Below are 57,671 nucleotides of genomic sequence, written 5' to 3'. Positions count from 1 at the left end.
GATCTTTTTTAAACGCTTTAATTCTTTAATTAATTTCGGAAGATCGTGTCCGTCAATTGGACCAGAATAATCAAAATTCAAAGACTTTATAATGTTATTTTGCTTTGGATTTTTTCCGTTTTTTACCGCAGTCAGGTATTTTTTTAAAGCACCAACACTTGGATCAATTCCGATAGCATTATCATTTAGAATAACCAAAATATTAGCATCAGTAACTCCGGCGTGATTTAAACCTTCAAAAGCCATTCCGCTTGCAATTGAAGCATCTCCAATTACGGCAATATGTTCTTTATCTAAATCACCTTTCAATTTAGACGCAATCGCCATTCCCAACGCAGCAGAAATAGAAGTAGAAGAATGTCCTACACCAAAAGTATCATAAACACTTTCGCTTCTTTTAGGAAATCCGGAAATGCCGTTTATTTGTCTGTTGGTGTCGAAATTTTCTCTTCTTTCCGTCAGGATTTTATGTCCGTAAGCTTGATGTCCAACATCCCAAACCAGTAAATCTTCGGGAGTATTAAAAACGTAATGCAAAGCAATCGTTAATTCTACAACGCCAAGACTAGCGCCCAAATGACCTTCTTTTACAGAAACAATATCAATGATAAAATCTCGTAATTCTTTCGCCAGTTGCGGTAATTGAGTTTCGTTGAGTAAACGTAAATCAGCAGGATTGTATATGTTTGAAAGTAAATTGCTTTTCATTGTAAGGTAAAAAGCAAATTTACGGTTTTAAATTTAATTTTTCTGCCGAGTCTTATTTCAATAAAATAGGTACAGAATATTGCATCCTGATTTTTTTTCCGTTCGATTCACCCGGCTGCCATTTTGGGCATAAACTTAAAACTCTGATTATTTCTTTTTCCAGAGGTTCTTCAACTGCTGGAGAACATTCAAGAAATGAAACAGAGCCATTTTTTTCTACCGCAAATGCAAGAGTGAAATTAAGTTTCCAATAATTTACGCTTTCGGGCTTTTTATATTCTTTCATAAAAAAACTATGAAATTGATCAATGCCGCCCGGGAATTCTGCATTAAGATTTGAAGGGGCTTTTACAACTACTGATGAGTTCTCTTTTTTTGCCTTATCGGCTTTTGAAGTTTTAGTTTCGCTTACTTCTTTATTTACAATTGGTATTGGTTTTTCTAATTTAAGCTGTTCCACTTTTGGTGAATCTGGCGGTGGTTGATCTGTTTTTTTCGTGCTTATTGTACTTTTCTCTGAAACACCAGATTTTGTTGTTAAAGTATCGCGGGGAACTTCAGTATTTTTAACTTCTTTATTTTGACAACTGAAAAAAGTTATTCCGACAATTAAATACAGTACTGGCAAAAACAGTTTGTAATACTTTGTCTGAGCAGTTACTTTATGATTTATCTTCATTTTCAAGGAATATTGGAAAGCTGTATTTTGTTCTTGTCTTTTTGCCGTTTTGTTCACTTGGAATCCATCTAGGAGACAGTTTTAAAACACGTGTTATTTCTGATTTTAATTGAGAATCGATATTTTTTGGAAATTCAATTGATGTTAAAGCCCCATCTTTTTCTATGACAAATGAAACAAGAATACGATCTTTTGAATTCTCAACTTTTTCAGGCCTTTTAAATTCCTGAGCAAAAAACGCATAGAAAGCGTTAATTCCATTTGGATAATCTGCTTTTGTTTCGATTGCAGCTCCGGTGACATAAATATCCTCCTCTTTTACAATAGAATCTTGTACAATCGTTTTTCTGCCATTTATTTTTGATGAAGATTTATGATTGCGATAGGTTGTTTTTTCACAATTTGTTGAAGCCACATTAAATTTTAATTTATTCTTTTTTGTTTTATTGACTGAGTTTGTCTGATTTTCTAAAATCACTTCGCCAGTTGTCCTTTGTGTACTTTTTTTATGGTAATCTTGATTGTCTTGTTTTAGTGGAGGGGCTGGTGGTGGTGGAATTTGTTTTGCATTTTCATTCTGTTTTGAATCCTCAACGACTTCGATTGTATCAATTTTTTGTTTGTTTCCGTCTTTATCCTGACAGCTAAACAAAGTTGTTCCCATAGCAATGAATAAGGCAAGCAAAAACATTTTATGATAATGTGTTTGAGAATATAAAACCCGATTTGGAATTTGAATATTTATAGTATTCAATTGCGATTTTTTAAATCTGCCACAAATTTTTTCATTTCTATTTTGAATGAAATAATGCTGAATTTCCTCAGGAAGCATTTTTGTAAAATCAATAACCGTTTTAGAACAGCTCAGACAAAAACGGCCATTTTCTTTTGGCGTCATTTTATCCCAGTTTTCGTGACAAGGTTCAGGAATGGTTATTTTGAATTCCATATTTTGTATTTATAAGAATGCTTTCAGAAATATAAAGACTATAATGTTTTATTGTTTTCATAATCGTCTTTAGTTTTGATCACTTTGACAGAAGTAATTTTTGAAAATTTTCTTTTTCGTTTTTTACTATTGAGAGTATCTAAATCGAGTTTAATAAAAAGATCATAATTAGTTCTGACTTTTCTCCCGCTTATTTCACCTGGGGTCCATTTAATAGATTTTTGTAAAATTCTGGACGCTTCTTCTCCGGTTTCGTAACCAGGACTTTCAAGAGTTTTTATTTCATTTAAAGTTCCGTTTTTTTCAATTACGAAAGACATTTTTATTTCTCCGGTCGATTTTTTTAACTCCTTTGGAATTTTATAATCATTTCTAAAAAGATTATAAAAGACTTCAATTCCTCCTGGATAATCGGGCAAAACATCGATGCCAGCCACTCCATAAACAGTATTATCTTCGTAAATTTCCCTGGTAACAGTTTCAGTTGTACATTGTGTTTTGTCAAGGAAAAGATCTTTTTTTGTTTTGTTTAATGAGTATTTAGCCTGTTTATTTGGGTTAGATTTTGGTTTGTCAACTATTTCTTTTTTATGATTTGATGTAGAATCTATTAGATTGTTTTTTCTAGTTCCTGAATCTTCAACAACTTCGATTTTATCAATTTTTTGTTTGTTTCCGTCTTTATCCTGACAGCTAAACAAAGTTGTTCCCATAGCAATAAACAAAGCTAGTAAGAACATTTTATGATAATTGGTTTGCGAATATAAAATTCGATCCGGAATTTGAATTGTTATGGAATCCAATTGTGATTTTCTAAACTTTCCGCAAATTTTTTCATCCTTATTTTGAATGAAATAATGCTGAATTTCTTCGGGAAGCATAGCAGTAAAATCAATAACCGTTTTAGAACAGCTCAGACAAAAACGTCCATTATCTTTTGCCGTCATTTTGTCCCAGCTTTCGTGGCAAGGTTCAGGAATGGTTATTTTATATTTCATTCTTTATTACTTAAATGGAATCTGTAAAGTGTAAGTTGATCGAACAATTCGATTTTTTAGTTTGCCGGGAATCCAATTTGGAGCTTTTTCCAGAATGCTTATAATATCTTTATCACTTGCTGAAGTAGTATTTTTAAGGATATTAAAATTGCTTAGAGTTCCATCACCTTCCACTACAAATAAAACCGATATTTCTCCTTTATCAAGATCAGTGCATTTTTTATTAAAATAGGAATTGAATTTTTTCATTCCTTTTTTTGGAACAGGCGTAACGTCTAAATCATTTGAATTATAGATAATTCCATAATGTCCGGATCCGTACTGAGATTGTTCTTCGACTTTAAGTGGGTCCGTACGCATGACCATAATTCCAGTAGTAGCCCGTTGTTCTGGCTCGAAATCTTCTACAACTTCAACTGTATCAATTTTTTGTTTATTTCCGTCCTTATCCTGACAGCTAAACAATGTTGTTCCCATAGCTATAAAAAGTGCTAATAAAAACATTTTTCGATAGTGGGTTTGTTTGTATAATATTTGATACGGAATCTGAATATTGATCTGATTTAATTGGTCGTTTTTAAATCTTCCGCAGATATTTTTATTTGAAATAAAATACTGCTGAATTTCCTCAGGAAGCATTGTAGTAAAATCAACAACCGTTTTTGTACAGCTCAGACAAAATCTTCCATTGTCTTTTGGCGTCATTTTGTCCCAGTTTTCGTGGCAAGGTTCCGGAATGGTTATTTTAAGATTTCTTTCCATATTCAAATTTCAGAATTTAAATGTAATAAAAATAATGTGTAAAGTTTTACTTTTGCAATTATGATAAATCCTTTCACCGACGAATATTTTATGAAAAAAGCTTTACAGGAAGCTGAAATGGCTTTTGATAAAGGCGAAATTCCCGTAGGAGCTATTATTGTAGTAGCTGACAAAGTAATTGCAAGAAGTCATAACCTGACAGAATTGTTAAACGATGTTACGGCTCATGCCGAAATGCAATCTATAACCGCAGCGGCAAATTTTCTGGGAGGAAAATATTTAAAAGATTGTACACTTTATGTAACGCTCGAACCTTGTCAGATGTGCGCAGGAGCTTTGTATTGGAGTCAGATTTCTAAAGTCGTTTTTGGAGCACGCGACGAACAACGCGGATTTCTGAATATGGGAACAAAACTGCATCCTAAAACTACAGTTGTTTCTGGTGTAATGGCCAATGAAGCTGCCGATTTAATGAAACGTTTTTTTCAGGAAAGACGTAAATAAGAGGACAAATCTTTAGAAACTATGACCGATTTTACAATAATAAAAAAGCTGTTTCATATTACAGAATCTGCAGGTTTTACAAATGAAGAAATTCAGACAGTTAAAAATATTTTCGTAGTACTTCCACAGGTTTTTGTTGACTATTACAATCAATTAGGAAAGCATCAGGATCTAAATCACACACAGGATTCATTGGTTGTACCCGAAAGATTTCAGTACTATCAAAATAATGACTATTTGATTTTTTATACAGAAAACCAGCATGCTTGTGTTTGGGGAATTCACAAAGATGATTTGTCGAGTAATAATCCGCCTGTATATATGAGCTATGATAAAGAAAAATGGGAACTTGAAGCCGAAACTTTATTAGAGTTTTTTACTGCAATGGCTTTCCTTCAGTCGGGATTTGCGCTTAACTTCCAGAGCGAATGTTTTTATGAATTTGAGCAGGAAGAGATCCAAGTAATTGTTGAAAAATTTAAAGACAAAAAAGTGTCTTTTAAGCAATGGACAGACGGAATTAAATTCTATGGTAATTACGATGATGATGTTATTATGGTCATGAATAATAATCAGATTTTTTATGCTTCAAATACCGAAAACCACTTTATTGAGATGAACAAAATCTTATCAGAGTTAGGCACAGCGCTTTAAAACTGATTTAGAACTTCAACAAAAGTTAAATAATATATTATTAGAGAATTTTCTTCTTAAAGCAATCAGAAAAAAGTATACTTTTATGGTAAATTAAGATTCTCTTGTCACTATTCTGATTTTGAATAGCTGCTCATGGAAATTTTAGTTCTTAACCATTTAACTCTACGTAAAAGTGAAAGCAAAAGGATTAGTTCTCGTATTTTTTGTGTTTTTTATTTTTCAATCTTGTGGCCGAAAATCAGCTGCAGATTTCAACTCCGACTTTTCATTATTTAAAGATTACATTACCAGTTTTACGGGCGGAATCGTTTCTTCAGATTCTGATATTCGTGTGGTTTTGGCCTTTAATAAAAACGATTGGAAACCCAATCAGGAATTAGACGATGATTTGTTTGATATTTCGCCAAGCGTAAGCGGAAAAGTAATAGCACTTTCGACCAATACAATTGCTTTTATTCCGGAGAAAAAACTAAAACCGGGAACAGAATATCAGGTTACTTTAAACTTAGATAAACTAACTGCTATTCCAAAAGAAAAGGAAAAAGAATTGTCTAAATTCAACTTTACTGTGAAAACAGTTAAGCAGGATTTTACCATAAATACAGGCGATATACAATCGTACAGCAAAGAATATCAATACTTAAACTGTGTTTTAAAAACCGCAGATAATATTGATATTGAAACTGCCAGAAAATTGGTTGAAGCCAAACACAACGGAAAAGATCTTAAAATTAAATTTGAGCAAAACTCGGGTACAGGTAAAGAATTCCGTTTTGTAATTGACAGTATTCAACGCCAGTCTGAAGCATCAAATCTGGAAATTATTTATGATGGAAGTGATTTTGATATTGAACAAAAAGGACAAATCGATTTTCCGATTACAAGCATCAACGAGTTTAAAATCATAAAAGTTGAAGTTCCGGATGGAAACAATCAGTCCGTCTTAATTAATTTCTCAGAACCTTTAGAGAAAGGACAGGATTTTAAAGGATTAGTATCCATTCAAAATACCAATAATCTGAAATTTTCGACACAAGGAAATTTACTAAAAGTATATTTTACAAATCAGAATGCGCCTAAAAAAGAAGAGCCAATAGTTGTAGAAGAACCTGCAACTGTTACTGTAGATTCTGCCGCTGTTGCCGTAGATTCATCGGCTGTTGTAGTAGATTCTGCCGCAGCTGTCTCAGATGATATCGTTGAAGTTGTTCCAGATGAAGAGCCGGAACAAGTAGTAACTGGCGAATTGTTGCTGGAAGTTTTTCAGGGAATTGAAAGCCAATACGGCAAAAAACTAGAAGCAAATTACTCGGAGAAAATTTCTTTTGATCAGATAAAACCAAGCGTTCGTTTCGTTAAAAACGGAACGATTCTGCCAAGTTCAAACAATCTAAAACTAAACTTTGAAGCAGTAAACCTGAGCGCTGTAGATGTAAAAGTATATAAAATATACAAAAACAACATTCTTCAGTTTTTACAATATAATGAATTAAATGGAGCTCAGAACCTTAAGAAAGTCGCGCAGCCCATTGCCAAAACGACATTAAATTTAAGAGAAAGCACACTTGTAAATCTCACAAAATGGAATACGTATGCTTTGGATTTATCTAAAATTATCAAGCCGGAGCCAGGAGCGATTTACAGAGTAGAATTTGAGTATAAAAAGAAATACTCACTCTATAAATGCGAAACATCAGAAGGAAACGATGATGAAGCCGAGGAAGAAGAAGTGGATGAAAATGATGTAAATTACAGCGGAAACTCTTATGACGATTATTACTATGATGATTATGAATGGAGAGAAAGCCAGGATCCTTGCACGGGATCGTATTATTATAATGCTAAAATCGCAACCAATATTTTAGCTTCAGATTTGGGCGTTATTGCCAAAAGAGGAGAAAACAAATCGTATTTATTTGCAGTAAACAATATCGTTACCACAGAGCCGGTTTCAAATGCAAGAGTAGATTTGTATAACTTTCAACAACAAAAAATAAGTACGCAGGCAACAAGCAGTGAGGGAATTGCATCTTTTCAGTTGGATAAATTTGCCTATTTTGCCATAGTAACGTTAGGAGATCAGTCTACTTATGTGAAACTAGATGACGGACTTTCGTTATCTGTCAGTAATTTTGATGTTGCCGGCGAAACTTTGCAAAAAGGTTTAAAAGGCTTTATTTACGGTGAAAGAGGTGTTTGGCGTCCGGGAGATAATTTGTATTTGTCTTTTATTTTGAATGATGCAGCAAACAAATTACCAAAATCACATCCAATTAAATTCAGATTAAACGATCCGAATGGAAAAACAGTTTATCAGACCGTTCAGAAAACAAACGATCTGAATCATTATGCCTTTATCGTACCAACAAATCAGGATGCACCAACAGGAAACTGGGAAGCAATGGTAAGCGTTGGAGGCGCAAAATTCTATAAAAGCATCAAGATTGAAACTATTAAACCAAATCGTTTAAAAATTAAAAATACATTTAGCAGAAAAACACTTTCTTCTTCTTACCCAAACACAGATAATCTGGAAGTGACCTGGCTTCATGGGGCAATTGCTAAGAATCTGAATGTAGAAATGCAGGCGAAGTTTTCGCAGCAAACCACAACTTTTAAAGGATACGAAAAATATACTTTTGATGATTTGGTTCGTCAGTTCAGTACAGAAGAAATCAATGTATTCTCCGGAAAATTAAATGAAAACGGAAAAGCATCGGTAAATATTCAGCCAAGATTACAAGGTCAGGCGCCGGGAATGCTTCGTGCTTCCTTCATTACAAAAGTATATGAAGAAGGCGGAGACTTTAGTACAGACGTTATGTCTACAACTTATTCTCCATATAAAACCTATGTAGGGATTAAATCGCCGGAACTGAACAAGTATAATATGCTTGAAACCAGAGCAAACAATCGTTTTGATATTGTGACTGTAGATGAAAACGGAAGACCAAAAGCAGTACGAAATCTGGAAGTAAAAGTATTTAAAGTAGACTGGCGCTGGTGGTGGGATTCTTCCAGCGATAATTTGTCGAACTATAATTCATCAAATGCAACTACATCTTATAAAACGTATGTAATCAATACAGATTCAAACGGAAAAGGAAGTATCCAATTCTCATTAACAGATGAAGAATGGGGACGTTATCTAATTCGTGTTGCCGATGAGGAAGATGGACACGCAACTGCTTTAACGGTAAATATTGATTGGCCAATCTGGTCTGGTAAAACCCGTAACAGAGATGCTTCTACAGCAAATATGTTAGTTTTTTCTACCGATAAGAAAAACTATGCAGTGGGAGAAAAAGCGCAAATATCTTTCCCTTCAAGTGAAGGCGGACGTGCGCTGATTTCTATAGAAAACGGATCTCGTGTAGTACAGACTATTTGGGCGGAAACTAAAAACGGAGAAACAAAAGTAGAAGTTCCGATTACCGGAGCAATGGCGCCAAATGTATATTTTAATATTACATTACTACAACCGCATGCTTCAACTAAAAACGATTCGCCAATTCGTATGTACGGAATTGTTCCGATTGAAGTGGTTGATAAAAATACAATTCTTGCGCCAACACTTTCAATGCCGGATGTATTAAAACCGGAACAAGCTTTTACAGTAAAAGTGGGTGAAAAGTCAGGAAAAGAAATGACGTATACGATTGCTGTTGTCGATGAAGGATTGTTGGATTTAACTCGTTTTAAAACGCCAAATGCATGGGATAGTTTTTATGTTCGTGAAGCTTTGGGCGTAAAAACCTGGGATGTTTATGATGATGTAATTGGAGCTTATGGTGGAAAAATAAACCAGATTTTCAGTATTGGTGGAGATCAGGATTTAGGCGGTGGAAAAGCGAAGAAAGCAAACCGTTTTAAACCTGTCGTATTGTATTACGGACCATTTAAACTAGGAAAAGGAGAAACGAAATCACATCAATTAAAATTGCCAAAATATATTGGTTCAGTTCGTACAATGGTTGTGGCGGGAGATGCGGCGACAAGCGCTTACGGAAGTGTAGAAAAAGCAACTCCGGTTAAGAGTCCATTAATGGTTTTAGCTTCGTTACCAAGAAAAATTTCGCCATCAGAAAAAGTAACACTTCCTATAACGGTTTTTGCAACTGAAAATAAAATTAAAAATGTTTCCATTCAGGTAAAAACCAGCAATGGACTGAAAGTAATGGGAAGCGCGGTTCAAAGATTGAATTTTGCACAGCCGGATGAAAAGATGGCCTATTTTAATCTGGTTGTAGGAGCTGCAACCGGAATTGCAAAAGTTCAGGTTATAGCGACTTCCGGAACTGAGAAATCAGTTTATGATGTTGAAATTGATATGACGAACCCAAATCCGGTTACGAGTACTTTTACCGACGTTGTTTTATCTCCAAATAGTTCAAAAACCATTTCATGGAAAACATTTGGTGTTGCAGGAAGTAACAAAGCAAGATTAGAAGTTTCGTCAATGCCATCTATGAACCTGAATGGCAGAATGCAATTTTTAATTCAGTATCCGCATGGTTGCGTAGAGCAAACCACTTCATCTGTATTTCCACAATTGTATCTGGGAGATGTTGCCGATATTGATGCTGTTCGCAAAGGATTAATTCAAAAGAACGTAACAGCCGGCATTGCTAGACTAGGAAATTTCCAATTATCAAATGGCGGAATGCCTTACTGGCAGGGAAATACAATTGCAGACGATTGGGGAACTTCTTACGCAGGACATTTCCTGATTGAAGCCGAGAAAAAAGGATATGTCTTACCAATAAACTTCAAATCAAAATGGTTGGGCTATCAGCAAAAAGAAGCCAAGCAATGGCGTTTTGAGCCTAAATATGGAAATGATTTGGCGCAGGCGTATCGTTTGTATACTTTGGCTTTAGCCGGAAGTGCAGATTTGTCGTCAATGAACAGATTAAGAGAAACAAAAGGTATTTCGAATGAAAGTATGCTTCGTTTAGCTGCTGCTTATGTGTTGGCGGGACAAAAATCTGCCGGACAAAGTTTATTTTTGAAAACGAGTATTGATGGCAGTTCAGATGGCTATAGTTATTACTATTATGGTTCAGACGAGAGAAATCGTGCAATGGCTTTAGAAACCATGATTCTTTTAGGTCAAAAGCAAAAATCATTTACAACAGCAGCGAAATTAGCTAAAGAAATGTCTGCGAATGAATGGATGAGTACGCAGACTACCGCTTATTGCTTGTATGCAATGTCGAAATTTGCGATAAGCAACGGACCAAAAGGAATTAATATTCAATTTAGTAAAAACGGAAAAGGCGAGACGATCAACACAAGTAAATCTGTTGCAGATCGCAGTTTGTCTGTTGCTTCCGGAACGAATAGTATTACGCTGAAAAACAACAAAGCCAATACGGTTTATGTTCGTGTATTGAATACGGGAATATTGCCAATCGGACAAGAAAATGCGGTTCAGAGTGATGTTACGGCTTCTATTGTTTTCAAAAATAGAAAAGGAAGTGTAATCAATGTTTCAAAAATCAGTCAGGGAACGGAATTTGTTGCCGAGGTTACGATTAAAAACCAAAGAGGAGAAAGTATTCAAAACGTTGCGTTATCGCAGATTCTGCCTTCAGGATTCGAAATTGTAAACACCCGTTTCACCGATTACGGAGACGCAGTAAACAACATTGCTGATTATATTGATATCCGTGACGACAGAACGAATTTCTATTTCGGAATGAAAGCAAGAGAAACTAAAGTGTTCAGAATCTTGCTAAACGCATCCTATTTAGGAAATTATTATCTTCCGGGATTACAATGCGAGGCGATGTATGATAATACATTCTTAGCCAGAACAAAAGGATTCTGGGTTGAGGTTGTGAAGTAATATTTATGGATCACGGATTTTACGGATTGAACGGGTTTGCACGGATTTTTTTAAATTCCTCTGTGTTAATCCGTAAAATCTGTGGCAAAAAAACTTTGCGATAAAGGTTTTCCGCAGATTTAGCAGATCAAGCAGATAAAATAAATCTGTAAAATCTGCGCAATCTGCGAGATAAAAAACTTTGTGAATTATGCGCTTTGTATATGCATTTTGAGCCGAAGTTATGAAATAATGCTAAAGACCACGGATTGTACGGATTGAACAGATTTATGCAGATTACATTAAAAAAAACCGTGCTAACCCGTTTAATCCGTACAATCCGCGAGCAAAAAAAACTTTGCGATAAAGGTTTCCCGCAGATTTTGCAGATCAAGCAGATAAAATAGAATCTGCCCAATCTGCTAAATCTGCGAGAGAAAAAATCTTTGCGAACTTAGCGTATAACTTAGCGTCTTTGCGGTTAAAAAAAAATAAGTATTGAAAAATAAAATAAAAGCGTTCCTTCAACGCATTATAAACTGGATAAAAAAGAATAAGATAAAATCAGCAATTGCATTTCTGCTTTTGCTGATTTACTATTTTTCGATACCCCGAACTTTATTCAAAGAACCTTATTCAACCGTTATAGAAAGTAAAGAAGGAGAACTGCTTGGAGCCAAAATCGCAAGAGACGGACAATGGCGTTTTCCGGCACAAGACAGCGTTCCGGACAAATTCAAAAAATGCATTGTTTATTTTGAAGACGAATACTTCTACAAACATCCAGGCTTTAATCCTGGAGCGATGGTGAATGCATTTAAACAAAACAGAAAAGCAGGAAAAGTAGTCAGAGGAGGAAGTACGCTTACACAACAAGTTATCCGATTATCTAGAAAAGGAAAAAACAGAACCTATTTCGAAAAAATAATAGAAATTATTCTAGCCACAAGATTAGAATTAGGGTATTCTAAAAACGAAATTCTCGAGATGTATGCGGCACATGCACCATTTGGAGGAAATGTGGTGGGACTTGAAATGGCTTCATGGCGTTATTTTGGTGTTCAGTCCAATCAATTATCGTGGGCGGAGAATGCAGTTTTGGCGGTTTTGCCCAATGCGCCAAGTTTAATTTATCCGGGAAAAAATCAAATAAAACTTTTAAATAAACGAAACCGACTTTTGTTAAAATTGCATCAGGAAGGCATAATCGACAAGCAGACATACGAACTTTCTATCGAAGAACCATTGCCTCAAAAACCGTATGATCTGCCACAAATCGCTCCGCATTTACTTCAGAGAGTAGCTAAAAACGAGGAAGGAACAAGAGTAAAAACCACAATTGATTACGCACTGCAAAACAGAGTAAATCAAATTGCGCGATATTATTACAATCAATACAAACAGAATGAAGTTCATAATCTGGCAATTTTAGTTATTGATGTTCAGAACAGAAATGTAATCAGTTATGTCGGGAATTCTCCGGCAGATGCAGACCATCAAAAAGATGTAGATATTATTGATGCACCACGAAGTACCGGAAGTATATTAAAACCGCTTTTGTACAGCGCCATGCTTGATGATGGTGAGTTGCTGCCAAATACGTTGGTTGCTGATATTCCGACGCAGATTTCAGGTTATACTCCGCAGAATTTTAATTTGACGTTTGATGGGGCAGTTCCGGCACAGCGTGCTTTGTCGAGATCATTAAATATTCCGGCAGTTTTAATGCTTCAGGAATTTGGAGTGAATAAGTTTTATGAAGAATTACAGAAATTCAAACTTAAGAACATCAATAAAACACCCGATCATTACGGTCTTTCACTTATTTTAGGCGGTGCCGAAAGTAATTTGTGGGATTTATGCCGAACATATGCTAATCTTTCCTCTACGGTAAATTATTACACTAAAAACAATAGTAAATACCGAACCAATGAATTTACGGAACTGAATTACAAAAATGATTTTAAACCCGATTTTGGTTCAGAAACCGATCAGAAGAATATTTTGGGAGCTGGATCAATTTGGTTGACGTACAACGCGATGGAAGAAGTCAACAGACCTGAAGGAGATGAAGCATGGAAATTTTATGACAGTTCGCTTAAAATTGCCTGGAAAACCGGAACAAGTTTCGGAAACAGGGATGCGTGGGCAATTGGAACAAATTCAAGATATGTGGTTGGAATATGGGTTGGAAATGCAACAGGAGAAGGGCGCCCGACATTAACCGGAGTTACAAGTGCTGCGCCAATTTTGTTTGATGTTTTTAATTTATTACCAAGACAAAGATGGTTTGAAACGCCTTATAAAGATTTAGCAGAAGTTGAGGTTTGCCGATTAAGCGGTTATCTGGCAAAAGATAATTGTCCGAAAACAAAACAATGGGTTTCTAAGAAAGGGAAATCTACAGTCGTTTGTCCGTACCATAAAACGATTCATTTAGATAAAACAGAACAATTTCAGGTTAATAGCAGTTGTGAAAATGTAGAGAATATTGTAACCAAAAACTGGTTTGTATTGCCTCCTGTAATGGCATGGTATTACAAAAGTCAGCATATCGAATATTTGCCTTTGCCACCTTTTAAAGAAGGTTGCGAGGGAACGCAAACCACAACGATGGATTTTATTTATCCGAAGGCAAATAGTAAAATCTACTTGACAAAAGATTTCAATAGTAATGTTCAGCCTGTAATTCTAAAAGTAGCTTATTCTGAAAGAGATAAAGAATTGTTCTGGTATGTTGATAATGTGTACAAAGCAACCACAAAAACCTTTCATGAATTGCCAATAACGCCAACAACCGGAATACACTACATTACAGTTGTTGATGCTGCAGGAAATGAAATTAGAAGAAAAGTTGAAATTGTGAGAGAATAAAACAGCTTACATCATTTTCAATTGCCCAAAAGCTTTTTTATTCTTTGAAATGCGAAAAGTAAGTGAAGTCGTAAAGCTTTTATAGACTGGAATATTTTCGTTTGTGTATGGGAAAGAATAGCCTAAGCCTAAATCAATTGCGTTCAGAAAAGTAAAACCGCCTAATACATATGCGTTTTTATGAGAACTTCCTGTTTTGAAAAATAATAGTTCTCTGTTATAGGATAAATGAAGGTCAGGCAGCCCGTAATAATTTCCGTTATAACTATTTGTAATTCCAAAACCAGCTCCTATAAATAGTTTGTTTTTATTTTGACAGTCAAGACAAAACTCTAGTCCACCAGTCAACAGACTTTTGTTGGCTATTTTGTAATCAATGTAAAAAATCGGTAATTTAGATTCAGGGATTTTAAATCCTGCATTCTTTTTTCTATAATTAAAATTGCTTGCATCGACCATTTGCCCTTCTGCATTAAACCATTCAGCTTTGCCAAATAAGTATTTAGAATCAAAGTCACTTGAATAGCCTTGAAATTGCAGTTGATTATTTTTCAGATAATAATCTTTAATTACAAAAAGAGAATCGACGTTTTCTATTTTGTAGCCAACAGCTTTTTTTGTTTTTATTTTTTGAGGTTTAATTCGGTAATATGTAGCATTTTCTTTAGTTATTATTTTCCAGTTTTTGTCAAAAAAGATCGTATCATTTTGAGCTGACATTTTTGAATGGAATAAAAACGAAAAAAAAGTATAAACTAAAACTTTGAAAGTTAGCTTGAAGATATTAAAAGACATTATAACATAATTTAGCCTGTAAAAGTAAGAAAAATAATATTTTTAGCTGTCGTTTAGAAACAAAAAAACCGCCAATCTTTCGAGAGGCGGTTTTGTTTTTATTCTGAAATAACATTTCCTTTTTTATCATAGAAATGGTATTCTAAGTACGTGTAAGCGTCACGAGGTATGATTTTCACCCATTTCTTATGTTCAAAAAACCATTTTGAACGTAATGATGGAAAACCTTTGCTGAGGTATGCAGCCACAAACGGATGTGTGTTAAGCACAACTTTATTGTGGGTTTTTAAAAGTCTTTCTAAATCGGAGGTGATCTTATCAATAATTAAAATTGGCGCTTCAATTTCGCCATTTTCTTTGTTAGGATCTTCTTCTCTGGTTTTAATATTAACTTCTGGTCTTACGCGCTGTCTTGTAATTTGGACCAAACCAAATTTACTCGGCGGTAATATTTTATGTTTTGCTTTATCGTCGCTCATTTCTTCTCGCAAGAAGTCGAACAGGACTTTCCTGTTTTCAGGATTAGACATATCGATAAAATCAACTACGATTATTCCGCCCATATCTCGAAGACGTAGTTGTCTTGCGATTTCTGCTGCGGCAATCATATTCACTTCCATGGCGGTATCTTCCTGGTTGGTTGCTTTGTTTGAACGGTTTCCGCTGTTTACGTCTATAACGTGAAGAGCTTCTGTATGTTCAATGATAAGATAAGCACCTTTACTCATGGAAACAGTTCTGCCAAAAGAAGTTTTGATTTGTCTCTCTATATTGTATTTCTCGAAAATGGGAGTATCATTTGATTGATAAAACTTAACAATCGATTGTTTTGAAGGTGCAATTTCTTGCAGATATTCCTTCGTTTGATGGTACAACTCTTCGTCATCTATTTGAATACCACTAAAGGTATCATTAAATACATCTCTTAATATTGAAGAAGCTCTGTTAAGCTCTCCTAATACTTTTGATGGATGATGAGCAGTTGGTAATTTTTTACACATTGCAGTCCATCTGCCAAGCAGGTTCTGCAAATCTTTTTCTAATTCGGCTACGTTTTTGCCTTCGGCTACTGTACGAACAATAACACCAAATCCTTTAGGTTTGATCGATAGAACAAGTTTTTTTAGACGATCCTTTTCTTTTTTGTCTTCTATTTTTTGAGAAATAGAAACACGATCAGAAAAAGGAACTAGAACGATAAATCTTCCAGCCAATGAAAGCTCAGCACTTATTCTTGGGCCTTTGGTAGATATAGGTTCTTTAACTACTTGAACTAAAACAGATTGATTGGCACTTAAAATATCAGTAATGATGCCATCTTTGTCAATCTCTTTTTCAAACTGAAAGGTTTTTAGGGAGAAATCTTTTAATTTACCTGCGCTTACAAGTTTTATGAATTTCAGTTGGGAAGCTAAGTTTGGACCCAAATCGTGATAATGTAAAAAGGCATCTTTTTCAAAGCCTACGTTTACAAAAGCAGCATTAAGTCCTGCAACTGGTTTTCTGATTTTGGCAATAAAAATATCACCAACCTGAAAGTTGCTTTTCTCTTCTTCTTTGTGTAATTCAATTAGTTTTCCATCTTTTAATAAGGCAAAATCTACGGCTTCAGAACTAGATCTAATGATTAATTCTTTATTCACACTGTAAATTTTTATCTGTTTTTTCAGAAAATAGAATTAAGAGAAAAGAATATAGATTACAAAGAACCTAAAATCTGAAATCTAAAATCTAAAATCTTATCTACAGATGGATTAAACAATTTTTTTAACAGGTATTAACCCGGAGAAAAGAAGATTAATAGAGAATAGAGTAGAGAAAATAGATTTTGTCTATATTCTTTTTTCTTTTCTCTCTTCAGTCTTTTTTTCAATTTCAATGAACGTTAAAAAGAAAAAAGTAGTTTAAAACTACTTTTTCTTCTTGTGACGGTTAGCTCTCGCTCTTTTTTTACGTTTGTGAGTAGCTACCTTATGTCTCTTTCTTTTTTTACCACTTGGCATATCGTGTCAGATTTTATGTTAATTAATAGTATTATTTTGCTTCGTTGTTCGTTTTTACTCCTTCTACAAAAACTTTTGCAGGTTTAAATGCAGGAATGTTGTGCGCTGGAATTTTAATTGTAGTATTTTTAGAAATGTTTCTTCCAGTCTTTTCAGCTCTGGTTTTAACGATAAAGCTTCCGAAACCTCTTAGGTAAACATTGTCACCAGTTTCTAATGAAGTCTTAACTTCTTCCATAAAAGTTTCTACTGTTGCTTGAACATCTCCTTTTTCAAGACCTAGTTTTTCTGAAATTTTCGCTACGATATCTGCTTTCGTCATTTTCTTTCCTATTTTATTTTATAAATGATGTACTATTTTTTTGAGTTTGCAAATATAGGAATTAAAAAAATAATTAATCAAGCTAATTCGTTAAATTTTAATTACATAAACATTTACTTTTGTATTCTAAGTATTTTACGATGAATTTTCATAACATATTGGTAAATTGGTATTTACAAAACAAACGTGATTTGCCATGGCGAAATACGACCGATCCTTACCTGATTTGGCTCTCAGAAATTATGCTTCAGCAAACGCGAGTTGTACAAGGAATGCCTTATTTTTTTTCGTTTACGAAAGAATTTCCTACAGTCTTTCATCTTGCAAATGCCTCAGAAGAGCAAGTTTTGAAACTTTGGCAGGGTTTAGGGTATTATTCTCGTGCCCGAAATTTGCATAAAACGGCTCAATATGTCGCAAATGAGCTAAATGGAGTTTTTCCTGAAAATTATAAAGAATTACTAAAATTAAAAGGAGTAGGGGAATATACCGCCGCCGCAATTGCTTCTTTCTCCTATAATGAAGCCGTTCCTGTTGTAGATGGAAATGTTTTCAGGGTTCTTTCCCGTTATTTTGATATAGAATCAGATATTGCTCTGCCGGCAACCAAAAAAGAATTTACCGAACTGGCATTTGAATTAATGCCAAAAGATAACCCCGCAATCTTTAATCAGGCCATAATGGAGTTTGGTGCTTTGCAGTGCGTGCCTAAAAGTCCGGATTGTAAAGTTTGTGATTTTAATGAAAGTTGTGCCGCTCTTCAAAAAAAGAAAGTAGCTGCATTGCCTGTAAAATTAAAAAAGACAAAAGTGACCAACCGTTTCTTTAATTACTTGATTCTGGAAGATATTTTAGGAAATACTTTAATACAAAAAAGAGAAGCAAAAGGAATCTGGCATAATTTATATGAATTTCCGCTTTTTGAAACCACTGATATTGCCGATTTTACGACCGTTTCAAATGCAGTTCAAAACGACATATTTTCTACATATAATATAATAGGTATAGAAGGATGCGATGAAGCGACTGTAGTTCATAAACTTTCGCATCAACACCTTCATATTCAGTTCTGGAAAATTAAAATTGCTGAAAAAATCGAAAACGGTTTGGTTGTCAGTGAGTTAAAAAAATTTCCGTTTCCAATTGTGATTTATAATTTTATTGAAAAGCAGGAAATAAATTGCTAAAAAAATGTATCTTTGGTAGAAATACGACTTAAAAACTATGAACGGAACATTAAATAAGGTAATGCTAATTGGCCATTTAGGAGATGATGTAAAAATGCATTATTTTGATGGCGGAAATTGCATAGGGCGTTTTCAGCTGGCTACAAATGAAGTTTATATTAATAAGACAACCAACGAAAAAATAACTTCAACAGAGTGGCATAATTTAGTTGTACGCAATAAAGCGGCAGAAATTTGCGAAAAATATTTATCAAAAGGAGATAAGATTTACATCGAAGGACGTATAAAATCCCGTCAGTGGCAAGCTGAAGATGGTACAACAAAATATACTACCGAAATTCAGGTTACTGAGTTTACCTTCCTGACTACCAAAAAAGAAACCGGAAATCATAAACCGAATCAAGAACAAGAAGCCGCAAAAAATACTACCTTTGACGCAACGAATGAAGGCCTGCCTATAAACGACCTGCCTTTTTGATTGTTTAATTAATCTTTTTTAATTTGGACCCAGAGCCCAGTTTATTTCTTAATACCACATTTGACGCCAATTTGATTATTGGTTTTGTCGGAATATTTATCTTGTTACTCTTATCGGCGATTGTTTCAGGTGCCGAAGTTGCATTTTTCTCTTTGTCTCAAAAAGATATTGATGAAACCTTGCAGGAAAATCTCTCTAAAGGAAAAATTATTTCCAATCTTTTAGACAAACCCAAAAAATTACTGGCTACGCTTTTAGTAGCAAATAATTTCTTAAACATTGGAGTTGTTATTTTATTCTCTTTTATAGGACGAAATATATTTTCGAATATAGATTCGCCGGTTTTAAAATTCATTCTTGAAGTTATTCTCGTAACTTTTTTGATTTTGCTGTTTGCCGAAGTTTTACCAAAGGTTTACGCCAGCCGAAACAATATAAAATTCGCCAAAAGAGTAGCGTATCCAATCGCTCTTCTGGACAAATTACTCTCGCCAATAAGCTTGCCCATGCGCAGCGTTACCTTATATTTGCACAATAAATTAGGGAAACAGAAAAATAATTTCTCAATAAATCAGCTTTCTCAGGCGTTGGAACTTACGGATTCTGAAGGAACATCAACCGAGGAACAGAAAATTCTGGAAGGAATCGTTTCTTTTGGTAACACAGATACCAAACAGGTTATGAGCCCCAGGATTGATATTTTTGCCCTGGAAATTTCAGAACCATTTTCGGCTATTTGTCCTAAAATTATAGACAAAGGATTTTCCAGAATTCCGGTTTACAGAGACAATATAGACCAGATTGAAGGCGTTTTGTTTGTGAAAGATTTATTGCCTCATATTGATAAAGAAGAATTTGACTGGCCGTCTTTAATGCGAAAAGCCTTTTTTGTTCCCGAGAATAAAAAACTGGACAACTTATTAAAGGATTTTCAGAGTCTTAAAAGCCATTTGGCAATTGTAGTCGATGAATATGGCGGAACCTCAGGTTTGGTATCTTTAGAAGACGTTATTGAGGAAATAGTAGGGGATATAAGCGACGAGTTTGATGACGAAAATCTGAACTTCTCGCAAATAGATGAAAAGAATTTTCTGTTTGAAGGAAAGATCAACCTGAAAGATTTCTACAGAATTGTAGATGTTGACGAAGATGTTTTTGATACCCGTAAAGGCGAAGCCGAAACGCTGGCAGGATTTATACTCGAGATTTTGGGTAATTTCCCTAAAAAAGATCAAAAAATAGCGTTCGAAAACTGTCTTTTTACCATAGAAACAGTCGATAAAAAGCGTGTAAAACAAATAAAAGTAACAATAGATTAAGATGTTAAAAAAGATAATTTCGGCAGCGGTAGTTTTACTGGCATTAACTGTTGTAAGTTGTAAAGATGATGTGTTGCCAAAACCGGCAAGTTTTTTACGTTTAGATTATCCCGAAGCAAAATATGTTCATTTTGAAAATGATTGTCCTTTTGCTTTTGATATGAATGAAGATGCGACTATAAAAGGCGAGAAAAACTGCGGATTTGCGATTACCTATCCAAAAATGAAAGCCACTATTTATCTGACTTATAAACCAGTTCACGGCGATATTGAAAAACTATTGAAAGATGCTCAAAAACTAACCTACGAGCACGTAATAAAAGCCGATGATATTCTGGAGCAACCGTATTTAAACCCCGAAAAAAAGGTGTATGGAATGTTTTACCAAGTAGACGGAAACGCGGCTACAAACTCACAGTTTTACGTTACAGACAGTACAAAACACTTTATAACAGGTTCGGTTTATTTTTATGCCAAACCCAATTTCGATTCGGTTATGCCGGCGGCAAGTTATATCAAAAATGATATGCAGCGTATTATGGAAACCTTGAAGTGGAAATAAAAGAGATAAAAAACGGCGTTCAAATCTGAACGCCGTTTTTGTTTGCATATAATTGTTTTTAGTTCTTTTTGTATCGCAAATACAGAAAAAGGACTCGTTGTTTTTTTTAAAAACTTTTAACACATAGAAACATAGCTTTCTTTGTCTAAAAAAGGCGTTTCACTTGCATTAACAAACATAGCTATGTGTAAGAAACTAGTTTCTTTTTTTAATCTTTTTAGCAATATGTAATAATCTATGTTTCTATGTGTTTAAAATGATTACACTCAGCACGTATGAGAATTATTTTATTTCAGAATCTGCAATTTGTTTTTGATTGATTTCGTTTAAAAGCTCAAAATCATCCAGAGGAAAAAGCTGAAGTGCCATTGCTAAAACCAAATTGATATTAATTGATGAATCTTGGTTTTCTGTTTCACCTTTATTGGCTTTTTGATCGAGTGCCAGAATGCATAATTTTAGCATATCGGTTATTAGATAACCTAGTTCCTGATAATTTAATAACTCTATTTGTGCCGTATAAAAGCCTTTTTGGTTATTGGCGGATTTTGAAAACCCGGAATAAGATTTTTTAGTTTCGTTTAAATTTTTAATTAATTCCATCATAGCATTTAATTTTAAGGTTGGTTAATTAGTTTTGTACTTAATTGATTATCTTTCGTAAACAGAGTAATAGGGGTTTTTTATTTTGAATGAAAAATCGTACTTTTGTTTAAGGCGCAAGTAAATAACATTGTTTGCCGTAACAAATCATTTTGAGCTGTAAAAGACGAAATTTGACATGTTTTTTACGGATTGCTTTATTTTTTTTATTCCTAATTAGTACCTTTGAAATATGAGCACATTAACAAAACCAAATCATATAGGGCGAAAAATAAGCCGTATTCGCGAATTAAGAGACATGAAGCAGGATGCGCTTGCAGTGGCCTTGGGCACTAATCAACAAGCAATATCGGCTATGGAAAACAGCGAAACTATCGACGATGAAAAATTGGCAGAAGTTGCCAAAGCTCTTGGCGTAACGGTTGAAGCAATTAAAAACTTTTCGGAAGAAAACGTGATTAATTATTTCAATAACATTCACGATAATGATTTTAGCCACAGCAATGGAGCGGTTCAGTCAAATAACTGCTCGTTCAATCCGTTAGATAAAATGATGGAAGTTGTAGACGAAAACAGAAGACTCTACGAGCGTTTGTTAGAATCTGAAAAAGAGAAAATTACTTATCTCGAGAAGCTATTAAAAGATAAATAGTTTTTTTAATTATATCAAAAAGGGCTGAATCTAATTGTTTTAGATTCAGCCCATTTTTTGTTTATAATAATTTGTATTTCGTCTAATTTTTTCGAACACTTATGATTGCAAATCGGCGCTATCGGGCTTATTGACTAGAAAAATATCTGAAATACTACCCCTTTAGTCTAATATCATTTCGGACTATAATATAAAATATTGAGAAAATAAATATGAGAGTTATTATATATCCAACCCAGATATTTCTCATTTCATATTTCTCTATATATTGATCCGTTAATTTTCCCTTAAATCCTTTTATAATCCAAAAAAATAAGCCTCCAATCCATATGGATGTAAGTTCTGCCGCGAATGGTTCTTTTGCCATAGTTTATTTTTGGTATTTTATTTTTTTTTGCCACTGTTTTAATAAAAGTTATATAACCTAAAGCTTTTATATTTAATAATTTATAATGTGTCTTATTGTTGTAGGCACGAATTGTAAATCCGCGCTATCGGGTAATTTATCTCAAGACTTTTCATAATTATAACCTTTCTTTTTGAATTTTTATTATTTTATCTTTTTGTATAGGAGTTACATTTTTGTTTAACATTTTATATTGTCCAATGTCAGAAGAGTCTTGTTCATAAATTATTATAGATCTATTCATCATATCAACAAATATTTTATCAAGTAATAATTTATCTGACATGTAATCAATTTTATTGAAAAAAGTATCTTTTAAATTAAAATATTTTTTATAATCTCTGATATTAATACTTGCATCGATTTCGCAAGAACTATTCTGCTTTACAATATTTCTTGAACCAGAATAAATAGGTATTATTGCATTTTGTAGAGTATCTAATAAATATAAACTTGACTTTGTTTTATCATATTTGTTTGCTTTAGAGGTGAATACTATATCTTTTTTAGAACCATTTCTAAATTTAAAAGTAATATCGTAAGATGGAGGCAAACTAGAATCACTATCTGGATTACTTTTAAGGTATAGACTATATTTTATAAAAAATATTTCGGTTTCATCCGTTAATTCATGATTAGAACAGCTGGACAATGTTAATAATATTATAAAAAGAATTAATTTAATTTTTTGGATCATATTTTTCCACTAGATTTTTGTTAGTATTATAGGCATCTATTATATGGTCGCGATAAGAACCAGTTACAAATCTAAAATTAAGACTTTCCATTTGCATTTTATAAATCATTTGATGTTCGTACCATTTATGTAAATCAACGCGTGGCCACATCCCGGCAGAAGGGTATGGGTTTTTTATTTCATGCCAAAAAGTATGTCCTCTAAATTCATGTTCAAAATTTGAAAATAAATTTGGAGCAGTATTTAGTACTGATCTTTTATCAAAATTTTGAGTAATGACAGATGCTAGAGTAATTCCAAATGTGTGTTCATCATGTCTCGTAGTCAGATCATATGCATCGATAGTCAAACCATATTTTGATGAAACTTCTATCCTACGTTTTAGTAATTTTTTATATACGTCTTCATGGTAATAAAACTTATGGAGTACGATAGCGATGTGAGTTGTTGCTTTTTGAAATAGTAATATGCTTTTAAAATCATTTGTTAAATCTACAATTGAGACACTGTTTTTCGTAGCAACATTATGGTTAATAATTCCTTTTTTACCACTTCTTTTGAGACGATTAAACTTGTTCTTGTCCATAAATAAAACCTCATCATGAAGAAAGCCAGTGCTATCATTTCCTAAATACTCTCCATTATTTATATCGTAAATTGGACTAGCAATTCCTCCATCATTATCAATCATTCCAATAGGATTGTTACCCATTCCTAAGTAGGGGCTTGCAAATTGTTTAGCAGGGTCTGGGCGTAGCCATCTTCCAATTCTTCCATCCCAAAGGCGAAGCTGGAAAGCTTCCATTCCTATTGCCTGATCAAGTTCTTGTCCTTGAAACGCATATCGAGAATTTGTTGTAGATACACTCCTGCCAGGTAATTGTTCTCCAAAAGGATAATAATCAACAGATGACTGCGTTGTATTACCGTTGGAAGGCTTGCTCACTATAGCTCTAACATTTCCTAAATGATCTGTAATCTCATAGTTAAATACGTTTGGGGCTGTACTGTTGCAATTCCCTAAACGGCTCAAACCATAAATATTATTTTCTCTTGAAAGTAATGCCCCGCTATTTGAAAAATTATAAATAACCAACGCATTGCCAGAAAGATCTAAAGCATAAAAAGTAGTCTTATCTAAACCATAAGGATTGGCAGTTGAATAGTTTTCTTTTTTTACTAATTGTCCCCTTTCATTGTATAAGAACTTTACAAGTGTGCGGTTATCTTTTTGTATTTCACTAACCAGTCCTTGTGTGGTATAAAGATACTTTAAGTTTTCGGAAATATTCTGTGTTAATTGACCAATTTCATCATATTTGTAATTATTTTGATTTTGGTTACCAAGATCAGCAGAATTGGTCGGAGAATTAGTAATATTATCTTTAACATAATTTAATTGATTCTTCCCAGAATAGTAACCATAATTTAGATCATCCTGCATATTACCTAAGGCATTGCTGCGTTTCAGGGTCAAAATATTACCATTAGGGTCATAAGTAAGATCACCTTCTTTATAATTGTTGGAAGGAGTTATTATGGAACTATTTGCATCTGCGTTTCCGTATGTGGCATTAGCTAGCCAATTGTTACGATTGTAATTATATAAGTATGCTTTTGGTTTAGCGGTTCCGCCAGAAAAATCTTCATTAAAGCCTTTATTGGTCCAACGGGCAGCTTTGATATTTCCGTTATAATCTGCACCAGCTGTTGGAGAAGAAGTTATATTTCTTCCCGTTCTTAGATAATCACTTGGATAATAATCAAGCGTTAAACCAAATACATCATTACTGTCTCCTCCTGGATCTTTAGATGCATCTAAATTAGGATGATTAATGCTTTTAAGCTGTCCTCCTAGGGTATATACATAATCAAGACCTTGTATTCCTTGCCCAATGTTTACTCTTTTTAATTCGCCAGTTTTATAATACGTATAGTCCGCATGAGTCGTAAAGTTTTCAGGGGATAAATTCGTTGCCGTTTGTACTGTTGTTAGTTTTCCATTGTTAGAATCGTAAGTGTATTGATGTATAAACTGTTCTGAAGCATTGTTTTTTTGAAACAACGTTCTTTTAATATTTCCATTATAATCATATTCGTAATAAGTAGTTTTGATGCCAATACCATCAGTATATTGAGCAATCCATTCTGTTCTACCATAAGAATCATAACTGTACCAAGTTATGCTATTTATTGTATTGCCTGCGTCTGCTTTGTATGTTATGGCAAGATTTCCTGACAGATTGTTTTGTAAACTAGCCAAAGAAGGTGCTAAAGTTGCTAGGCTTAATGCAGGTGGAATGGTTAGAGAATATGGTGTTGGTAGTGAATTGTCATCATTTGTAACGTTTTCTGGATAGTCGTAAATTGCGAATAATCTTTCAGAAGTATTTGTTGATATTGTTGCATCAGTATCTGCTGAAGTTGAAGCGATATTCCATATTCCTGAGACATCAGTAATTACACCACTTTCTATAGGCCTGCCAAGACTATCATAATTGGTATAAGAAACTTGAGAATTTTTTGCCTGCAGAGCGCTTTGAGAATAACGAATGTTACCGTCTTTTCTATAAACAAAGTTGCTTATTCCTTCATCAGAGCTAGTAACTGTGGCTAACTGCCCAAGAGAGTTGTAACTATATGTTGATGAGAAATTTGAACTAGTCATATGGGGAGGACTGTCAACTATTGAAGTGTTATTCGTATAGCCATTAGGTTGTATAGATTTTATTAATTGACCGGTTTTGTTGTAAATATTCACAGCATAATCATAATAATTCACATTGTAAGTAACTCCAAGATCTTCGGCTACAACATTGTTAATACTTTTATCTGTTTTATTGATATAAGTTATTCCTAATGCTGAAATTGGTTTATTTATTAATTCAATTCTATAAACTCCAGATGGTATATTAGATTTTACAGTTAATAGATTTCCTGTTTTCAAATCATAAACATTATACAACGATGAATTTCCTAAGAAATTAATACTTCCTCCACAACCTATAGGCAAATGTATATCTACATACCCTTGAGGACCAATTAACGATTTTACCGGATAAGATATTGTTCCGCCAGATTTTGCAGTTGCCAATGTTTTTCCTTCAACATCAGTAAATGAAACATTTTCTACACCATTTGCATCAATTGAAATTGTTTTAACACATTTTAAATCAGCAATTAAGTAATTTGTATTATTTGATACATTAATAGTCTGGTTTAATACATTTATTTCGCTAAAAGTATCCCAACTGCCAGCTAAAATTGTCAGAGGATTGTTTACATCGATGTTATTTATTCCGGTTGTGTTTCTATAGCTTATTTCGTTAAAAACCTGAACTATTTTAGTTTCACCATTTATGATCATTTTGTATAATTTTCCTCGTTCTAATGGTGAATTTGCCTTTACAGCATATATGTATGCTCCTAGTTGCATCATAATATTAAAATTAGCCCCAGGTATAGATTCGGGAGAGAGAACGTTGCTTTCTGATGTTATAACCTTTAAAAAGTATGCAGAAAGACCAAAATTATCATATTGTGGATATTCTTTTTTTGAAACATATGATTCAATATTGGGAGCATCAAAAAAAGAGGTGCCATATACATAATACATTTCCTGTGCCGCTGGAACTGTATACGAATAATCCGTTTTCCATTCTCCATTTACTTTATTTCCTCCTACAACATTTATTATATTTTCAGGATCTAGCGAATCATAATTTATTTGAGAAAAAGGATGCGTTGCTGTAGCCTGATATGGCTCATCGGTATTATTATCACTGTAATAATTTGCTAGATTTGTGTTGGCAGAATTATCTGATAAGTAGCTGGCTACAACTTTAAAAACACTTCCGGGAGTAGCTGTAATGCTAAATCCTTCACTTAAAGTGACAGAAGGTGCCATTAAAGTAACGCTTAATCCAGAACTTACTACGCCGTTTGCTGTTATGGTTTGTGTTGCTTTATAGTCATTATTTGAGGTAATATTTGTAAGCGAAAGATTTGCAGGGGAAGACCCTGCAGCTGCTTCTGCATTACTTTTTAAAAAATTTGTTTTGTCAAATGTATTGAGAGGTGATGGCGCTACAAAGGATGTTTTATCTGGCCTGCCAGAACTGTCATAAATTGTTTCGGTACCCCAAACTTTATCCCATGCAAAATCTTTTACTAAACTAACATAAGGTTTGGCTAAATTATTAAAATAACTTCTTGAAGCTCCTATTGCTTTTCCTTTTATATCGTAAGTAATTTCATGTATCCAATGATTGTTTTTATCTGTAGCTAAGGAATAATAATTACCTGTTGGTTTGGTACAGCTTATGATTGGCGAGCCGTCTAAATCAGATACAATTCCATCTCCGTTAGTGTCTAGATACCATTTTGTATTAGGGTTAATATCTTTATTATTATCATCACAATCCAAATTATTAGCAACATAGTCTGTAGGCGGATTGCAACCATATGCTGGATAATTGGGATCACCAAATCTATCATGATCTTTGTCGTAATACCAAACATAATAAGTTATATCTATATTGTTATCATCGCAATCATTGTTGTTGCTGACCCACTTTTCAGATGGCCTTGTGCAGGCCATTTGAGAATAATTGGGATCTCCGGCTCCATCACCATCATTGTCATAAAACCATCCGTATTTTTCATATTCCTCACAATCTCCTGGTTCTGGATCTATAATTCTTTGTGTAGCAGCGGGTTTGCTATTCGAGTCTTGAGAATAGGCGATAGTGAAATTTAAAAAACCGATTATGTACAGTAATATGTATATGTATCTTTTCATAACTTGATTAATTTAAATATCTATTATTGTATATATTGGTTTTTACTACTTTGAATCCTCCTGTTGTCACACCATTTACAGCATCATTTACTACTTCAATAGATGTTTTTATAACTCTACCAGCAGCATCATATTCAAATTTAGTTGCTAGCCCACTATTATTTATTGTATAAGTTAATTCTCCCCAGTCATTATATACATAACCTACTATAGAAGAAGAAACTGGACGAATCATAAGATCATCAAAATACACTTTTGAAGCATCAAGAGAGCAAAAATCAATGGTGCATGCTGTTTTAGGAAGTTGCACATAAGCAGTTTTAAGTTGCCAATTTCCAGCAATAATGTTATCATTAACAAGAGGGATTGCATTACCATTTATTTTTATAACTGCTTTTGGGCTATTACTCTTTTCAACCCAAATAGATATTTTGTATTTACCAGATCTATGTTCATCATTTTTCATTGATACTGTCATTTTTGATGTTGATGTTGTTTCAACTGACTGCTTACCTGTGTGGGAAGTCACGCCACTCAACATAGATGTGCTAGTAACTGATATTTCGGGATCGACCCAGATTCCGTTATTAGTTTCTGCACTAGAATAAAAGATTTCACCGTAGCGAGCACTTCCGCTTACGGTTAATTTAGAATCAAAGTTCCCCATCTTGCTACTGACATAATTTTTATTTATGCCTTTTACTTCAAGAGGGTTTGAATAATGATCATATAGTGTAATTTCTGAAACTTGTTTCCATTGAGCAGCTTGTCCAACATCGAGTCCAGCTCTTGAAGGTACTAACCAGCTAAATCCATCATCTTTGGTTGTTTGTGTATCTGTATAGTTTAAATAAATCCCATTAGCATCTTTACTTCCGTTCCAAACATAAGACTTGTGTTTTCTCCAGATTTTTTCTTTTGTATTGGAGGGTTCTACTATATTACCGGAAATATCTTTGTAAGCCCAGATATTACTCCATGTGGTAATATCAACTCCTGTTATTTTAAAAGAAGAGCTTTCTTTTAAGTAAATATAATTGGCAGCAGTTTGAGATAACATATTTTTGTTTTGGAAATCGTCTACTCTGGATCCCATATTATAATATTCAGGTTTGGTATAAGCAGGAACAATTTTATTTTTTATTGTTTTTCCATCACTTGTAGTTGTGGTAGTTTCTAGTGCTAAACCAGTTAATAAATCAAATTTGTCAAACGTTATGCTACTTGTATAGCCTTTTTGAGTATTGGTAGTTTTTATTAATTGGTTTGGATAAGAAGTTTTACTTACAGAATTAACCGTGTAATATTGTTTGCCAGGGACAATATTGTAAAGTGATAAAAAGGATTCTTGTTTAGTTCCAAATTCATCTTGTGAATCAGTCGAAACACGGTATTCATTTTTGAGTGAATAGGAAGTCTGATTTTTTGTGTTGTACTTTTTAGCAGAAAGTAAACGTCCTAAGTTGTTAATTCTGTTTTTGATATCATATTTTGTAAATCGTAAATCAACAGCGTTATTAGGAATGATTGTTGCTTCATCCTGTATCTTATTTATGGTTAGATAGTTTCCAATGTTATAGACAGAGCCTGAATTTTTGCTATAATTGGTAAGGGTCTCAAAACTATAATTTGTTTTTGAGAGCATATTATTATCAGCATTTGATTCCTCCACTGAGACATTGCTATACATGATAACAGGAGGAGGAAGTTCAGAAGCATATGGTAAAATCATAAAGTCTTTTGAAGGAACAAATGAGGTTACTCCAGACGATTTATAATTTGTGTCTAAAGGATTTTTATTGAAACCATTTTGATTGTAATAATAATTGGTTTTATTAGTAATGTTAATTCCATCTGAGTAGCTTATTTCTTTTACTCTTATGCCTCCACCTTTTCCATAATTTGGAGTTCCAGTTAAAGTATATGATTTTGCAGCTACGGCATTGTAATCGTCCGATTCATATTGGATGTTCATTTTAGAGCCCATTGGAGTTGTTATTTCGTTGAGGCACCATGCCGTAGGGTCTAACTTATTATATCCCCAACCATCTTCGTTGTTAACGTTAAAAGATGTAGACGGATTATTATAATTAAATTGGTATTTAGGTATACAAGCAATACCTTGATGGCCTAAAAACTCAACAGCTTTTAATGTTAACTTCCCTTTATTTCCTGCAGAAGAATGAAACGAATTAGGCATTAAGGAATAATTAGCATCATATTGGAAATTAATTATTTTTTCTGCATTTTGTTCAATACTTGAACTTGTAACATCATTTGCATCTATAACTTTTTCGCTTTGGTGTATTGCAATTTCTTTAATATTGGTATTTATATCAGCCAAATAGGTCCCATTTAGATTGCCAATTGTGTGGTAACCAGGGCTTCCAGGGCTGTCTTCAATCAAGCAAGATAAAACCTGAAATCCTCTGTTTTCATATAAAAATGCTTTTTTATTAGAAGTTAGTGCTGCTCCAGATGCTTTATTAATGCTTATATTTTTATCATTTTTCAGGAGTATAATTTTGTCTAATTTTAATGAATATTGTGCTGGAAAATCAGCGTATCTATATGAAGCTTTATATCCATTTACAGATCCTACTTTTTTTGCAACATTATTTTCTTTATATGTTGATGGTAATCCATAATTGGAAATAACGGGTCCTGCTTGGTAAAACTGCAATAAGTTTGATGTAAATTTTTTGGGACTTGAATTTTTGTCAAACCCAATGCTATTAGGTGCTTGAGTTGTATATCGCATAAAAGCATCAGATTGAGCATCTTTTCGTAAGCTTTTTACAAAATAGGCAGTATGTGTTCTGGTTTTTACGGCATCTAGATAATAAATTTGTTTTCTACCTCTATAATATTCATATCTATCATCGTTTCCTGTACTTCCTTTAACGATATCATAATTTCCTGTACTTCCGTTCCAGATATAACCATCAGACCATTTGCCATAATCAAATTCAACCCAATATCCATAATCTTGAGAATCAACTTTATTATTTCCATTAGTGTCGACGTAATCAGGTCCAGTGATAGCGGTCAGCAGCCAGTCAGTTGCATATGGGACATTTGATTCCCTTTCCATAAATTTAGAATCTTCATTTGTTTGGACAATAAAATTTTTGTACCAAATTTCAAAATTAATTACAGGTAAAGAATAGTGATATACTTTACCGTCGATATCAGTAATTCTATATCCACCAATTGATTCAGGTCTGTATATTTCAGGTTGGTTTCTGTTTAAATTATTCGCTTCGATAAACGTTCCTCCAGTCGCTGAAGTTCCAGATAAAATTTGTGAATTTGTAAAAACTTCAACAGATTTCCCTGTTCTTTTGCGATTAGTTCTGGCATCAACTTTTAGCGCAATATTTTCATTTGTAGAAGTTTCGCTAAACTTATCTGTTTTTTGAGTCTTGGCATATTTTTGACCAAGATAAGTTTGATATCCGGCACTTAAAATATTAGGATCTTGGTTTTCACGATCTATATCTCTTTTAAGTATAGATCGATCAATTCTAAGAAAAGAAGAATTTGTATTTTCAAATTCAAAGAAAATTTTATTATTTAATTTTAAAGATGTATCATCATTATTTAAAGTATTGTAAAATATACTTTGATTAGGAACATTATAACTGTTTGAGCCATTCGTTATAGTTGTATATTCTCCTGTAAATATATTCTCATGTTTTAATTTCGTTTCTGATGTGAATGCAGGTGTTATAGATCCTGAAAGTCCTTGAGCTTGAACTTTATACTTGTCGTAATTTGGCAGTAAAACGTTGTCATTCAAGTAATCTTTTGTTGAATCACCCAAGTCGGAAATATTGCTAACCCCATCATTATAAATAACTAATTTATTTACATCATGATTTAATCCTAAATCAGATCCGCTATTTGGGTATAATATTCCAGTATATTTTTTTATTTGTTCTTCAAACAAACTATATTTTACTTTAGTGTGACCATAATAAAAGTAAAAACCAGCAATCCCCATGCTATAATTTTCTGAGGATGTTTGTACGTCATAATTGTTTAGTGAAAATGATCCTAAATTGGAGCTAGCCCCCGTTCCTTGTGGTCCCATATACGAGCCTTGGTCTTTTAATGAATTAAATGACACTCCGGTAGAAATATTTGAGACTACATTGTCAAGACTACCACCATAACCAAGTCCTACAGTAGGACCAAAAGTTCCTGTGCCTACAGTTACTGCATAGCCCCCTAAGCCTAATGAAACACTTCCTCCAAAAGTTTTGTTAGAACCCCAGTAAGCTCCTAAACCCGCACTAACATTATAAAAAGTTACCCCGACTCCAGCATCATAATAATTTGCTGTTCCTCCCTGATCATATATAAATGTATTATCATTACCTATTTCTATATCATCTGGATAGCCATTAACACTCCTATTAATTGCTCCTGGATTTAAACTCCATCCAAGTCCCACCCAAGAAGCTTCTTGAGCCATTGCAATTCCTGCATGATTTGATAATGCCAAAGGATAACCTCCTTCTGGACTGGGAACATTTAATAACGGAAGTACATATGACATATCTCCTGTTACTAAATTTACCATATCAGCGGCATCAACAGGTTCGAAATTTGCAGCTTCAAAAGAGTTAGGGCCATTATTAGTGGCAAATAAATTATTTGGTAAAAGTGTTGGAAAAAAAATCAACAGGAAAAAAGTAGCAATAATACGATGGCGTTTTTGGAATTGGGTCATGGTAATGGTATTAAAAAACTAATTGAGGTTCGTTTATTAAGGCTTTGGTGTTTATTTTGAATTTAATGTCTCCAGTTTGAAGACCTAAATCTTCGATAACAAAATTTAAGTAATCTTGTTTCATATATTTTTCATCACGAGGATAGACTATCATAATAGAAGTAGAATTACTCATTCCATACATTCTCGGATAAATGAAGTCGGCTAGGGCTAGGGTATCTTTTGTTGGAGTATAAACATGCAGTTTTTCTTCCATTCCAAAAGCCAATTCATTTACCATTTGTCCGAATTTAGCTTTGTCGTGAGCAACACCATTTAATAGCTCCTGATCGTTTTTTGACATAGAGAGATTAAAATACATGTATTTATTATACTGTTTTCTGAATTTCTCTATCTGAGCGGGGTCTGGCTTATCTCCTAATTCTTGTTTTACAAGTAAATCAGTTGGTCTGTATTGTAAAATATAATTTACATCGGATACCGTTTTTTTGTAAATGTACCCGTTGTCTTCATCTTGTATATAACTATTCATTTCCTCTTGCGTATCAAATTTTTTGTTGCAAGAGGAAACTATTAGTAATAAAAAAAATAGTAAAAATTTATTTTTTATCATACTCAGCATTAAGGCCTTTTAATATCTCTTCTGTTAAGTCGGTTGATTCATCAGCATACATGATATTTCCTCCGCCACTGGCGCCAAATATGATTTTGTAGTTATGATCTTTCCCGTATTCTTTGATATAATCGTTTATATCATTAATTACAGTTTGCGTTACTTTTTTATCTTCTTCTTGAATTTTTTTCTGAATAGCTTCTTGGTAACCATTAATTTGCTGTTGTTTGTTAGACAGAAGTTCTTGTTTTAATTTTAATTCTTTAGGAGATAAGGTCGTTCTTTCTTTTTCGTAGCTTTTTAATTCGTTTTGCCAGTTGCTAATTAGAGAATCTACATTAGCTTTCATTAAAGTCGCTTTTTTATCAAATTCTGCTTTTGCAATTTTTGTTTTGCTGTACCCGGTAATCAATTTGTTTACATCTACATAAACTAATTCTGAACTTGATTTTGCAAAATAGATTGCAATAATGCTTAAAAAAACTGCAAAACCTGCAGCGTACAAAGGTAATTTTTTCATTTTAGGTTATTAGGATAATTTTAACAAAACTAATTAAATATTTGTTAATTTAACAAGTTATTTATTCTTATTTGGTTGGATTTATAATGTATTGATTATTTGTTATTTATGTTTGGATGCAGGAATTTTTTAAAGCTCCAAGGTATTCTGTAGCAAATATTAATTATTAAAATCATATTTCTTTACGGGAAACCACATTCAGGTTATTTTTTTTGAAACTATTAAGAACCTTGATTAAAAGAATAAAAAAAAGGATCCAAAATTTGGATCCTTTTTTATGAAAATAATTTAGAATTTAAGATTTAAAATTCGAAACTTTATATGTTTTTCCGTCTCCGGTTCCCTGAACAGTTTTAGTTAAAGACTCAGGATTTTGAACTGTTTTGTCAAAAGTTACCGTTGCAGTTTTTTTCTCAAAATCAACAGTTGCTTTTTCTACACCGTCAAGATCGGTTAATTCTTTTTCAATTGTTTTGGCACATCCCATAGCGCAAGTCATTCCTTCAATTTCAAAACTTGCCGTTTGTACATTTTCGGCAGCAATTGGTTTGTGCTCTTTTGGGGCAGCAGTTTCAGATTTTATATTCGCTAAGTTTTTATCTTCTTCTTTTTTGCAGCTTACTAATACTAAACCGGCAATTGCAAGGGCTGCTATTGTTTTTGTAAATTTCATATTTATAATTTTAGATTTGTCGATATGTTTGTTGCAAAATTAATAAAAATCAAGAGGTCAGTTCGTAAAAATAATACAAATTTGCAGTAAAATACGGTATATGGAAGCAAAACAATTAAAGTGGGCTTATTTATTGATTCTTTCGTTAATCTGGGGGAGTTCTTTTATTTTAATTAAAAGAGGGCTTGTTGGGTTAACGGCGATTCAGGTAGGTTCCTTCCGAATTATTTTTGCAGCCTTATTTTTATTGCTTGTTGGTTTTAAAAGTTTAAAGAAAATTTCGCGTCACCAATGGAAATTTGTTGCCATAACATCCATTTTCGGAACTTTTACTCCCGCTTATCTTTTTGCCATTGCCGAAACTCAGGTTGATAGTTCAATTGTGGCGATTTTAAATTCATTAACGCCTTTGAATACTTTGGTTTTGGGAATTATCATTTTCGGGATTCAGTTTCAAAAACGACAAGTTTTGGGTGTTTTTGTCGGTTTGATAGGATGTTTGCTTTTGGTTTTAACAGGCAATTCTGCTTCAGGCGGACAAAATTATCTATATGTTCTTTTGGTTGTAATTGCGACACTTTGTTATGCAATCAACGTTAATTTGATCAAGAAATATTTATCCGATTTAAATTCGGTAAGCATCACAACAGGAAATTTTACGGTTTTATTAATTCCGGCTTTACTTATTTTAAGTACAACAGATATTTCTCAAAGAATCAATATTGATGTAACCCAACATTCTATCTTTTTTGTAATGATTTTAGGAGTTCTGGGAACCGGAATCGCTAATATTTTATTCTTTAAACTTATACAAATGTCATCACCGGTTTTTGCAACATCGGTAACGTATTTAATTCCGATAGTGGCTTTTTTCTGGGGACTGTTAGATAACGAAATGCTTACACCAATTCAGTTTTTTGGAGCGTTTATTATCTTGATTGGGGTTTATTTGTCGGCGAGGAAGTGATTTTTTTAAGTTATGAATTATGAGTTATAAGTTATGAGTGAAAAGTGATTTGTAAAATGTGAAAAGAATTGAAGTTCAGTTTGTCACTCTGAGTGTAGTCGAAGAGCGTGCCAATAGGAACCGGGCTTCGACTAAGCTCAGCCTGACAAACGATATGAATAAAAAAAAGCTTTGTCAAAGTTTCAAACTTTGACAAAGCTTTCAAGAATTCTTAGAACCTTAGCATCTCAGAACCTTAGTACCTCAGTCCCTTAACATCTTTCTAAAGAAAATCTGCATCAGAAACTCCTTCGTTGATTTTAATATCCGACATTTTAATGTCTAATTCAAAACCAACATTCTGAACTAAGTTAAAAGGAACTTTTACGCCTTTTACTTCTTTATAGTCATTAAAGTTTGTTATTTGTGTAGCTGATTTTCCGCCTTGTTCACGAACTTTAGACTCTGCAACTTTCAATCCTGATTTTACATCATAAAAGTAAGTTGTTTTACCGTCTTTTATGGCGTAAGCATCGTTACCGTTGATAGGTTCAATGCTGTCTACTTTTAAATCAGTTCTTTTTACCAATTGAAGTTCTTCAAACGGAGCTGCATTTGCTTTCATGTCTTTAAGATCTTCACCTTCCAGATTTTTACGTTGTCCTTGTTGTTCGATATAAGCGCCTTTATCGTTAACAACCTGCTTCATCAAATTCATAGTTCCCATTGCAAGCGACACCATCATTTTTCCTTTAGAATCTAATTTAGAGGTAAAAGTTAATGGAGCTGGTGCCTGCGGAACTGTAGTTGTTCCGTTCATTGCTAATGTTTTTACTGCCGAAACTGCTTTTTCTCCACCAATTGCTTTAATGTAGTTTTCGAAAACAGTTTTTGCAGTAACTCCGGTTGGAGCTTCTTTTTTAGTTACCGGTTTTTCGATTGGATTTCCGTATTTATCAAAATAGAAAATCGGAATTTGAAGTTTTTCTAAACCAGTAATTACGTCAGAACCTTTTCCGGCAATTACAATACGCATATTGTCTAAAAGGAAATATTTGTTGGCTACACGATAAATATCGTCAGCAGTAACACTATTTATAGTCTGAATATATTTTTCGTAGAAATCTGCCGGAAGTTTTTCTGTTTCAATGTTCAGTGCATAACGAGCAACAGCTTGTGGTTTTTCAACCTGCATTACAAAACGGCCAATATATCCTGCTTTTACATTTCTTAAAACTTCAGGATCTACTCTTTCTGTACGAATTCTTTTGATTTCTTTTATAAACTGAACCACAGCACTGTCTGTAACGGTGTTTCTAACCGCAGACGAAGCTTTGAATTTAGTTACATATTTTCCGCTTCCAATGCTTGAGTTTGCGCCGTAAGTCCAGGCGTGTTGTTCGCGCAGGTTCATATTTAAATAACTATTGAAGTCGCCTCCTAAAATTTGATTTGCAATTACAGCAGGGAAAAAATCAGGATCGCTCATTCTTAAATTAACCGTATTTACTAAAGAAATTTCAGATTGTACCGCGTTTGGAACGTCTACAAAATCAATTTGTAATTTAGAAACGTTTTCCGGATTAGGATACGAATTTTTTGGTGCTGTTTGCTTTTTCCATCCACCAAAAAGTTTCTCAACTGCCGATTTGGTTTCTTTAAATTTAACGTCTCCGATAATGACTAAATAAGCATTTTCGGGAACAAAATAAGTAGCGTAATTTGCCTGAACATCTGCAAGGGTTACATTTTTTACTGTTTCTTCCGATAAATATTCTCCAGCTGGATGGTTTTTTCCAAAAGCTAAAACGTCAACAACGCGGTTGGCGATTGCAGGAACGCTTTTTTCATCGGCTTTAAGACCTTCGATTAGTTTTGCTTTTTCTTTGTCAAATTCAGTTTGGGTGAAATTAGGTTGTAAAGCTCCTTCGGCCAAAAGTTCTAAAACACGTCCCGAATATTTTGAAAGCGAACTTGCATAAGCGCCTTGAGACGAGAAATTAATATTGGCTCCGTAAAAGTCAATTTCTTCATTAAAAGCCTCTTTGGTTGTTTTTTTAGTTCCGTTACCAATTAAACTGCTTGTTAAGTCGTCAACCCCTTTTTTGTTTCCTTCGGTAAAAGGCGCGTTGTCCAACGTAAGATTAAAACTTACTCTTGGCAGTTTATGGTTTTCAACGATCAAAACTTTCATTCCGTTTGCCAAAACAAAAGTTTGCGGTTTTTTGATGTTGACTACAGGCGGATTTCCTGGTTTTGGTTGTGGTCTGTCTTGTGCTTGCATAATTCCGGTAAGGAATAAAAGGATTAAAACTGTATGTATTTTTTTCATGATTCGAGACTCTTAATTTTGAACTTTAGTTGTAGGGATGTAATCTAAAATTAAACGCTGATTTGGGTTTAAATACTTCTTGGCAACTTCTCTAATTTCTTCTCTGGTAATAGAGTGGTAAAGATCAATTTCGGTATTAATTAAATTTACGTCTCCATAAAGTAAGTAATACGAAGCAAGATTCTCGGCAATTCCTTCAACAGTTGCATTTGCGTTTACAAAATTATTGTCGAATTTGTTTTGTAATTTTTCGTAGTCTTTCTCAGAAATCAAATCGGTTTGGATTTTTACAATTTCTTCGTCCATTTCTTTTAAGATATCGGCAGTTGTATTTGGAGCCATTGGTAATCCATATAATATATAGGTCCCGTAATCTTCCTGATTAAAACCAACAGCACCAATTTGAAGCGCCATTTTTTTATCGTCAACTATTTTTTTGTACAGCTTAGAGCTTTTTCCATCACTTAAGTAAGAAGAAATCAGGTCTAAAACCCTTGCGTCTCTTGTTTTCATAGACGGCGTTCTGTACGAAGCGACAACCATCGGGATCTGAATATTAGGATCCTCGTAAGTTGCTTTTATAGTTTGCGTGATTGGTTCTTCAACAAAAGTTTGTTTTTTTACTTCTTCACCTCGTGGAATTGGTGCAAAATATTTCTGAATCCATTCTTTGGTTTTTACTTTATCAAAATCTCCTGCAACTACCAATACAGCATTGTTTGGCGTGTAGAATTTTTTGTTGAAAGCCTGAAATTCTTCTAAAGTTGCAGCATCAAGATCTTTCATAGAACCGATAGTGGTCCAGCGGTACGGATGATTTTTGAACATGTATTTTTTTACCTCAGGAATGATGTTTCCGTAAGGCTGATTGTCGTAACGCATTCTTTTTTCTTCCTTTACAACTTCATTTTGCGTTTCAACACCAATTTTGTTGATTATAGGATGCATCAAACGTTCAGATTCCATCCATAATCCTAATTCTAAACTGTTTGACGGGAAAACTTCGTAATAATAGGTTCTGTCGTCTGAAGTGTTGGCATTGTTAACACCACCATTTGCGGTGACGATTTTCATCCATTCTCCGCGTTTAATATTTTGAGTTCCTTCAAATAATAAGTGTTCGAAGAAATGCGCAAAACCGGTACGATCCGGGCGTTCATCTTTTGAGCCAACGTGATACATTACCGATGTAATTACAACGGGCGCAGAAGGATCGTTGTGCAAAATTACATGCATGCCATTGTCTAAATTGTATTCTTCAAAAGCTACTTTTTGAGCATGAGCAACTCCGCCAAGCATTAGTGCAGCACTTAACATCATTATTGAATTTTTCATAGAGATTAATAATTTTTATTTACCTTAAATAAATAGGTAGTCAAGACTTGATTATCGTTACATCAAAAATACCTTTTTTTAGTTAGGATTTAAAAGTCTGTCCATATTTTGATGAAATTTAACAGATAATTACTTTCAAATACATTTTTTGTAAGCTCAAAACACCTTGAAAAACAGCTGTTAAAGCGAATTAAATATTTTTAGAATTAGGGATTGCACAGTAAAATATTAGTTGTATATTTGCAACCTTAAAAATCAATAAATCAATTTGGTATGTATGCAATCGTAGAGATAGCAGGGCAACAATTTAAAGTAAGCAAAGACTTAAAGGTTTATGTTCACCGTTTGGCTAACGAAGAAGGTTCAAAAGTTTCTTTTGACAAAGTTCTTTTATTAGACGATAACGGAAATGTAACTTTAGGCGCCCCAGCTATAGAAGGTGCTTCAGTAGAAGCTAAAGTGTTACAACACTTAAAAGGTGATAAAGTTATCGTTTTCAAAAAGAAAAGAAGAAAAGGATACAAAAAAAGAAATGGTCACAGACAATATCTTACTCAAATTGTAATTGAAGGTATTACTGCAGCAGGAGGAACTAAAAAAGCAGCAGCTAAAAAAGCGGTTGTAGCAGAAGATGCAGCTACTGAAGAAGTAGAAGCTCCTAAAGCTAAAAAAGCAGCTCCAAAAGCAAAAAAAGAAGCTACTAAAGAATAATAACAATATTTAAACTCATACGTCATGGCTCACAAGAAAGGTGTCGGTAGTTCGAAGAATGGTAGAGAATCAGAATCAAAACGCTTAGGTATTAAGATTTTTGGTGGTCAGGCTGCTATTGCTGGTAACATCATCGTTAGACAAAGAGGTTCAAAACATAATCCAGGTGAAAACGTTTACATTAGTAAAGATCACACTCTACACGCAAGAGTAGCTGGAGTTGTTAAGTTCCAAAAGAAAAAAGATAACAAATCTTATGTATCTATCCTTCCATTCGAAGCATAATCATTAAGATAAATTATTATAGAAAACCCGTTCAGAAATGAACGGGTTTTTTGTTTTAAACAAAGATTGTTCATTCCGTAGGAATTAGAATTAAGTTTAGATTGCAGTTACGTTCCGTAAGAGCGTTTGAATAATGAGAACGGTGTATTGCTTATTAAAAAAAAACAAATGTCCCTACTGGGCAAAATGCAAACAATGCTGTGTTTGCCAATGAGATATTCCTTCGGAATATACAAGGATTGTGTTATTGACGGATGTTATTTGTTTATTAACGAATGAAGAAAAAAAGCTTACATTTACTATTTTGGTTTACTTTTTATCTCCTAAATTTTAAAAGTTGAAGAAAATAATAGTACTTATATTCCTGTGCTGTTTCAGTATGTACGGGAAAACGGTTTCAGATAGTGTCAACAATCACTTAAGTTTGCTAAATGATAAACAAAAAACAGTTTTGTATGAATTAGCAGTTCTTAAAAAGAATAGTGTAAATGCTGATGAATTTTGGCTGAAACACAAAAATGAGTTCCCGAAATTTGATAATAAAGTACGAGACGAATTAGCTTCACAGGTTTTTGTCAACTCACAGGTTGTTTATTCTCCGCCTAAAAATTCAGCAATTCAATTTTGGATGCAGACACAGTTGTTAACCAATTGGATGTTTTATTTATCGGCATTTATTGCTATTTGTGCTCTTTTGGCTTTGTTTAAAAGATATTGGAGTCTTCTGATTCAGTTTTTGATTAATCGTCTGGCGCCTTTATTTAAATTTTTATTTTCACCGGTTTTGTTAACCTATGAATTACTTTTAATTGGTGCGGCTTGCGTATTTTATGGGTGTTTAATAGAAGATTTTGTACTGCGAACAGTAATTGTTCATTTAGGATTGTTTTTGTTGTGGAGTCAGTCTACGGCTATTTTTACTAAAGAATACTGGGTAAAAAAGTATGTGTACGAAATCGAAAATAACTTTTGGGGATCAGATCCGTGGGAAACAATAAAAACAATCAGTTTTCCGGCTGTTGTTGTAACACTTGCTCTTCTGTTTGTGTTGTATAAAGTTCCACAGGATATTTTCTATAATTATGAAATAGTTATTTCCAGTATTGCAGCGATTTATGCATTGCCTTTTTGGCGTTCTCTGGAGAAATATATCTATCCGGTTTTATTTCCTTTTAGTGCAGCGGATGATAATAGGGATAGAAGTATTAATTCACTAGGTGCTTGTATGGTCATAGCAATTATTGTAAGTGTTACGCTTGCTTTTCAGTTGAATCCGGTTTTTAACAACATAATATCGGCTTTGGTAAGTTTGTTGATGCTGTCGTTCTTAATTATATCTTCCAAAATAAATCACAAGCGCAGTTTTAGAAACTACTGTTATCTACAGTTTATTACTATTGTTTTTCTTCTTGCAGCTTTAGCTTATGGTTATTTTGTCCGTTTAAACGAAATTATCTGGTTTTCAATAATAGGAACAAGTTTGTTTATTTTAATAAAATATATGGAAATCTTCTCGTTTTTCTCTGATTGGAAACGAGGAAGAGCCTGGGCTTGGAAATTGATGGGTTTAGCCGGATTGTTATGGCTTATGGGTAAAGGAATCTTATATGTTTCTGAAATGCTTTTTATTACGACATCAACACTCTAAAAAGAAAAACCTTTGTCAAAGTTTTAAGCTTCAACAAAGGTTTTTAATTTTTATATGAGATTTCAAATTTTCCTAATTTAGAATTTAAAGATTAGATTTTTCGAATTGGAATTTGGAATTTTAAAATTTGGGATTTTTCAAAATTTGGAATTTCATTCCTCAGTATCTTTTGTTTCTTCCAGATCCTGCGATTTTCTTCCGACTTTTATTTTCGGATTATCCTGAGTTCCGGTTACGGTTAACGGAATTCCGAATATACCTAACGGAGGTAACCCTAAACGCATTTTTAAGTTCAGTTTTCCGTCCAGCGTTGTTGTGCCTTCAATTCTTGGTCTAAAGCCTGCAAACTTAAATTTAAAGCGCTCTACAGTCATAATGTTGTTTTTGATTGTAGTTTTAATATCAACTTTAGAAAGGTCGGGGTTTTTCATCGACTCCGAGTTTGTTTCTTTGCTTACTGCATTAAACATTTTCAATCCGCGTACTTTTACATCCTTTATAGAAAGAACTCCGCCTCCGGTAAGTGATGGATAAACAGGTTCCATGTTTGCGTTTAAACGACCCTTTAGCTGATAATCTAAAGAAACAATTCCTTGTGCTTTCTCTGCTGCGCTTGCCATTTTTCTAAAAACTTCAATTTCATTGTAAGCTCTTTTAATGTCAAAATCAGATGCTTTTATAGCGTAGTCAAAATTAGCTTTTTTAGGTGTTACTGCCTGATAATTGGCATTCATGCTAACATTGCAGCCAATTAAATTGAAACCGGTATTTTGCATGTTTAGCTTTCCGTTTTTCATGCTAAGATTTCCGGTTGCATTTTGCAGGTTGAGTTTATCAAATGAAACTTTTTGTGCATTTGCAGTGAACTGTAAATTCAGATTGGACGGAATAATAATAACTCCTGTCTGTTGTGTCTGAGTTTGTTTTGTTTCCGTTTTTGGATCAGAACTTTGAGTTACCGAAGTATTAGGATAAGTGCTCGACATGAATTCATCGACATTTATATATCTTGATGATGACTTAAATGAGCCTTTTAAAACACCAGTATTGGTTGTGGCATAATTAAGAACATTTTGTAAATAACCATTCATTTTAAAATCAGATTGGCCATAAGCGGCCAAAAAATTATTAAAATACATTTTATCCTGATTGATTTTGAAAATACCTTCTTTGATAATAAATCTTTTAGGCAGGTATTCTGATGTAATACCAATATTGCGTAATTCAAGCGTTCCTTTATTGTGAAGTTTACTGTAGTTGCCTTTTTCAGCATCGCTTTGTTTTCCTTTTAAAACAACATCTGCTTTTACAAAACCATCTAAATCAAGACCTTTTTGAGAGAAGACTCTGTAGATTTTATTGACATCCAATTCTCCTTTTGCTTTAATGTCATAAGATAAATCATTAAAATTACTCAGATCGGCGTCTACAAAAACAGGCTTTCCTTCAAAAGTAAATTGAGCAGGTTTAAGTTTGATTTTCAAATCATCGTAAGTTCCTTTTTGATTGTTAATATTAGCGTTTACGATAATGTTTGTAATCGGATTTGGATAGTATTTTGTTTTTAAATATCCGTTTTCTAAATTGATGTATCCGTTTGTAACAGGAAGACGTTTGTTTTTTGTGTCAAGTTTTCCGTCTACTTTAATATCTCCGGCTAAATTTCCTTTTAATTCTATTTCAGGAATTCCGAGTGCCTTCATTAGTTTTTCAAGATCAATCTTAGCTTTAAAATCGGCATTAATATCCGGTGTATTGATACCTTTTACGTAGAATCTAGATTTTAAATAATCCTTATTTATGTTAAGCGATACATTTTTTGCATCGACAATAGCAAGATCCGGATTTAGTGACGGAACTCTGGTTTTAACGTCTAAATTTAAGTTTGAAACCGGAAAAGCACTTTTGTTATAATTGACAAATCCGCTGTCGATTTTTACATCAAGATCAAGTTCCGGGGCAATATTCTGCGAAGCGATATAATCTCCTTTAAGGGTTAAAAGAAGGTTTGTGTTTCCTTTTAATTCCGTTTTAGAAAGCCAGGTAATATATTTTGGAGGAAAAGCAGTAAAAACGTCGTATAGCTTGCTGTTGGTGGATTTTATAACAAAATCCATGTTGTAGCCATCTTTCAGAAAGTCAAATTTTCCTTTAAAATCGACTAAAAGCTGATTGATTTTCAAGTCATTTTGCTGAAAGAAAAAAGATAAAGAGTTTACATTTACTTTTGTAATTAAGTCGGCATTTACCTTTTTGTTCATTAAATAAGGTTCGCCTTCGTAAATAACATTTAGTTTTTCTATTTTGGCTTTAGAATAAAGGTCAAAAACCGATTTGTTTAAATCTCCTTTTCCCAGATAATCAAATCCAAAAGCATCAAAATGCACTTTGGTAGAAAGGTCATCATAGATTATTTTACTGTTTAAAATCTCAATTCGCTCCAGTTTTAAGGCTGTTTCGGTACTGTCTTCCGGCTTTGTGGCAGCTTTAGATTTATAGATGTTATAGTTTGCTTCTCCTTCGGCATTTACTTTTACATTAATAAAAGAATCAGATAAATAAATCTGATCAATTTCTACTGCTTTGCTAAATATTAAACTGACGATATTAATTCCAAAAGAAACTTCTTTGGCTGTAATAAATTTTTCGTTTGTATAAGGCGCAGATCCGTTAAGGCTTAAATTGTCCAGTGTTAAAGTCAGGGAAGGGAAGTGGTGAAAAAAGGAGACAGAAACATCAGAATAATTTAGTTCTGCACTAAGTTTTTCATTTGCGGTCTTTTTAATTTGTTCTTTAATTTTATCAGCAAAAATAATAGGTGTTAAAAATAATAAGGCAATAAATACAGCAAGAGTAATTCCTGTGTATTTTGCTATTTTTAACAAGACGGATTTTGTTTTATTTTTTGACATAAAAAAAAGTGCTATACGGTGTGGTATTTAAAAAGAGAATATGTTCTAAAGAAAAAAAGAAACTGTATACTATCCGTGTACAGTTTCTTTCTTTCCATAATTTGTAATGATTGAACCTTCATATTCGATCCATTCTTTCCAACGTTTGTCAATATCTATGTTGTCTGTATATTTTCGTGCAAAGCCTAAAAAAGTAGTATAGTGTCCGGCTTCTGAAATCATTAAGTCGCGGTAAAATTTAGCTAATTCCTCGTCTTTTATATTTTCTGAAAGCACTTTGAATCGCTCGCAGCTTCTGGCTTCTATCATGGCCGAGAATAATAAACGATCGCAAAGAGCGTCTTTTCGGCTTCCGTCTTTTTTCATGAATTTAAAAAGTTCATTTACATAATGATCTTTTCTTTCACGACCCAGAGTAAGGCCTCTTTTCTTGATAATGTCGTGAACCATTTGTAAATGTTCCAGTTCTTCTCTTGCAATAACAAGCATTTCGGTAACTAATTCCTCCAATTCAGAATTGTATGTGACTAAACTAATCGCATTTGAAGCCGCTTTTTGTTCACACCAGGCATGATCCGTTAAAATTTCTTCGATATTCGATTCAACAATATTGACCCAGCGCGGGTCTGTAGCTAATTTTAGTCCTAACATAATTTCATAGAATTTAGTTCCTGCAAAATTAGTGTTTTTTTGCAACCAAAAGTCAGTAAATATGGTGCAAAAACGTTCAAAAAAGCATTATTTTGTAAAATGAAACCAAATAAAATGGAACGGCTAAAAAAACTTTTAATTATTGGCTTTGTTTGGCCGGAACCAAATTCATCTGCTGCAGGTAGCAGAATGATGCAATTGATCTCTATTTTTAAAAAAGGCGGATTTGAAATTACATTTGCAAGTCCTGCTTTAGATAGTGATTTCATGGTGGATTTAAATGCGTATGGAGTCGAAAAAAGGAACATTGCTTTAAACAGTGCTACCTTTGATGATTTTATTGTAGAATTAAATCCTGATGTTGTTTTGTTTGATCGTTTTATGATCGAAGAACAATTTGGCTGGCGTGTTGCCGAAAAATGTCCAAAAGCCATTCGTCTCTTAGATACAGAAGATTTGCATAGTTTGCGAACTGCGAGACAAAAAGCATTTAAAGAAAGCAGGGTTTTTGAATTGACTGATTTGCTTTCTGAAGAAGTTGCAAAACGTGAAATCGCCAGTATTTTAAGATGTGATTTGTCTTTTATGATTTCTGAATTTGAAATGGAGGTTTTAAAAAATGTCTTTAAAATTGATTCTGCTGTATTGCGTTATTTGCCCTTTTTAGTTGATGAAATGACAGAGGGAAATCTTTTGGAACTGCCTTTGTTTAACGAAAGAAAGCATTTTGTTTTTATAGGTAATTTTCTTCATGAACCTAATTGGAATACTGTTCAGTACCTAAAAGAAACCATTTGGCCTTTGATAAAAAAGCAATTACCGGAAGCTGTTTTAGAAGTTTATGGTGCTTATCCTTCTCAAAAGGTTCTGCAATTACATCAGCCCAAAAATGGATTTTATATTATGGGAAGAGCAGCCAATGCAATAGAAGTGGTAAAAAACGCCCGAATTGTTTTGGCGCCAATTCGTTTTGGAGCGGGTCTAAAAGGAAAATTATTAGAAGCAATGCAATGCGGAACACCAAGTATTACGACATCTATTGGTTCGGAAGCAATGCATGCAAATTTGCCTTGGAATGGTTTTATTACAGATGATGTTGAGGAGTTTGCAAAACAGGCTGTTCTTTTATATGAGGATGAAAATCTTTGGAAACAGGCCCAGTTAAATGGAATTGCTATTGTAAATGAATGTTTTTTGACTGATAAGTATGCAGAGAAATTAATAGAATCAGTAAATGCTTTAATGGTTGATTCCGAAAGTCATCGTCTACACAATTTCATGGGAACTCTTTTGCATTATCATACTTTAAAAAGTACCAAATACATGTCAAAATGGATTGAAGCTAAAAATAAGAATTAAGACTGCATTTTTCCAAAACCGACCGTTTCACGATAAATCTGAGGTGAAACATCTGCATTTGTTTTAAAGAAACGGCTGAAATAATGTTCATCATCATAACCCAGTTCGTAAGCGATTTCTTTTACGGTTTTGTTGGTCATGTACAATTCTCTTTTGGCTTCTATAATAATTCTTTCGGAAATTAAATCAGTAAGTGTTTTGTTGAAATAGTTTTTGGATAATTTGGCTAGTGCTTTTGGTGAAATGTTCAATAAATCGGCATAATTTCCAGCCGAATGTTTGGTCTTGAAATTAAGTTCAATCGCATCTTTCAGGTTTTGAAGAATAATAGGTTCTTTAGAATCGGGAACTGATTTTATTTCTTCTAATTGTTCGGTTTTTAATCGTGAAGCAGTAATGAGAAAAATCTTCAAATAAGAAATTAGAGATTCATATTGAGCTAATTCAGCGTTTTGAATTTCAGATTTCATTTGCTCTAAAACCATTTTAAAAGTCTGTGAAGCTTGTTCTGTAACCAAAACATAAGGTGGCTGATAAATATTATTGAACAAAACGCCATTGCAGGAAACTTCTTTTTGGTGCATGTGAATGCAATAAAAATCAGGGTGAAAGTGAATTGCAATTCCTTCAACAGGTTCACTTACGCATAGCATAAAAGGCTGATAAGGAGAGAAGGCGAGAAGTGAGTTTTCTTTAAAATAATGCTCTGCAAAATCAGCTTTGACTTTTCCTTTTCCCTTGGTTACCCAAATTAAGGAATAATAATTATTGCGCTGTAAATGATCAAAATGAATGTTATCCCTAAATGGAAGAATTTTGAAAGCTAGATTTCCGGTTTGGGGATTTATTAAAGTAGAAACATTTTGAGAGCTCATGATCTATTTTGTTTTAAAAATATAAAGATAGCTATGAAATGAATTCACAGCTATCTTTATAAATTGTTTTTTGTTATAGTGCTTGCGTAATTCTTAATTAAACCGCTGGAAAGTCAATTTCAGTATTGGCAACGTTGTTAAAGTAGTTTGTTAGAACATTTAAAGCAACGTGAGCAATAGTTTCTGCAATTTCAGCGTCAGTAACTCCTGCGTTTTTTGCTTTGTTTACATCTTCATCATTTACTAAACCATTTTTACTGATTAATGTTTTAGCCAATTGTAAAATAGCTTCTGTTTTAGCGTCGTCTGAATTTCCTGTTCTTGCTGCTTTTAGAACTGTCGGATCTGCTTTTACTAATTTTTCTCCGATAAAAGTGTGAGCTGCTAAACAATAATCACATGAATTACTTTCTGAAACTGCCAAAGCAATTAGTTCGCCTGTTTTAGCACTCAATTTCCCGTGGCTCAATGCGCCGCTTAAATTTAAGTATCCTTCAAGAACCGCTGGAGAATTTCCCATTGTTCTCATCATGTTCGGCACTACGCCTAATTTTGCTTGTACAGCGTTGAATAAATCTTTAGTTTTTCCTGTTACTTCTTCTGGGTTTAATGCTGTTAATCGTGTCATTTTATTTAATTTTTTATGTTGTTATTTGTTGTTGTCTTTTGACATTACAAAGTTGCAACGATTACAGGTTTTAGAACATGGAGAATGTACGCTATGTGATGGATAATTTTCCCTGGCTTTATTTTCAGGAGCTGATCCAGCTTTCCGCTTCAAGTCCTCGCTCAAAAGCTTGATTTTTCTAAACCATAAAACGAGCTTCCGTTGATCGCTGTTTTGTGGCAAGAAAATCAAGCTTTTGAGCTCCGGGCTTTTCACTTCAATCTGGGCTAGGAAATCCGTTTTCATAAGAGTACTTTTCGTTTATTTTGTCATTTCGACCGAAGGGAGAAATCGCACTCGTAACCACAAAGATTGGCGACTTTCTTTCCGGAGTTTCTTGTGCGATTTCTCCCTTCGGTCGAAATGACAAACTAGACGTAAAAAAAAATAGGTTGTCCTAGAAAGGACAACCTATTTTTAAATTATACTACAGAAAAAGCTATTTCAATAAATCTCCAACTGCCTGAATAGTTGTAGCATGGTAACCCGGTTTTGCTTTTTCAAAAACTTGTTTTGCCCAAACTTTTCCTTCTGGAGTTTTAGCCATTTCTTTGTACAACATCATTACGGATCCAGTTCTGCTGATTCCAATTAAGAATTGCTCAATGGCAGGATTAGCCGCTTTATATTGGTGACTAATTGCCTGAACAAACCACTGACGCTTGATAATGAAATTTCCGCCTTTTGTAAAGTTGAATTCTTTATCAATCGCTTCCATTTCTTTAACCGTAATATCAGCTGGAAGATGATCTATAAAATGTTGTTTTTCTGCCGTTGTTGTGATTTTTTTACTTAAACCTGTAACGCCGGTTTCTCTCCAGCTTTTTTGAATAGCATCGATAGCATCAAAATCTGCTGAACTTACCGGAGTTATATTTGATGGGATTCCCGGTTTGTAAATCCAGTCTTCTAATTTGATTTTATCGGCTAAAGCTTTGTCGCCTTTAATAAGGTTTTCATTGATGTATTTAACAAAGTCTTCTGTTGTAATAGATTTGAAGGCATGCGAATCGAAATAGTTTTTAATAAACGAATCGAATTTCTCGCGTCCAACAGCATTTTCAATAACTCTTAAAAAAGCGTATCCTTTTACATAAGGAATCATGCTAATTCCGTCATCTGGATTTCTTCCGGTAAGGCTAACTTTTAATTTTGTGTCAGGATTTGTATCTCCATATTCAGCTACGTTATCAAGTAATTCTTTACGCGTGATCACATTTTGCATTTCAAATTCTTTTTTGCCGAAGATTTCTTCGCCAATTCTGTGCTCAACATAAGTTGTAAAACCTTCGTTTAACCAAATATCGTCCCAGGTTGCGTTGGTAACTAAGTTTCCGCTCCAGCTATGTCCTAATTCGTGAGCTAATAAACTTGTCAGAGAACGATCTCCTGCAATAACGCCTGGAGTTAAGAAAGTCAGGTTTGGATTTTCCATTCCTCCGTAAGGAAAACTTGGAGGTAATACCAATACATCGTAACGGCCCCAACGATATGGACCGTATAATTTTTCGGCTGCAACAACCATTTTTCCTAATTCAGCAAATTCCCAAGCTGATTTTTTCAACATTGATGGTTCTGCATAAACTCCGGTTCTGTTGTCGATAGATTGAAATTCAATATCTCCAACAGCAATCGCCATTAAGTAAGATGGAATTGCTTTGTCTTGTTTGAAAGTATAAACTCCGGTATCATTTTTCTTTTGCGGATTTACAGCGCTCATTACCGCCATTAAATCTTTAGGAACTGTAACTTTTGCATTGTAGGTAAAACGAATTCCCGGTGAATCCTGACAAGGAATCCATGTACGGGACCAAACACTTTCTCCCTGAGAAAAAACAAAAGGTTTCTTTTTATCTGCTGTTTGAGCTGGTGAAAGCCATTGTAATGCAATAGCGTCTTTTGTTGTGCTGTAGTATATGTTTACTTTAGTTGTAGTAGGTTCAATTGTGATATGAAGGGGTTTTCCGTGAAATTCAACATCCTTTCCAAGTTCGAATTTTGTTTCCTTTTCGTCGTCGCCCAAAGTTACTTTGGTAATGTTTAAAGTATTTTCGTCGAAGATAATCTCATTTCCTTTACTAACATTATCAATTTGCCACGATGCTTTTCCTGAAATGGTTTGCGTGTCAAAATCAACTTTAATATCAAGATCCAGATGTTTTACAACAGCAAGTTCTGGTTTAGAATAACTGTGTTCATCTGTAACAACGGTTGGTTTTTCGGTCTGATCTTTTTTCTGGCAGGCTATCGCTGTCAGAAATAAGAATGCAATGGTAAGTTTTTTCATTTTATGAAGTGTTGAATTTATGGATGAAAATTAAACAAAAAATCCCGTTTTGAGCAAACAAAACGGGATTTAATTATAAAATTAACAGCGATTATGCCAACATTGTAACTGGACTTTCGATGTATTGTTTTAAAGTTTGTAAGAATTGAGCGCCAGTTGCACCATCAATTGTTCTGTGGTCACAAGCTAATGATAACATCATTGTGTTTCCAACTACAATCTGACCGTTTTTAACTACTGGTTTCTCAACAATTGCACCTACAGAAAGGATTGCAGAGTTTGGTTGGTTGATAATTGAATTAAATTCAGTGATACCAAACATTCCAAGGTTAGAAACTGTAAATGTGCTTCCTTCCATTTCTTGTGGTCCCAATTTTTTGTTTTTAGCTCTTCCTGCAAGATCTCTTACGCTTCCGCCAATTTGAGATAAACTCATTGCATCTGTAAATTTCAATACAGGAACTACTAATCCGTCTTCAACTGCTACAGCAACACCAATATTTACGTGGTGGTTGATGATGATAGCATCTTCTTTCCATGTAGAGTTGATTTTTGGATGTTTCTTCAATGCTAATGCACAAGCTTTAATTACCATATCGTTAAAAGATACTTTTGTATCCGGAACGCTATTGATAGCAGCTCTTGCCTGCATTGCGTCATCCATGCTTACTTCGATTACTAAGTTGTAATGAGGTGCTGTGAATAAAGATTCTGCAAGACGTTTAGCAATGATTTTACGCATTTGAGAATTTTTGATCTCTTCTGTGAAAACTTCACCAGCAGGAACAAAAACTTTTGGTGCAGCAGGAGCGGCAGCTTCTTGTGGTTTAGCAGCAGAAGTTGCAGCAGGTTGTGCTTGCGCAGATGGAGTGAAGTTTTCGATATCGCTTTTTACGATACGTCCGTTTTCTCCAGATCCTTTAACTTGTGATAATTGGATTCCTTTATCAGAAGCAATTTTCTTAGCTAATGGTGAAGCTAAAACTCTTCCGTTTGAATTGTCGGCTACAGTTTCTGTTGCTTTTTCAGCAGCAGGAGCAGCTTTAGTTTCTTCAGCAGGAGCACTTGCAGTTGCAGCACCTCCGGCAGTAAAATTATCAGCAATTCCAGAAATATCAGTTCCTGCAGGTCCGATGATCGCTAATAAGCTATCAACAGGAGCAGTGCTTCCTTCCTGAATTCCGATGTATAATAATGTTCCGGCATTGAAAGACTCAAACTCCATAGTAGCTTTGTCTGTTTCAATTTCGGCTAAGATGTCGCCTTCAGCTACAGTATCGCCAACTTTTTTCAACCAGCTTGCTACTGTACCTTCTGTCATTGTATCGCTCAAACGAGGCATAGTTACAACGATAACACCTTTTGGTAATTCAGCTGCTTTTGCAGGAGCAGCAGTTTCTGTTTTAGCTTCTGCAACAGGAGCCTCCGCTTTTGGCGCTTCAGCAGCTGGAGCATCACCACCAGCTAAAAGAGCAGAAATATCTTCTCCTTCGTTACCAATGATGGCTAATAATGAATCAACAGGAGCAGTTTCTCCAGCTTGAATTCCGATATGTAAAAGAGTTCCTTCGTTAAAAGATTCGAACTCCATAGTTGCTTTGTCTGTTTCAATTTCAGCAAGGATATCTCCTTCGCTAATTTTGTCGCCTACTTTTTTTAACCAAGTCGCTACCGTTCCTTCCGTCATAGTATCGCTCAAACGAGGCATTGTTACTTTAATCGCCATGATGTTATAGTTTATGAGGTGTAAATGGATAGTCTTCTTGTGCGTATACTACATCGTATAATTGTTGTAAGTCCGGGTATGGAGATTCTTCAGCAAATTTCTGACACTCTTCAACCAGGTCTTTAACTCTTTGATCAATTACTTCAATTTCTTCTTCTGTAGCATATTTTTGATCCATAATTACATCAAGAACCTGAGTAATCGGGTCAATTTTTTTGTACTCTTCAACCTCTTCTTTAGAACGGTATAATTGTGCATCAGACATAGAGTGTCCTCTGTAACGGTACGTTTTCATTTCAAGGAAAGTTGGTCCGTCTCCGCGACGTGCTCTTTCGATAGCTTCGTGCATTGCTTCAGCAACTTTTACAGGGTTCATTCCGTCAACAGGTCCGCAAGGCATTTCATAACCTAAACCTAATTTCCAGATATCGGTGTGGTTTGCAGTTCTTTCTACAGAAGTTCCCATTGCATATCCGTTGTTTTCAACAATAAATACAACCGGAAGTTTCCATAACATCGCCATATTAAAAGCTTCGTGTAAAGAACCTTGTCTTGCAGCTCCGTCACCAAAGTAAGTCATGGTAACGCCGCCAGTGTTGAAATATTTATCAGCAAAAGCTAAACCAGCTCCTACCGGGATTTGTCCACCAACAATACCGTGTCCTCCGTAAAAACGGTGCTCTTTCGAGAAAATGTGCATAGAACCTCCCATACCTTTAGAAGTTCCTGTAACTTTTCCTAAAAGTTCTGCCATTACATTTCTAGGGTCAACACCCATACCAATTGGCTGAACGTGATTTCTGTAAGCAGTAATCATTTTATCTTTAGTCAGATCCATAGCGTGCAAAGCACCTGCTAATACAGCTTCCTGACCATTATATAGGTGTAAAAAACCTCTAACTTTTTGTTGAATGTATAACGCTGCAAGTTTGTCTTCAAACTTTCTCCAAAGTAGCATGTCTTCGTACCACTTTAAATATACTTCTTTTGTAACTTCTTTCATCTGAATTCTTTCTTTTGCTAAAGTTTGTTTGTGTTATCAATTGTTGCCTATAACGCAAAATAGTTTCCTCCCACAAATTTGCGCCCGAAAGGTCGGGATGCAAAAATAAGACATTACATTTAAGAACTAAAATTTAAACGCTACTTTTTGGCTTTTTTTTACAAGAACTTTTTGTCAAACATAAAAGGGAGTAAATTTTTTAGGGATGCCGATTTGTAAACTTCACCAATTTCTCCCATAAAATAGATTTCTATAGGGGTGTCTTGCTTAATTTCATATTCTGCAATTGACTGACGGCAAGAGCCACAAGGCGGAATTGGCGCTGTAGTCTGATTCGTATCTGAAGCGGCGGTAATTGCCATTTTTAAAATTTTGGCTTCAGGATATCTACTGCCTGCATAAAAAATTGCAGTCCTTTCTGCGCATAATCCTGATGGATATGCTGCGTTTTCCTGGTTTGAACCTAAAACTATTTCGCCATTATCCAGTAATAAAGCGGCTCCAACTCTAAATTGAGAATATGGTGCGTATGCTTTTTTACGAATTTCGACAGCCTGTTGCATTAAATTTTGAATTTCTTCTGAGAGTTCTTCTATGTTGTCGTATACATTAAAGGATGATGTAATGCTAATTTCTTTCATTGTTTTTAAGGGAAAAAAAATCCAAATTTCTAAAAGATCAGAAATTTGGATTGTTATATGTTTTTTTTATTTGGTCTTTTTAATATTCTTCATATTTGTCGCCAAAGTTAAACGTTAAAGAAAAACGAAGGGTATTTTCTAACGGATTTTTAACTTTTGAAGTTGAGAATAAATAAGAAACGTCAACTTTTACGATGTTGTATTTGAATCCAGCTCCTAAAGAAAAGAATTGTCTTGCTCCTTTTTGAGGGCTTTCGTGGAAATATCCTGCTCTAAAAGAGAAAGCATCCTGATACGTATATTCTCCGGCTAAGCTATAAGTTACTTCTTTTAATTCTTCACTAAATCCTCCCGGAGCATCTGTAAATGATTTGAAAGCTCCTTCAACCCAACCAATATCGTTGTATTTGTTGTAGCTAATAGTAGTAGCTTCTTCTTGAGTAATATCTTCTGGATCTGTAAAATCACCATCTCCATTTACATCTACTGGTGTTCCTATTCCCGGAGGTGTTGGAACTAATAATTTTGTAAATTCAAGACTTACACCAATTTTGTTATAGTCGTCTAGAATAAAGTCAAAACCTCCACCTACTCGTAAATTGGCAGGTAAAAAGTTAGCGCTTAAATCATCATTATCGTAACTAATTTTTGGACCTAAATTCTGAATGTTAAAACCACCTCTCCATCTTCCGTTGAAGTCGCTGTACGCAATTTCTTCAGATTGGTAGAATCCGGCAACATCAATAGCAAATGATTTGGCTGCGGTTGCGTCCACATCTTCTGAGGCTACTTTTAAGTTAGAACGAATATATCTTGCTGCAACAGCCATAGAGAAAGTTTCGCTAAGTTTTAATGAATAAGATCCGTCTAAGGCAAATTCATTAGGAGAAACAACTCTTGTTGCTTCGTTAGGATCTCCCGTTGTTCTAAGTTCAATATCCCCAAAACCAAAATAGCGGAAACTTCCTGCGAAAGCACTTCGTTCGTTTATTTTGTTATAATAAGTCAATTGACCAAGAGAAATGTCATTGGCTAAATCCGTTAAATACGGAGTATAACTGATAGAAAGACCTTGTTTGTCTATTGAAAATGCATATTTGGCAGGGTTCCATTGTTGAGAGAAAACGTCGGCTGAAGTTGCGACACCCTGATCGGCTAAACCTGCAGCTCTCGCATCAGCTGCTACTAATAAAAACGGAACTCCGGTTGTAATTGGTCGCTCAATATCTTGAGCTTTTGCGAAAGAAATAACTAGTAAACAAATTAATAAAAGTGATAATTTTTTCATTTTTGGGACTAATGGTATTTATGTTGCAAATATATATAGTTATTATAAGATGACAAGCTTTTCGTATTTTTCTGCTTTTTTATTTGTTAAATTTGATTTAACAGTAAGTTTATAAATATAAACTCCTTTACCAATCCGGTCTCCAAAATCGTCTCTTCCGTCCCATGTTATTTCTCTTGAAAGAAATCCTTCGGTTGTAATGATTTGATTTTTAGTCCATACCACTTTTCCTGTAATCGTCATAACTTGAACCTGAACTTCTAAGGGTTCGTAAGGTCTGTTATGTGAAAACCAAAATTGCGTATACGTTGAAAACGGATTTGGATAGTTAAGAACGTGGGTTAAAGATAGTGATTCATCTCCAACAACAATAAATTGTATTTCACTTGTTACAGGATTGTTATAAACATCCCATGCTGTAAAGCTAATGGTGTGTAATCCAGGCTTTAAATTTCTTAGCGGAAATCGTAAATTTCCATTTGTGTAATCGTCCAATTTTGTCTGATAATAATCATTCAAAATGTACTGATTACTTACGTCTCCATCTAATATAGCAACGATATCATGCCCAATTCCGCTTGCTGTATTAATTCCGTTTTCGTCCTCAAGAAAGGCTAAAAGAAAAGGAGATTCATTTGTAATGCCACCCGAAACAAATGTTTCATCGTTCATATATAACTTCACTTTTGGACTTATATTGTCCTGTGGTGCATTTTCGTTTATACCGCCTATTTTTATTGTGGTGTTAAAGCCGGATTGGTTTTCTAAAGTTTGATTTTTCTTCGAATAAAAACTAATTCGGCCATAATCAACAGGAATACGAATATCCCTTGGTACAACAAAGCTAAACTCAAACTGGCCGTTGGTTACAGAGGCGTTTCCTCTAAAGATTGTTTCTCCCAAGGTTTTAAATGACATTGCAGGGCTATATCCATCATTATTTAGTGTAGTAGCAGTAATTAATTTGTCAAAAATTGCAGTTGCCAGTTCACCATTATAATTGCTTAAAAGAGTATTGTTTTCATCGGTAATCTCGCCTGAAATTTTAATTTTTGAAAGGGATTTTAGATCAGGAATTGCCTGAGAAATAACAACATCGTTTATTTTTGTTAAATTAATTCTTGGTTTTGGAATCGCAAGCATCAATGCAGGATCTCCAATATAAAAAATAACATTACTGGATGAACTTGGATTTTCGTTTTTTGAAATTCGAAGTGCTTCAGCAATCGTTGTGTATTGATTTGAGCCGTAAGAAAGAAGATTTTTACTTAGATTATCATTGAAATTTTCAGCATTAAACTGACCAATGGCGCGAATTGTTGTAAGCATCGATATGGCGCCTCCTTTTGGATTCCAAAAAGTATATTCACCGGCAGTTGGTCTTGTTGGGTCATCAAAGCGGGAAAACTCACACGTAATTGTAATGAATAACGGGTATTTGAATTGATTGTTTAAATTTTGTCCATCTGATTTTTCCCAAATTCTTTCGCTGGCTAGGCCATCTTCTCCTCCGTGTCCTAGATAATTAAAGACAAGAGCTCCTTTTTCAAAAGCATCAAAAAAGTCGCTTCTGGCTTTTGGATATCGGGAACCACCGGCTGAAGCTTCTTGTGTATAGGAGTCTAAGATTATTTTATCAATATTGAAAAATGGTTTTTGTGTTGCAATAACATCGGCAAGGGCATTTTGTCGCGATTGTAAAGAAGCGTCAGAACTTTGATCGGAATCATCACTAACCAGAACAAAATTATTTCTCCAGTTTCCGTACGATTTAATGTCGTGGTATTCCAGAACTTTATTGACCATTTCTGCGGCTTGTGCATTGTTGGAAACCAGCATTCTGCCAACGGCAATGTCAATTCCGCCAAAAAAAGAAATTATATTTCCTTCATCCGGATCCATAAGCCCATAAAAATCATCAGAAGCGAATGAAGATTCTCCAATAGTATTACTAATTAAGGAATGATATATAGGTACAATATTAGTGTTGTTTGAAATTCGGTCTTTATAATCAAATGAAGCATCACCAAATAAATTTACATACTTAATACGTTTGTCGGTTGAAGAAGCATTTTGGTAGATATATTTGATACAATTTCTGATAGCTGAAATATCCTGTTTTCCCGAAGCAAATTCCTGGTAAATACTTTCTAACGTAATTACTTTTACATTTAAAGCGGAATGACTGCGATGAAAAGCGGCTAGTTTTTCGGCCTGTGAGATTAACGATTTTGGTGTAACAATTACATAATCGATATCCTGAAAAGTATTTTGAGCGTTTTTGAAAAGTGTTCCTTTTAAGTTTTGATTGGTAACTTTTGACTGGCTTTCTTTTAAAGGTGTAAAGTAATCTGTAGCATCAATGGCAATATATTTCCTAATTTCCCCTAATGCTGCTTTAAAACTAAAAGCTGCCTGATTTGTATTTTCGAATTTTGATACATTATATATATCGGTAACATCCCAGATTTGAGAGATTGCAGTTGCATTGCCAATCGTGTAATTTACAATTCCTGGAGTTGATGCCGCCAAGTCATATTGAAATTTGAATTGTTTCCCGATGCCAAGTAGTTTTCTTTTAGCAATTAAATTAATGTAATCCAGATACCCTTTTGATCCCGGAACACCGTTATTATTATAGGTTAGTTTTATTTTTACACTTTCAGATCCGGTAA

42 protein-coding genes (2 of these 42 running past the window's edge) are annotated in these 57,671 nt (G+C 34.1%); 14 read left to right on the top strand and 28 right to left on the bottom strand.

The annotated features are described in order from the left end of the window. The 5 genes in view from KHA98_RS02420 to KHA98_RS02400 are tightly spaced (at most 52 nt apart) and all read right to left on the bottom strand, a layout consistent with a single transcriptional unit that may run on beyond the window. A protein-coding gene (locus KHA98_RS02420; RefSeq protein ID WP_213254898.1) for a 1-deoxy-D-xylulose-5-phosphate synthase crosses the window boundary here: on the bottom strand, positions 1-708 show its 5' end (the start). It extends 1,080 nt beyond the left edge of the window; the window shows 708 of its 1,788 coding nt (coding positions 1-708); it begins with the start codon at positions 706-708; its stop codon lies beyond the left edge, outside the window. 52 nt (positions 709-760) lie between these two features. Then, positions 761-1,387: a hypothetical protein gene (locus KHA98_RS02415; RefSeq protein WP_213254897.1), complete on the bottom strand. Its 627-nt coding sequence runs from the start codon at positions 1,385-1,387 to the stop codon at positions 761-763. Next, on the bottom strand, positions 1,371-2,336 hold the full coding sequence (locus tag KHA98_RS02410) for a hypothetical protein (protein ID WP_213254895.1): 966 nt from the start codon (positions 2,334-2,336) through the stop codon (positions 1,371-1,373). Before KHA98_RS02410 ends, KHA98_RS02415 begins: the two co-directional genes overlap by 17 nt. A gap of 38 nt (positions 2,337-2,374) precedes the next feature. Further along, positions 2,375-3,334: an energy transducer TonB gene (locus tag KHA98_RS02405; protein WP_213254893.1), complete on the bottom strand. Its 960-nt coding sequence runs from the start codon at positions 3,332-3,334 to the stop codon at positions 2,375-2,377. A 6-nt stretch (positions 3,335-3,340) separates the two neighbouring features. Continuing rightward, positions 3,341-4,096, bottom strand: coding sequence for a hypothetical protein (locus tag KHA98_RS02400; RefSeq protein ID WP_213254891.1), 756 nt, complete (start codon positions 4,094-4,096; stop codon positions 3,341-3,343). Between the two features lie 60 nt (positions 4,097-4,156). On the opposite strand from KHA98_RS02400, the gene KHA98_RS02395 reads away from it, so the two are divergent. From KHA98_RS02395 to pbpC, 4 genes are all read left to right on the top strand, one after another. Continuing rightward, positions 4,157-4,600 carry a nucleoside deaminase gene (locus tag KHA98_RS02395; RefSeq protein WP_213254889.1) on the top strand — a complete coding sequence of 148 codons (444 nt, stop codon included), beginning with the start codon at positions 4,157-4,159 and terminating at the stop codon, positions 4,598-4,600. Between the two features lie 21 nt (positions 4,601-4,621). Further along, a complete protein-coding gene (locus KHA98_RS02390; protein WP_213254887.1) occupies positions 4,622-5,254 on the top strand; it encodes a hypothetical protein in 633 nt (210 codons plus the stop codon). Positions 5,255-5,429: 175 nt separating this feature from the next. Next, positions 5,430-11,108 (top strand): alpha-2-macroglobulin family protein, encoded by a 5,679-nt coding sequence (locus KHA98_RS02385; protein ID WP_213254885.1) that lies wholly within the window; start codon positions 5,430-5,432, stop codon positions 11,106-11,108. Positions 11,109-11,585: 477 nt separating this feature from the next. Continuing rightward, complete coding sequence (pbpC, locus tag KHA98_RS02380) at positions 11,586-13,961, top strand: penicillin-binding protein 1C (protein ID WP_213254883.1); 2,376 nt, start codon at positions 11,586-11,588, stop codon at positions 13,959-13,961. Positions 13,962-13,967: 6 nt separating this feature from the next. Here pbpC and KHA98_RS02375 read toward each other — a convergent pair whose 3' ends face one another. From KHA98_RS02375 to KHA98_RS02365, 3 genes are all read right to left on the bottom strand, one after another. After that, the gene (locus tag KHA98_RS02375; protein ID WP_213254881.1) at positions 13,968-14,681 is read right to left on the bottom strand and encodes a hypothetical protein; all 714 of its coding nucleotides are present in this window, start codon (positions 14,679-14,681) and stop codon (positions 13,968-13,970) included. Positions 14,682-14,854: 173 nt separating this feature from the next. Then, positions 14,855-16,399 carry an Rne/Rng family ribonuclease gene (locus KHA98_RS02370; protein ID WP_213254879.1) on the bottom strand — a complete coding sequence of 515 codons (1,545 nt, stop codon included), beginning with the start codon at positions 16,397-16,399 and terminating at the stop codon, positions 14,855-14,857. A gap of 391 nt (positions 16,400-16,790) precedes the next feature. Continuing rightward, a complete protein-coding gene (locus tag KHA98_RS02365; RefSeq protein WP_007805026.1) occupies positions 16,791-17,081 on the bottom strand; it encodes an HU family DNA-binding protein in 291 nt (96 codons plus the stop codon). A gap of 140 nt (positions 17,082-17,221) precedes the next feature. On the opposite strand from KHA98_RS02365, the gene mutY reads away from it, so the two are divergent. The 4 genes from mutY to gldD are packed head-to-tail and all read left to right on the top strand — an operon-like array spanning position 17,222 to position 20,627. Further along, complete coding sequence (gene mutY / locus KHA98_RS02360) at positions 17,222-18,268, top strand: A/G-specific adenine glycosylase (protein ID WP_213254877.1); 1,047 nt, start codon at positions 17,222-17,224, stop codon at positions 18,266-18,268. Between the two features lie 37 nt (positions 18,269-18,305). Further along, positions 18,306-18,746, top strand: a complete 441-nt coding sequence (locus KHA98_RS02355) for a single-stranded DNA-binding protein (protein ID WP_213254875.1) — start codon at positions 18,306-18,308, stop codon at positions 18,744-18,746. Between the two features lie 23 nt (positions 18,747-18,769). Then, positions 18,770-20,065 carry a gliding motility-associated protein GldE gene (locus KHA98_RS02350; protein ID WP_213254874.1) on the top strand — a complete coding sequence of 432 codons (1,296 nt, stop codon included), beginning with the start codon at positions 18,770-18,772 and terminating at the stop codon, positions 20,063-20,065. Position 20,066: 1 nt separating this feature from the next. Then, positions 20,067-20,627, top strand: coding sequence for a gliding motility lipoprotein GldD (gldD, locus tag KHA98_RS02345; RefSeq protein WP_213254873.1), 561 nt, complete (start codon positions 20,067-20,069; stop codon positions 20,625-20,627). 282 nt (positions 20,628-20,909) lie between these two features. Here gldD and KHA98_RS02340 read toward each other — a convergent pair whose 3' ends face one another. Next, positions 20,910-21,233 (bottom strand): hypothetical protein, encoded by a 324-nt coding sequence (locus tag KHA98_RS02340; RefSeq protein WP_246522117.1) that lies wholly within the window; start codon positions 21,231-21,233, stop codon positions 20,910-20,912. Between the two features lie 229 nt (positions 21,234-21,462). On the opposite strand from KHA98_RS02340, the gene KHA98_RS02335 reads away from it, so the two are divergent. Continuing rightward, on the top strand, positions 21,463-21,882 hold the full coding sequence (locus KHA98_RS02335) for a helix-turn-helix domain-containing protein (RefSeq protein ID WP_213254872.1): 420 nt from the start codon (positions 21,463-21,465) through the stop codon (positions 21,880-21,882). Between the two features lie 524 nt (positions 21,883-22,406). On the opposite strand, the gene KHA98_RS02330 is transcribed toward KHA98_RS02335, so the two are convergent. The 6 genes from KHA98_RS02330 to KHA98_RS02305 form a co-directional block, all read right to left on the bottom strand. Next, on the bottom strand, positions 22,407-22,985 hold the full coding sequence (locus KHA98_RS02330) for a hypothetical protein (protein WP_213254871.1): 579 nt from the start codon (positions 22,983-22,985) through the stop codon (positions 22,407-22,409). After that, positions 22,969-27,786, bottom strand: coding sequence for an RHS repeat domain-containing protein (locus KHA98_RS02325; RefSeq protein WP_213254870.1), 4,818 nt, complete (start codon positions 27,784-27,786; stop codon positions 22,969-22,971). Before KHA98_RS02325 ends, KHA98_RS02330 begins: the two co-directional genes overlap by 17 nt. Positions 27,787-27,793: 7 nt before the next feature. Then, positions 27,794-32,524, bottom strand: coding sequence for a hypothetical protein (locus tag KHA98_RS02320; protein WP_213254869.1), 4,731 nt, complete (start codon positions 32,522-32,524; stop codon positions 27,794-27,796). Positions 32,525-32,534: 10 nt separating this feature from the next. Continuing rightward, positions 32,535-33,056 carry a hypothetical protein gene (locus tag KHA98_RS02315; RefSeq protein ID WP_246522115.1) on the bottom strand — a complete coding sequence of 174 codons (522 nt, stop codon included), beginning with the start codon at positions 33,054-33,056 and terminating at the stop codon, positions 32,535-32,537. Between the two features lie 67 nt (positions 33,057-33,123). Beyond that, positions 33,124-33,657 (bottom strand): OmpH family outer membrane protein, encoded by a 534-nt coding sequence (locus KHA98_RS02310; protein WP_213254867.1) that lies wholly within the window; start codon positions 33,655-33,657, stop codon positions 33,124-33,126. 295 nt (positions 33,658-33,952) lie between these two features. After that, positions 33,953-34,330 (bottom strand): heavy-metal-associated domain-containing protein, encoded by a 378-nt coding sequence (locus KHA98_RS02305; RefSeq protein ID WP_213254865.1) that lies wholly within the window; start codon positions 34,328-34,330, stop codon positions 33,953-33,955. 100 nt (positions 34,331-34,430) lie between these two features. Between KHA98_RS02305 and KHA98_RS02300 the strand changes: the two genes are divergently transcribed. Further along, positions 34,431-35,297 (top strand): DMT family transporter, encoded by an 867-nt coding sequence (locus KHA98_RS02300; protein WP_213254863.1) that lies wholly within the window; start codon positions 34,431-34,433, stop codon positions 35,295-35,297. A gap of 262 nt (positions 35,298-35,559) precedes the next feature. Here the strand turns inward: KHA98_RS02300 and KHA98_RS02295 are convergent, their stop codons facing one another. Continuing rightward, positions 35,560-37,608, bottom strand: coding sequence for an insulinase family protein (locus KHA98_RS02295; RefSeq protein ID WP_213254862.1), 2,049 nt, complete (start codon positions 37,606-37,608; stop codon positions 35,560-35,562). Between the two features lie 12 nt (positions 37,609-37,620). Beyond that, entirely contained in the window at positions 37,621-38,943 is a 1,323-nt protein-coding gene (locus KHA98_RS02290) for a M16 family metallopeptidase (protein ID WP_213254861.1), read from the bottom strand. Positions 38,944-39,216: 273 nt separating this feature from the next. Between KHA98_RS02290 and rplU the strand changes: the two genes are divergently transcribed. From rplU to KHA98_RS02275, 3 genes are all read left to right on the top strand, one after another. Beyond that, on the top strand, positions 39,217-39,654 hold the full coding sequence (rplU, locus tag KHA98_RS02285; RefSeq protein WP_068844917.1) for a 50S ribosomal protein L21: 438 nt from the start codon (positions 39,217-39,219) through the stop codon (positions 39,652-39,654). A gap of 24 nt (positions 39,655-39,678) precedes the next feature. Further along, positions 39,679-39,939 carry a 50S ribosomal protein L27 gene (gene rpmA / locus KHA98_RS02280; RefSeq protein WP_068844918.1) on the top strand — a complete coding sequence of 87 codons (261 nt, stop codon included), beginning with the start codon at positions 39,679-39,681 and terminating at the stop codon, positions 39,937-39,939. Positions 39,940-40,276: 337 nt separating this feature from the next. Further along, positions 40,277-41,587 (top strand): hypothetical protein, encoded by a 1,311-nt coding sequence (locus tag KHA98_RS02275; protein WP_246522113.1) that lies wholly within the window; start codon positions 40,277-40,279, stop codon positions 41,585-41,587. A 152-nt stretch (positions 41,588-41,739) separates the two neighbouring features. On the opposite strand, the gene KHA98_RS02270 is transcribed toward KHA98_RS02275, so the two are convergent. Both KHA98_RS02270 and miaE read right to left on the bottom strand, forming a co-directional pair. Continuing rightward, entirely contained in the window at positions 41,740-44,472 is a 2,733-nt protein-coding gene (locus KHA98_RS02270) for an AsmA family protein (RefSeq protein WP_246522111.1), read from the bottom strand. A 96-nt stretch (positions 44,473-44,568) separates the two neighbouring features. Then, positions 44,569-45,150: a tRNA-(ms[2]io[6]A)-hydroxylase gene (miaE, locus tag KHA98_RS02265; RefSeq protein WP_065448101.1), complete on the bottom strand. Its 582-nt coding sequence runs from the start codon at positions 45,148-45,150 to the stop codon at positions 44,569-44,571. 114 nt (positions 45,151-45,264) lie between these two features. Here miaE and KHA98_RS02260 point away from each other — a divergent pair, with 114 nt between their 5' ends. Continuing rightward, positions 45,265-46,509, top strand: a complete 1,245-nt coding sequence (locus KHA98_RS02260; protein ID WP_213254859.1) for a glycosyltransferase family 4 protein — start codon at positions 45,265-45,267, stop codon at positions 46,507-46,509. On the opposite strand, the gene KHA98_RS02255 is transcribed toward KHA98_RS02260, so the two are convergent. From KHA98_RS02255 to porU, 9 genes are all read right to left on the bottom strand, one after another. After that, positions 46,506-47,384 (bottom strand): helix-turn-helix domain-containing protein, encoded by an 879-nt coding sequence (locus KHA98_RS02255; protein ID WP_213254858.1) that lies wholly within the window; start codon positions 47,382-47,384, stop codon positions 46,506-46,508. The genes KHA98_RS02260 and KHA98_RS02255 overlap by 4 nt on opposite strands. A gap of 97 nt (positions 47,385-47,481) precedes the next feature. Next, on the bottom strand, positions 47,482-48,012 hold the full coding sequence (locus KHA98_RS02250; protein ID WP_213254857.1) for a carboxymuconolactone decarboxylase family protein: 531 nt from the start codon (positions 48,010-48,012) through the stop codon (positions 47,482-47,484). A gap of 21 nt (positions 48,013-48,033) precedes the next feature. Beyond that, positions 48,034-48,297: a hypothetical protein gene (locus KHA98_RS02245; RefSeq protein WP_213254855.1), complete on the bottom strand. Its 264-nt coding sequence runs from the start codon at positions 48,295-48,297 to the stop codon at positions 48,034-48,036. A gap of 193 nt (positions 48,298-48,490) precedes the next feature. After that, on the bottom strand, positions 48,491-50,338 hold the full coding sequence (locus tag KHA98_RS02240; RefSeq protein ID WP_213254853.1) for a hydrolase/aminopeptidase: 1,848 nt from the start codon (positions 50,336-50,338) through the stop codon (positions 48,491-48,493). A gap of 91 nt (positions 50,339-50,429) precedes the next feature. Further along, on the bottom strand, positions 50,430-52,064 hold the full coding sequence (locus KHA98_RS02235) for a pyruvate dehydrogenase complex dihydrolipoamide acetyltransferase (RefSeq protein WP_213254851.1): 1,635 nt from the start codon (positions 52,062-52,064) through the stop codon (positions 50,430-50,432). A gap of 4 nt (positions 52,065-52,068) precedes the next feature. Beyond that, the gene (pdhA, locus tag KHA98_RS02230) at positions 52,069-53,067 is read right to left on the bottom strand and encodes a pyruvate dehydrogenase (acetyl-transferring) E1 component subunit alpha (RefSeq protein ID WP_213254849.1); all 999 of its coding nucleotides are present in this window, start codon (positions 53,065-53,067) and stop codon (positions 52,069-52,071) included. A 158-nt stretch (positions 53,068-53,225) separates the two neighbouring features. Then, the gene (cdd, locus tag KHA98_RS02225) at positions 53,226-53,708 is read right to left on the bottom strand and encodes a cytidine deaminase (RefSeq protein WP_213254847.1); all 483 of its coding nucleotides are present in this window, start codon (positions 53,706-53,708) and stop codon (positions 53,226-53,228) included. A gap of 79 nt (positions 53,709-53,787) precedes the next feature. Further along, the gene (gene porV, locus KHA98_RS02220; protein ID WP_213254845.1) at positions 53,788-54,996 is read right to left on the bottom strand and encodes a type IX secretion system outer membrane channel protein PorV; all 1,209 of its coding nucleotides are present in this window, start codon (positions 54,994-54,996) and stop codon (positions 53,788-53,790) included. 42 nt (positions 54,997-55,038) lie between these two features. Continuing rightward, positions 55,039-57,671, bottom strand: the 3' portion of a protein-coding gene (gene porU / locus KHA98_RS02215; RefSeq protein WP_213254843.1) for a type IX secretion system sortase PorU. The gene runs 1,204 nt beyond the window's last position; only the last 2,633 of its 3,837 coding nucleotides appear in the window; its start codon lies beyond the right edge, outside the window; it ends in the stop codon at positions 55,039-55,041.

The organism is Flavobacterium branchiicola, assembly GCF_018383905.1.
GTDB lineage: Bacteria > Bacteroidota > Bacteroidia > Flavobacteriales > Flavobacteriaceae > Flavobacterium > Flavobacterium branchiicola.
The sequence above is the reverse complement of the archived record's forward strand: the minus strand, read 5'-3'. Positions and strand labels throughout refer to the sequence as shown.

Excerpts from the sequence above, each read along its gene's own strand:
- rplU (WP_068844917.1), top strand. The coding sequence starts at position 39,217 with ATGTATGCAATCGTAGAGATAGCAGGGCAACAATTTAAAGTAAGCAAA.
- KHA98_RS02395 (WP_213254889.1), top strand. The coding sequence starts at position 4,157 with ATGATAAATCCTTTCACCGACGAATATTTTATGAAAAAAGCTTTACAG.
- rpmA (WP_068844918.1), top strand. The coding sequence starts at position 39,679 with ATGGCTCACAAGAAAGGTGTCGGTAGTTCGAAGAATGGTAGAGAATCA.
- KHA98_RS02315 (WP_246522115.1), bottom strand. The coding sequence starts at position 33,056 with ATGAATAGTTATATACAAGATGAAGACAACGGGTACATTTACAAAAAA.
- mutY (WP_213254877.1), top strand. The coding sequence starts at position 17,222 with ATGAATTTTCATAACATATTGGTAAATTGGTATTTACAAAACAAACGT.
- KHA98_RS02405 (WP_213254893.1), bottom strand. The coding sequence starts at position 3,334 with ATGAAATATAAAATAACCATTCCTGAACCTTGCCACGAAAGCTGGGAC.
- KHA98_RS02365 (WP_007805026.1), bottom strand. The coding sequence starts at position 17,081 with ATGACGAAAGCAGATATCGTAGCGAAAATTTCAGAAAAACTAGGTCTT.
- KHA98_RS02330 (WP_213254871.1), bottom strand. The coding sequence starts at position 22,985 with ATGATCCAAAAAATTAAATTAATTCTTTTTATAATATTATTAACATTG.
- KHA98_RS02305 (WP_213254865.1), bottom strand. The coding sequence starts at position 34,330 with ATGAAATTTACAAAAACAATAGCAGCCCTTGCAATTGCCGGTTTAGTA.
- KHA98_RS02245 (WP_213254855.1), bottom strand. The coding sequence starts at position 48,297 with ATGAAAACGGATTTCCTAGCCCAGATTGAAGTGAAAAGCCCGGAGCTC.
- KHA98_RS02250 (WP_213254857.1), bottom strand. The coding sequence starts at position 48,012 with ATGACACGATTAACAGCATTAAACCCAGAAGAAGTAACAGGAAAAACT.
- KHA98_RS02340 (WP_246522117.1), bottom strand. The coding sequence starts at position 21,233 with ATGATGGAATTAATTAAAAATTTAAACGAAACTAAAAAATCTTATTCC.
- KHA98_RS02260 (WP_213254859.1), top strand. The coding sequence starts at position 45,265 with ATGGAACGGCTAAAAAAACTTTTAATTATTGGCTTTGTTTGGCCGGAA.
- KHA98_RS02335 (WP_213254872.1), top strand. The coding sequence starts at position 21,463 with ATGAGCACATTAACAAAACCAAATCATATAGGGCGAAAAATAAGCCGT.
- cdd (WP_213254847.1), bottom strand. The coding sequence starts at position 53,708 with ATGAAAGAAATTAGCATTACATCATCCTTTAATGTATACGACAACATA.
- KHA98_RS02415 (WP_213254897.1), bottom strand. The coding sequence starts at position 1,387 with ATGAAGATAAATCATAAAGTAACTGCTCAGACAAAGTATTACAAACTG.
- KHA98_RS02255 (WP_213254858.1), bottom strand. The coding sequence starts at position 47,384 with ATGAGCTCTCAAAATGTTTCTACTTTAATAAATCCCCAAACCGGAAAT.
- pdhA (WP_213254849.1), bottom strand. The coding sequence starts at position 53,067 with ATGAAAGAAGTTACAAAAGAAGTATATTTAAAGTGGTACGAAGACATG.
- KHA98_RS02410 (WP_213254895.1), bottom strand. The coding sequence starts at position 2,336 with ATGGAATTCAAAATAACCATTCCTGAACCTTGTCACGAAAACTGGGAT.
- KHA98_RS02375 (WP_213254881.1), bottom strand. The coding sequence starts at position 14,681 with ATGTCAGCTCAAAATGATACGATCTTTTTTGACAAAAACTGGAAAATA.
- KHA98_RS02290 (WP_213254861.1), bottom strand. The coding sequence starts at position 38,943 with ATGAAAAATTCAATAATGATGTTAAGTGCTGCACTAATGCTTGGCGGA.
- KHA98_RS02390 (WP_213254887.1), top strand. The coding sequence starts at position 4,622 with ATGACCGATTTTACAATAATAAAAAAGCTGTTTCATATTACAGAATCT.
- KHA98_RS02240 (WP_213254853.1), bottom strand. The coding sequence starts at position 50,338 with ATGAAAAAACTTACCATTGCATTCTTATTTCTGACAGCGATAGCCTGC.
- KHA98_RS02320 (WP_213254869.1), bottom strand. The coding sequence starts at position 32,524 with ATGACCCAATTCCAAAAACGCCATCGTATTATTGCTACTTTTTTCCTG.
- KHA98_RS02325 (WP_213254870.1), bottom strand. The coding sequence starts at position 27,786 with ATGAAAAGATACATATACATATTACTGTACATAATCGGTTTTTTAAAT.
- gldD (WP_213254873.1), top strand. The coding sequence starts at position 20,067 with ATGTTAAAAAAGATAATTTCGGCAGCGGTAGTTTTACTGGCATTAACT.
- KHA98_RS02300 (WP_213254863.1), top strand. The coding sequence starts at position 34,431 with ATGGAAGCAAAACAATTAAAGTGGGCTTATTTATTGATTCTTTCGTTA.
- KHA98_RS02235 (WP_213254851.1), bottom strand. The coding sequence starts at position 52,064 with ATGGCGATTAAAGTAACAATGCCTCGTTTGAGCGATACTATGACGGAA.
- KHA98_RS02400 (WP_213254891.1), bottom strand. The coding sequence starts at position 4,096 with ATGGAAAGAAATCTTAAAATAACCATTCCGGAACCTTGCCACGAAAAC.
- KHA98_RS02355 (WP_213254875.1), top strand. The coding sequence starts at position 18,306 with ATGAACGGAACATTAAATAAGGTAATGCTAATTGGCCATTTAGGAGAT.
- KHA98_RS02295 (WP_213254862.1), bottom strand. The coding sequence starts at position 37,608 with ATGAAAAAAATACATACAGTTTTAATCCTTTTATTCCTTACCGGAATT.
- porV (WP_213254845.1), bottom strand. The coding sequence starts at position 54,996 with ATGAAAAAATTATCACTTTTATTAATTTGTTTACTAGTTATTTCTTTC.
- miaE (WP_065448101.1), bottom strand. The coding sequence starts at position 45,150 with ATGTTAGGACTAAAATTAGCTACAGACCCGCGCTGGGTCAATATTGTT.
- KHA98_RS02310 (WP_213254867.1), bottom strand. The coding sequence starts at position 33,657 with ATGAAAAAATTACCTTTGTACGCTGCAGGTTTTGCAGTTTTTTTAAGC.